Source organism: Streptomyces sp. NPDC059828 (assembly GCF_042731955.1).
Taxonomy (GTDB): domain Bacteria; phylum Actinomycetota; class Actinomycetes; order Streptomycetales; family Streptomycetaceae; genus Streptomyces.
This window is the reverse complement of sequence record NZ_JBHWIW010000058.1, coordinates 1-47,995: the sequence shown is the minus strand read 5'-3', so window position 1 is coordinate 47,995 and position 47,995 is coordinate 1. Positions and strand designations below refer to the sequence as shown.

Below are 47,995 nucleotides of genomic sequence, written 5' to 3'. Positions count from 1 at the left end.
CCACCGAAATCTACAACACCAAAGACGAGGGCTTTCGGACTGGTTGCGCTGATCGCGCCTCGGGGTGGGTCAGGCGGGTCAGACGGTCGCCGTGGTGCGCGACTTGTCGTGCGCCAGCGCCCAGATCACGAAGACCGAGATCGCCATGGAGACGATCGCCCAGACCGGCTGGTAGGGCAGGAACAGGAACTGGGCGATGATGTTCAGCGATGCCAGCGCGATACCGGCGATCTTGGCCCACTCCGCGTTCTTGAGGATCCCCCAGCCCGTCACGGCGAGGATCACTCCGAGGATCAGATGGATCCAGCCCCAGCCTGTGAGGTTGAAGGAGTAGATGTAGCCGCCGACGCGTGCGTAGACGGTGTCCTCGGCTATCGCGGCGATGCCCTCGATGATGTCGATGATGCCGACGACCGCCAGCAGGACACCGGCGAAGAGCGTGCCGCCGCCCGACCAGGAGTCCTTGGCGGTGCCCGGCCCGGGGTTCCGCGGGGCGGTCTGGTTCTGGGGTGCTGTGTTCTGGCTCATGGCGCCAGCATGCGGCGAATGGGGTAGTTCGGCGACATACAGGGCATTTCGATTGAGCCATTCGAGGGATACGCCGCTCCACTTGCCACCGCGGCCGTGCGGGTCGACGGTAGGGACGGTAGGGGGAACGCAGAGGGACCGGGGGAGGCGGCGGAAGGAGCTCGGCCATGGCCGCACACGCAGCGGTGCCGGCGCGGCACCACCACGGCACTCTCGGATGGGCGCTGCCCCTCACCCTCGGAGTCGTCTACGGCTTCTACACGTCCTTCATGGCGCGTGAGGCGGGCGAGTCCGTCGGTGGGCAGCTGGTGATCGGCTTCGTCTCCGGTGCGGTGTTCGCCGCACTCTGCTTCGTGCTGGGCCGCTACCAGTACGCGCTGCCGCGTGAGCTCCGCGCGGGGGCGTACGCGGCGCTGGTGGGTATCTCGGTCGGCTACCTGTACAGCCTGAGCGGGCGCAGCATTCTCACCGTGGTGGTGCTGGCGCTGGCGCTGGCGGTCGCGACCTTCATCGTCACGTTCTACTTCTTCTACACGCACGAGGACTGAAGGCGCGCGTCCTCCGCGTTTTCCCACGCGGTCGCCGGAGCTGATCCGGCGACCGCGTGGTTGTTATGCGCGAGACATCGTCCTGTCGTGTTTCTTGTGGTGGAGTGACGGCATTCGTCCGCTCCCTGCCGGCCGCCAGCGGTGAGTTTCCGGGGCGGCGCCGGTCTGTATCCGGGAAGTGTGAGCCATCCGCAGGAGCGACAGAGGAACGACGATGAGTACAGATCTGGCCATCGAGACGACGGACCTGGTGAAGACGTTCGGGGAGAACCGGGCCGTCGACGGCGTCGATCTCCGGGTACCCGCCGGCACCGTCTACGGCCTGCTCGGGCCCAACGGCGCGGGCAAGACCACCACCGTGAAGGTGCTGGCCACCCTGCTCAGACCCGACGGGGGGCAGGCACGGGTGTTCGGCCGGGACGTGTTGACGGAAGCGGACGCGGTACGCAGCCGGGTCAGCCTCACCGGGCAGTACGCCTCCGTGGACGAGGACCTCACCGGCGCCGAGAACCTGCTGCTGCTCGGCAGGCTGCTGGGGCACGGCAAGGCCGCCGCCCGTGAGCGGGCCACGCAGTTGCTGGAGGCCTTCGGGCTGTCCGAGGCCGCGGGACGCCAGGTGAAGCAGTACTCGGGCGGTATGCGTCGCCGTATCGACATCGCCGCGTCCATCCTCAATACCCCGGACCTGCTGTTCCTCGACGAGCCGACCACGGGTCTCGACCCGCGTAGCCGCAACCAGGTGTGGGACATCGTCAGGGCCGTCGTATCGCAGGGCACCACGGTGCTGCTGACCACGCAGTATCTGGACGAGGCCGACCAACTCGCCTCCAGGATCGCCGTGATCGACCACGGCAGGGTGATCGCCGAGGGCACCAAAGGCGAGCTCAAGGCGTCCGTCGGTTCCGGCGCCGTCCATCTGCGGCTGCGTGACGCCGACCAGCGCCCGGAGGCCGAGCGCATCCTCGCCCTCGCGCTCGACGCCTCCGTGCAGCTCGACCCCGACCCGCTCGCCCTCACGGCCAGGCTGGACGGACACGGCACGGAGCAGGGGGCGCAGGAGCAGGCCGCCCGTGCGCTGTCCGAGCTGGCCAGGGCGGGTATCACCGTCGACACCTTCGCGCTGGGCCAGCCCAGCCTGGACGAGGTCTTCCTGGCCCTCACCGAGGCCGATACGAGCACCGGGACCGACACCAGCACCGAGACCGTCCGCAAGGAGGCCGTCGCATGAGCACCGTCGCCACCAAGGACTCCGACGACGTCACTGTCGCCGCCCCCAGGACCGAGGACCTGGCCGCCCTCCTCGTCGCGAAGGAGCGGCCCACGCGGCCCAGCGCCCTCTCGGCCTCGCTCACCTTCGGCTGGCGGGCCATGCTCAAGATCAAGCACGTCCCTGAGCAGCTCTTCGACGTCACCGCCTTCCCGATCATGATGGTGCTGATGTACACGTACCTCTTCGGCGGGGCACTTGCCGGTTCGGCCGACGCGTACATCCAGTTCCTGCTGCCCGGGATCCTGGTGATGAGCGTCGTGATGATCACGATGTACACCGGGGTCGCGGTGAACACCGACATCGAGAAGGGTGTCTTCGACCGCTTCCGCACCCTGCCGATCTGGCGGCCGGCCCCGATGGTGGGCTATCTGCTGGGCGATCTCGTCCGCTACTTCATCGCCTCGGTGGTGATGCTCAGCGTCGGCATGCTCATCGGCTACCGGCCGGACGGCGGGGCGGTCGGCGTGCTGGCCGGTGTCGGGCTGCTGATGCTGTTCTCGTTCGCCTTCTCCTGGATCTGGACGATGTTCGGGCTGCTGCTGCGCACCGAGAAGTCGGTGATGGGCGTCAGCATGATGGTGATCTTCCCGCTGACCTTCCTCAGCAACGTCTTCGTCGATCCGCGGACCATGCCGGGCTGGTTGCAGGCGTTCGTCAACAACAGCCCGGTCACGCATCTCGCGACCGCCGTGCGCGAGCTGATGGCGGGTGAGTGGCCGGCCGCGGACATCGGCTGGACGCTGGGGTGGTCGGCGGTGTTCGTGACCGTGTTCGGTGCGGTCACGATGCGTCTGTACAACCGCAAGTAGGCGCTGTCTACGGGCTACTGCCGCGTGCGCTCAGTCGAAGCGCAGACCGGCGAGCTGCCGCTCGAACTCCGTCGGCTCGTCGTCCTCCTCCGTTTCCGGGTCACGAGCCGGCCGGGCCGCCATCAGCCCGGCCAGCTCCCCGCCCGCCCGCTGGATCCGGGCGGGCAGCCCCTCGGTGTACTCGTCCCCGCCCGATCCCCAGTCCTCCGACGCGGCGTACACCGCGGTCGGCACGACCACGGCCCGCAGATAGGCGAACAGCGGGCGCAGGGCGTGGTCGAGCACCAGAGAGTGGCGGCCCGTGCCACCGGTGGACCCGATCAGCACGGGCTTCCCGGTCAGGGCGGTCGGTTCGATGAGATCGAAGAACGACTTGAACAGACCGCTGTACGAAGCCGTGAACACCGGAGTGACGGCGATCAGCCCGTCCGCCACCGTCACCGCGTCGATCGCCGCCGCCAGCGGGGGCGGCGGAAACCCGGTGACCAGGTTGTTGGCGATGGCGACGGCCAGATCACGCAGCTCGACGACCTCGACCTCGACCTTGCGGTCCCGCTCTGCCAGCTCGCGCCGCGCGGCCTCGGCCAGCCGGTCGGCGAGCAGCCGGGTCGACGAGGGGCTGCTCAGTCCGGCCGATACGGCGACGAGTCTCAGCTGCTCCGACTCCATGGTCAGGCCTCCTCGGTGGGAGCGGTGGTACGCCGGGCAGCGACTGCCGGGTGGAGCGGGGCGTCCGGCACTCCGGCGGGCCGCAGGTTCGCGAACTCCTTGCGCAGCACCGGGACGACCTCCTCGCCGAGGATGTCGAGCTGCTCGAGCACGGTCTTGAGCGGCAGCCCGGCGTGGTCCATCAGGAACAGCTGGCGCTGGTAGTCGCCCACGGCTTCACGGAAGCCCAGGGTCCGCTCGATGACCTGCTGCGGGGAGCCCACGGTCAGCGGTGTCTGCTCGGTGAACTCCTCCAGCGACGGCCCGTGTCCGTAGACCGGCGCGTTGTCGAAGTACGGGCGGAACTCCCGTACCGCGTCCTGCGAGTTCTTCCGCATGAACACCTGTCCCCCGAGTCCGACGATGGCCTGCTCGGGTGTGCCGTGCCCGTAGTGCGCGAACCGCTTCCGGTAGAGCGCGACCATGCGCTGGGTGTGCTCCATGGGCCAGAAGATGTTGTTGTGGAAGAAGCCGTCGCCGTAGTACGCGGCCTGCTCGGCGATCTCCGGCGAGCGGATGGACCCGTGCCAGACGAACGGTGGTACACCGTCCAGCGGGCGCGGGGTGGAGGTGAAGCCCTGGAGCGGGCTGCGGAACCGCCCCTCCCAGTCCACGACGTCCTCCCTCCACAGCGTGTGGAGAAGCGCGTAGTTCTCGATGGCGAGCGGGATGCCCTGCCGGATGTCCTGCCCGAACCAGGGGTAGACCGGCCCGGTGTTGCCCCGTCCCATCATCAGGTCGACGCGCCCGTCGGCCAGGTGCTGGAGGTAGGCGTAGTCCTCGGCGATCTTCACCGGGTCGTTGGTGGTGATCAGCGTCGTGGACGTGGACAGGAGCAGGTTCTCGGTGCGCGCCGCGATGTGCCCCAGCAGGGTGGTGGGCGACGAGGGCACGAACGGCGGGTTGTGGTGCTCACCGGTCGCGAACACATCGAGTCCGACCTCCTCGGCCTTGAGTGCGATGGCGACCGTCGCCTTGATCCGCTCGTGCTCGCTCGGGGTGCGGCCGTTGGTGGGGTCGGTGGTGACATCACCGACGGTGAAGATCCCGAACTGCATCGCGCTCGCCTCCAAGGGGAAGTTTGGTTGAACTTTAAACTGTAATGGGGAACGGAGGGAGTCCGGTTTCTATTCCGCCGTACTCTGGAGCGCGTCCCGTCATCCGCCGGAGGAGCCCCGAGGAGCCCCGTATGAACGACATCGAGCGCTGGAAGGAGCGCGGTGTCGCCTTGCGCGTCTTCGTCTATGTCTTCGCGACGCACCTCTTCGCGGGGTTCGTGTGGATCCTCTTCTACGTGGGGGAACACGCGAAGAAGTGAGCGGGCGCAGACCCACGGCTCACTGGTGTCAAGGCTCCGGATCAGCGGGCGCGGGCGGGCGCAGCGCCGTCCGAGGGCTCAATGACGCCTTCGACGGTCCGGGCACGGTCGTCCCCGCTCCCGGATGCGGGCGGGAACACCCGTACGGAGCCACGGACCCCCGGAACAGTAGAGTCCCGTCCGTGAGCCCAGAACCCCGCCCCCACCTGCACCGGCCCCCCGCCGCCACCGTCGCGGTCACGGTCGCCGGGATCGGCGCCGACGGCTGGGGCGGGCTTCCCGAGGCGACCCGCGCCGCGCTGCGCGAGGCCGAGGTCCTCCTCGGTGGCGAGCGCCAGCTCGCGCTGCTGCCCGCCGAGTGCGGCGGTGAACGTGTGCCGTGGCCCTCGCCGCTGCGTCCCGCCGTGCCGGGGCTGCTCGCCGCGCACGCCGGGCGCGGGATCGCGGTGCTCGCCAGCGGTGACCCGATGTTCTACGGGATCGGCCGGGCGCTCGCCGATGAGCTCGGCGCGCGGGCCCTGCGCGTACTGCCGCATCCGTCGTCCGTGTCCTACGCCTGCGCCCGGCTCGGCTGGCCGCTGGAGGACACCGAGACCGTGACCCTGGTCGGCCGGCCCCTGGCCTCGCTCGCCGCCGCCCTGCACGACGGGCGGCGGCTGCTGGTGCTCAGTGCGGGGGCCGCGACGCCCGCGGAGGTCGCCGGGCTGCTGCGCGACCAGGGCTACGGGCCCAGCCGGATGCGGGTCCTGGAACAGCTCGGGTCCGCGCGCGAGTCCGAGGTCGGCGGCACCGCCGCCGACTGGGAGCATCCCGCGGGCGACCCCCTCAACCTCGTCGCCGTCGAGTGTGCACGCGCCCCCGACGCACTGCGGCTGTCCGCCGTGCCCGGGCTGCCGGACGAGGCGTACGAGAACGACGGGCAGCTCACCAAGCGCCATGTCCGCGCCGCCACCCTGGCGGCGCTCGCACCGGCGCCCGGAGAACTGCTCTGGGACATCGGCGGCGGCTCCGGTTCGATCGCCATCGAATGGATGCGCACCCACCGCGGCTGCCGGGCGATCACGGTCGAGCGGGACCCGGCACGCGCCGCTCGAATCGGCCGCAACGCCGAGGCCCTCGGCGTGCCCGGGCTGCGGGTCGTCACCGCAGCGGCACCCTCCGGCCTCGTGGAACTCCCCACTCCCGACGCGGTCTTCATCGGCGGCGGGCTCACCGCGCCAGGGCTCCTGGATGCCTGCTGGGACGCTCTCCCCGCCGGCGGCAGGCTCGTCGCCAACACCGTGACGCTGGAGTCCGAGGCGCTGCTGGCCGACTGGTACCGGCGCCATGGGGGCGAGCTGGTGCGGCTCGCCGTGGCGCACGCCGTGCCCGTCGGCACCTTCACCGGCTGGCGCCAGGCGATGCCGGTCACCCAGTGGTCCGTCACCGTCACCAAGCCAGGAGTTGAACCCTCATGACCGTCCACTTCATCGGCGCGGGCCCCGGCGCCGCCGACCTGATCACGGTCCGCGGGGCCCGGATGCTCGCCTCGAGCCGGGTCTGCCTGTACGCCGGCTCCCTCGTCCCCCGCGAACTGCTGGCCGAGTGCCCCCCGGACGCCCGCCTCGTCGACACCGCCCAGCTCGACCTGGACCAGATCATCGCCGAGATCGTCCGCGCCCACGAGGACGGCCACGACGTGGCCCGGCTGCATTCCGGCGACCCCTCGGTCTTCAGCGCCGTCGCGGAACAGATGCGCCGGCTCGACGCGCTCGGCATCCCGTACGAAGTCGTCCCAGGCGTCCCCGCGTTCGCCGCCGCCGCTGCCGCGCTGAAGCGTGAGCTGACCGTCCCGACGGTCGGCCAGACCGTGATCCTGACCCGCATCGCCCAGCAGGCCACCCCCATGCCCCCCGGCGAGGACCTCCCGGCTCTCGCCCGCAGCGGCGCCCTCCTCGTGCTGCACCTCGCGGCCCGCTACGTCGACCGCGTCGTGTCAGAGCTGTTGCCGCACTACGGCCCGGACTGTCCCGCTGCGGTCGTCGCGATGGCGAGCCGCCCCGACGAGGTGGTGCTGCGGGGCACGCTCGAGGACATCGCCGAGCAGACGAAGGCGGCCGGCATCACCAAGACGGCGGTGATCATCGTGGGCCGCACGCTGGGGGCTTCGCAGTTCCGGGACAGCCACCTGTACGACCCGACCCGCGAACGCCACGCCTGCTGACGGTTCCTCCCGGTGCGGGCGGGCTCGCGTGCACGCCCCTTGTCGGGGTGCACGCCGCAGTGGGGTGTCCGTCCGATTTCACGGCATACGCAGAGCCGATGTCGGGAAGGACCCGGGCCCCACTCCGGGACACCCGGCGGTACGGCGGGGAGAAGCCGAAAGGTCCCTGATCAGTCAGGGTGGATTCCGTCAGAGGACGCCAACTGCCGTTCGTCGAATTCGGCTTGCTCCGCGGTGCTCATCATCCGCCAGTGGACGGGATGGAAAGCCGTGGCATCGTCAACCGGTGCCACCGGTTCAGGATTTCGCCGACCAGCGGCCCAGGCGACCAGGAAACCCGCTTGGGTCAGCAAGAGCGCAGCGGCGAAGTATTTCACGTGCGACCTGTCCACGAGTGCGGCATGTATTCAGCGAACTCATTCCAGCAGGTGGACCAGGCAGACGCTTGAGTAGTGGCTACTCGTCACCGGCCTCGGTTCCGGGCGCGGTGAGGCGGGCGTAGGGGCCGCTCCGGGGCAGGCTCGAACGCCTTAGCCCGTCCGGCGTTTGAGGACGGACTCTCTGGATGACCATGGGGTGCGGCACACACCACGAGGCCGCCCACCCCACGGGCCGCACTTCCGGGAGGACCGTCTCAGGAGGGGTCCGCGAGCAGGAAGCCTGCGAGGGTCAGGGCCAGTGCCGGGACGGCGAACACCGGCAGCGACAGCAGCGGGGCGAAGCCGATGAGGGTTTCCGGGATGCGGCGGCCGGCCTTGAGCCTGCTGCGTGGGCGCTGCATTTCCGCGTCCAGGCCAAGGCGCTCCACGGCGCGCCCGGACACGGTCACGCCCGCGTCGGCGGGGGCGTGGAGCAGCGCTCGGCGTACGGCCGCGTCGACGGTGTCACGGCCGCCCCGGAGTTTGCTGAGGATGACGCGCACGCCGTGGGTGTCGGTGAGGATCAGCCGATCGTCGGTAGGACCTTGGGACACCACCTCGACCCGGCCGACTCTGGTGAGCCGGGCGAGGTCGACGGTGCGCCGGCCGGTGAGGGTGCGCACGGTCAGCAGGGTGGCGTCGTGGAGCTGCGCGTGCCAGCCGACGTGCGCGTAGAACAGCACCAGAAGGCTGAGAAGGAGCGAGACGAGGTTGAGGAGGACGAACCCGTCGTCGATGAGCCGCGCTCGCACCAACAGGCCCGTAGCCAGCAGGATCCCGGGCGGCAGCAGGGCCGCCACGAGGTCGGCGATCCTTCGCCCGGCGCGTCCTTGGCCGGCGGATATCGCGGTGCTCATGGCGTCGCACGCTATCGCGTAGGGTCGCGGGATGGAGACTCCGGGCGTTGCCGAGATCCGAGGCCTGCATGAGAAGTACGCCCCGAACGCAGCAGCCCTGGACCTGGTGTTCACGCACTGCGAGATTGTCTGGAGTCTCGCCGAGCAGCTGATTTCCGTATCAGGTCTGGATGTTGACGCGGATCTGGTCCGGGCCGGATGTCTGCTGCACGACATCGGTGTATACCGCCTCTTCGACGAGCAGGGCCGGGTGGACAAGGCCAACTACCTGCGCCACGGGGTGCTCGGGCATGAGCTCCTGGAGGCGGAGGGCTTCCCCGAGCCGCTGTGCCGGTTCTGCTCCTGCCACACGGGCGTCGGCCTGACCAAGGCCGACATCGAGGCTCAGGGGTTGCCGCTGCCGCCGGGCGACTACACCGCGGTGACGGTGGAGGAGCGGCTGGTGATGTACGCCGACAAGTTCCACAGCAAGACGACGCCGCCGAGGTTCATCACCGCGGACAGCTACGGCGCCTACCTCGGGCGGTTCGGCCAGGACAAGGTCCTGGCGTTCCAGAGCATGCGCGGCACCTTCGGTGAACCTGTGCTCGCCGGGCTCGCCGCCGCGCATGGGCACGCCATCACCTGAGCGGCGTCCAGCGAAGCGCCTCCTCCACCGTGGACGCCACCGGCACCCCCTCCGGGACGGGCGGGCGGCGCACCAGCACCACGGGGATGCCCGCCTCGCGGGCCGCGGTCAGTTTGGGGGCCGTTGCCGCGGCGCCGCTGTCCTTGGTGACGAGCACGTCGATGGCGTGGCGGCGCAGCAGTTCCCGTTCGGAGTCCAGGGTGAACGGGCCGCGGTCCAGCAGGACCTCCATACGCGCCGGGAAGGGGGGCTCCGGGGCGTCCACCGAGCGGACGAGGAACCACAGCGTGTCCAGGTGAACGAAGGACGCAAGGCCCATGCGGCCCGTGGTGAGGAAGACCCGCTCGCCCAGGCCCGGCAGGGCGGCCGCGGCCTGCGGGAGGGAGTCCACGAGGTGCCAGTCGTCCCCTTCAGCGGGGACCCAGCCGGGGCGGCGCACCGCGAGCAGGGGAACATGGGCCTGGTCGGCGGCTCGCGCCGCGTTGAAACTGATCGTCCCGGCGAAAGGATGGGTGGCGTCGATGAGCACATCCACCTGCTGCTCCCGCAGCCAGTCGGCGAGGCCCTCCGCCCCGCCGAAGCCGCCGACGCGCACCTCTCCCCGTGGCAGCCTCGGCGCCGCGACCCGCCCGGCGAGTGAGGTCGTCACCCGCAGCCCGCGATCGTGCAGGGCCTCCGCGAGTGCGCGTGCCTCCGTCGTACCGCCGAGGATCAGGACATGCATGGGGGACCTTCCATGAGTGGGCCCGGCGCCGGGGGCGGCGGGCGCAGCGCCCAACTCAAGCACACCGGCCTGCGGCCCGGCTGGACCACCGGTGCCTGTGCCACCGCGGCCACGACCGCCGCGTACACCGCGCTGCTGACCGGGGACTTCCCCGATCCGGTGACGATCACCCTGCCGAAGGGGCAGACCCCGGCGTTCGCCCTCGCCGTCGAGGAACTGCAGGGTGATCGCGCGGTGGCGGGCGTGGTGAAGGACGCGGGCGACGACCCGGACGTCACGCACGGCGCCCTGGTCCGGGCGACGGCACGGATCCTGCCGCCCGGCTCCGGAGTGGTCTTCCGCGCCGGGCCCGGCGTGGGCACCGTGACCCGTCCCGGGCTGCCGCTCGAGGTCGGGGAGCCTGCGATCAATCCCGTGCCGCGCCAGATGATGCGCGACCACATCGCGCTCGTCGCCGGCCGGCACGGCGGCACCGGTGATGTCGAGATCACCGTCTCCGTGGACCACGGCGAGGAGATCGCCCGCTCGACCTGGAACCCGCGCCTGGGCATCCTGGGCGGGCTGTCGATCCTGGGCACGACGGGGATCGTCGTCCCGTACTCCTGCTCGGCGTGGATCGACTCGATCCGCAGGGGCGTGGACGTGGCCCGGGCGGCGGGCCGCACCCACCTGGCGGGCTGCACGGGCTCCACGTCCGAGAAGACCGTCGTCTCGCTGTACGACCTCCCCGAGGACGCTCTGCTCGACATGGGCGACTTCGCGGGCGCCGTCCTGAAGTACGTCCGCCGTCACCCGGTCGACCGGCTCACCGTCTGCGGCGGCTTCGCCAAGCTGTCCAAGCTGGCGGCGGGCCATCTGGATCTGCACTCCGCCCGCTCCCAGGTCGACAAGGGCTTCCTGGCCGAGCTGGCCCGGGCAGGTGGCGCCGACGAGGGCCTCGCGGCCCAGGTGGCGTCCGCCAACACCGGTCTTGCCGCCCTCCAGCTGTGCGCGGCCGGGGGGGTGCCACTGGGCGACCTGGTGGCCGTGACGGCCCGCGACCAGGCCCTCGGGGTGCTGCGGGGCGCCCCGGTCACGGTCGACGTGGTGTGCATCGACCGAGCCGGGACGGTGGTGGGGCGTTCGTCGCCGAAGGGCCCGCGGGACGACTGACCTGCTCAGCGGCGAACTCCGCGGCGAGACCTATCGGCAGAGCGCGTCGAGGTCGTCGGAGAAGGCCGCGAACTCGGCCCTGGCCTCCGCGACGATCTCCAGGGCGGGCCGTCGGCGCGTGGTCGCGTGCCGCTCGGCGAGCGCGGTGAGGTCCGCGTCCGGGTTGGGCTCCCGCTCCTCCTGCAGGGCGGCCTCCATCGGCCCGAAGCCGTCGGCCAGGACCCAGAGGAAGTCCGAGAGATTCCCCGCGACCACACCCCGCTCACCCTCCGAGCCCAGGAACACCACGGGCTGCTCGGTCAGCGGCCGGCCCGCACGGGCGTACCAGACCGCGGCGTAGCCACCGGTGCCGTCCTGCCCGAAGACGCGGTAGGCGTCGCCCTCGAGCTGGTGGTTGCCGGTCCAGTGGCGCAGCCAGTCCGTGGTGTCCTCGGCGGTGAGGAAGCCGTCGTACGGCTCGAAGTCGACTCCCTCGCCCTCCTCGCCGTAGTCGAACTCGGCCTTGGCCACATCCGCCAGAGCACGCGGGAAGCGCCGGTCGTGGTCTATCCGCTCGCTCACCCGGCCGGTCAGCCCTGCTGCTCGGTGATGTTGACCATCCACGGGATGCCGAACCGGTCCGTGCACATGCCGAACACATCCCCCCACACCTGCTTGTCCAGGGGCACCGCCACCGAGCCGCCACCGGACAGCTTCTCCCAGTAGCCGCGCAGCTCGGCGTCGTCGTCGCCGCTGATGCTCACCGAGAAGTTGTTGCCCGCCGTGTGCGGCATTCCGGGCGGTGCGTCGGCGCCCATCAGCGTGAAGCCGCTCGGGGTCTCCAGCATGGCGTGCATGATCTTGTCGCCTTGCGGTGTGCCGGGCTCGCCGCCGCCCGACTCACCGTAGGTGTGCATCGCCAGCGTGCCGCCGAGCACCTCCTCGTAGAACTCCATCGCCTGCCGGGCGTCGCCGTTGAAGCTGAGATACGGGTTGAGGCGCGAGGCCATGAGAACCACCCTCCAGAAGTGGAGCACCAGTCGATGTCCGCAGACTAACCGCGGGCACTGACAACGCCCCGGACCCCGCGCCGCACCCCTGCTGGGTGGTCGCTACCCGGGGTAGGTGCGCGGGGTCCAGACGATCCGCTCGCCCGAGCCCTGCGCCCCACGCTGGACCGTCCGCGTCTGCGACGAACCCACCAGCAGCAGCGTCCGCATGTCGACCGCCGCCGGATCCAGGTCCTCGAGCCGCACGATCGTCACGCTCTCCCCCGATCCGCCCACATCGCGCGCGACGACCACCGGAGTGTCCGGCGCCCGGTGTTCCAGCAGTAGTTCGCGGGCCTTCGCCACCTGCCACGTACGGCTGCGCGAGCCGGGGTTGTACAGGGCGAGTACGAGATCCGCGCCCGCGGCGGCCCGGAGCCGCTCCGCGATGACCTCCCAGGGCTTGAGCCGGTCGGACAGCGAGATGGTCGCGTAGTCGTGGCCGAGCGGCGCACCCGCCCGGGCTGCCGCAGCGTTCGCCGCCGTCACCCCGGGCAGCACCCTGACGGGCACGTCCGCGTACGCCTCCTGGGATGCCGCGTCCAGCACCGCCGTGGCCATCGCGAACACCCCCGGGTCGCCGCCCGAGACCACGGCGACCCGGCGCCCGCGTCGTGCCAGGTCCAGGGCGAACTCGGCGCGTTCGGCCTCCACCTTGTTGTCGGAGCCGTGCCGGAGCTGGCCCGGGCGCACCGGCACCCGGTCCAGATAGGTCGTGTAGCCCACCAGGTCATCGGCCGAGGCGAGGGCGCCCCGGGTCTCCGGGGTCAGCCACAGCGGTCCCGCGGGACCCGTGCCCACCACCACGACCTCGCCCTGCGACCGGGCTTCCGGGGGCCGCTGGTCGATACGGCTCGGCAGCACCGCCACCGAGAAGTACGGCACCGTCTCCGGATCCACATCGGCCAGGCGCTCCGTGCGCTCGCCCTCCATCGTGGCCCGTTCGACGTACCGCGCGTCGTCGAGCCGCCCCGCGCGCCGCAGCGCGCGCCGCACCGCCGGGAAGGTACGCCCCAGCTTCATCACGACCGCCGAGTCGGTCGCGGCGAGCCGGGCCGTCAGCTCCTCCTCGGGCAGCGTGCCCGGGATGATCGTCAGGACTTCCTCCGCCTCGCACAGCGGCTCCCCGAGACGTGCCGCCGCCGCGCTCACGGATGTGATGCCGGGGATCACCTCGGTCGGGTAGCGGTGCGCGAGCCGCTTGTGCATGTGCTGGTACGAGCCGTAGAAGAGCGGGTCGCCCTCGGCCAGCACGGCGACCGTGCGGCCGGCGTCGAGGTGGGCGGCGAGCCGGGCCGCGGCCTCCTCGTAGAAGTCGTCGAGCGCGCCCCGGTAGCCCCCGGGGTGGTCGGTGGTCTCGGTGGTGACCGGGTACATCAGGCGCTCCTCGACATGGTCGGAGCGCAGGTGCTTCGCCACGATCGAGCGGGCGATGGAGCGGCCGTGCCGGGCGCAGTGGTATGCCACGACGTCCGCCTCCGCGATGACCTCGACGGCCCGGAGGGTCATCAGGGACGGATCGCCGGGACCGAGCCCGACCCCGTACAGCCGCCCGACCTGCTGGGTGCCCATCCGCGTGCTCACTCTGCCTCACTCGCTATCGCGTTGATCGCCGCCGCCGCCATGGCGCTGCCGCCGCGCCGCCCGCGTACCACCAGGTGTTCCAGGCCCGAGGAGTGCGCGGCGAGCGCCTCCTTGGACTCGGCGGCGCCTATGAAGCCGACCGGGATGCCGATGACGGCGGCCGGGCGGGGCGCCCCCTCCTCGATCATCTCGAGGAGGCGGAAGAGAGCGGTGGGCGCGTTGCCCACGGCGACGACGGCGCCGTCGAGCCGATCGCGCCACAGCTCCAGCGCCGCTGCGCTGCGGGTGGTGCCGAGTTCGGCGGCGAGTGCCGGGACCTTCGGGTCGGAGAGCGTGCAGATCACGTCGTTGTCCGCGGGCAGCCGCTTGCGCGTGACCCCGCTGGCGACCATCTGCGCGTCGCACAGGATCGGCGCGCCGGCGCGCAGGGCCTCACGGGCACCGGCCACCACACCGGGCGAGTACGCGAGATCGCGGACGAGGTCGACCATGCCGCAGGCGTGGATCATCCGCACCGCGACCTGGCTGACGTCGGCGGGGAGCGCGGCGAGGTCCGCCTCGGCGCGGATGGTGGCAAAGGACTGGCGGTAGATCTCCGCCCCGTCCTTCTCGTAGTCGAACACGGTCTTCTTCTCGCTCATCTCGGTGTGTGGGTACGGGAATCGGTACGGGCTCCGGCGACGGTGCCGGCGAGTCGGTCGCGGGACGGTACGGGTACGGAGTGGCCGCGGACGCGTACCCGGTACGTGCCGTCCGTGGTGGCCACCACATCCACGTGGTCCCCCTGCGGGTGGCCGCAGCGCCGCTCGCAACCGGACCAGTACACGGGGAGGCCGGGGCCGTCGACCGGCGTGGCGTCGGCGCGTACGTCGGCGAGTGACTTGGCGCACCCGGGCCGCCCGGTGCACGCCCCGACGCCGAACCAGGGCGAGTCGGTCCCGGTGACGAACCCGGCCCGCCTGAGCGCGTCCAGCCGCGCCCGCGCCGCGCCGTCGTCCGCGAAGCCGGGGACGACGACCCCGCGCCACGGTGTGAGCCGGATCTCGTCGGCGGGGGCGGGCAGCAGCGCGCGTGCCTGGGCGGCGGTGAGGCGACCGAGCGGCGCGACGGCGGACACCGCCCGGCCGCGCGGGCCCGCCACGATCCCGGGCAGTGGCCCCGCGGGGCCGGACCGCCCTGTTCCGTCAGGGCCGGCGCCGGGCAGTGGTGGCAGCGGCACCGCCGCCACCCCCGCTCTCTCCAGTCCGGCGCCCACCGCGATGTGCTGCCCGTCCGGGAGCTCACGTACGCGCCAGGCGCCGGTATCCGCATCGGCCGCCGCCGCCAGGAACGCCTCCGCCGCTGCGAGCGCGGCGCGCGGCGCGTCGGCGGCTCGGGCGACACGGAAGGCGAGGCGGCGGCCCATCCGCAGCACCGCCGTGCCGTCCCGCTCTGCGAGCAACGTCACATCCGCGCCGAGCCCCGCGACATCGCCGCGCCCGTCGTCCAGGGCGAACAGGAAGCGGCCGGAAAGACCCGACGGGCCGGCCGCCCACCGCGCACCGCACAGCAGTCCGTCCAGCTCACGGGCCCACAACTGCACGTCAGCGCAGCCGAGCCCGTCCAGTCCGGCGAGCGGCGATGCCACCACGTTCCGTACCCGCTCATGGGTGTCCGACGGCAGCAGCGCGGCCTCCCGCAGCAGTGCCGCGAGCGGCGCCCCGCAGGCGTCCCCGAGGCCGCGCAGCTCCACATTGCCCCGGGAGGTGATGCTGAGCGATCCGTCCCCCAGCTCATCGGCCGCCGTGGCCAGCGCATCGAGTTGACGTCCCGTCAGAAACCCACCGGGGAGCCGGAGTCGGGCCAATCGCCCGTCGTCCGCCGCATGCAGCCGCAGAGCCCCCGGGCAGGCGTCGCCCCGGTCCCGTATGCGAGGTTCGCCCGGGTCTGCGGGGCTTGTGGGTGTGGGCGGCATGGCGGCGAGCATACCCACGTCCTTCCAGGTGGCCGCCGTGCGATCCCGGGCCAGCATCTACTATTCAGGCGGCATGGGGTCCCAGGGCCCCGGGGAGGAAGCCCGGTGTAAATCCGGCGCGGTCCCGCCACTGTGAGCCAGGCCCGGGAAACACCAGCAACACAGCACCCGCGGCCCGGCGAGTCAGGAACTCCCGCCGACCACGACCACCCGGGGCGCGGAAACCCCGAGGAAGGCCTGCGCACGCGATGACGCACGCGAAGACCACGCCCGCGACGATCCTGCTGCTGTCGACCTCCGACACCGACCTGCTCAGCGCCCGCGCCTCCGGTGGCCCGGTCGCGTACCGCTTCGCGAACCCCGCCCGGCTCCCGGTCGATGACCTCCCGGGTCTGCTGGAGGGCACCGACCTGGTCGTCGTACGGCTGCTCGGCGGCATCCGTGCCTGGCAGGAGGGTCTTGACGTGCTGCTGGCGCAGGACCGGCCCGTGGTCGTCCTCAGCGGTGAACAGGCCCCCGACGCCCAGCTGATGGAGGCGTCCACCGTCCCGATCGGCATCGCGGCCGAGGCCCACGCCTACCTCGCCCACGGCGGCCCGGACAACCTGGAGCAGCTCGCCCGCTTCCTGTCCGACACCGTGCTGCTCACGGGACACGGCTTCGAGTCCCCGGCGACCGCGCCCACCTGGGGCCCCCTGGAGCGGACGAAGCGCACGGACCACGGCCCGACCGTCGCCGTGCTCTACTACCGCGCCCACCACATGAGCGGCAACACCGCCTTCGTCGGCACCCTCTGCGATGCCATCGAGGACGCGGGCGGCCAGGCCCTGCCCCTGTACGTCGCCTCGCTGCGCGCCCCCGAGCCCGAGCTGCTCGACCAACTGCGCGGCGCCGAGGCCGTCGTCACCACCGTCCTCGCCGCGGGGGGCACCAGGCCCGCCGAGGCCCAGGCCGGGGGAGACGACGAGGCCTGGGACGCGGGCGCGCTCGCCGCGCTCGACGTACCGGTGCTCCAGGCGCTGTGCCTGACCGGTTCGCGCAGCGCCTGGGAGGAGAGCGACGAGGGGCTCTCCCCGCTGGACGCCGCCAGCCAGGTCGCCGTCCCCGAGTTCGACGGTCGCCTCATCACCGTCCCGTTCTCCTTCAAGGAGATCGACGAGGACGGACTGCCCGCCTATGTCGCCGACCCCGAGCGCGCCGCCCGCGTCGCCGGGATCGCCGTCCGCCACGCACGGCTGCGCCACATCCCCAACGCGGACAAGCGCCTCGCGCTCGTGCTCTCCGCCTACCCGACCAAGCACTCCCGCATCGGCAACGCGGTCGGCCTCGACACCCCCGCCTCCGCTGTCGCCCTGCTGCGCCGACTCGCCGCCGAGGGCTACGACTTCGGTGCGGAGGAGATACCGGGCCTCGCGTCCGGCGACGGCGACGAGCTGATCCGCGCGCTGATCGAGGCCGGCGGCCACGACCAGGACTGGCTCACCGAGGAGCAGCTCGCCCGCAACCCGGTCCGTATCCCCGCCGCCGACTACAAGCGCTGGTACGCCACCCTGCCCGCCGGACTGCGCGAGCAGGTCGAGCGGCACTGGGGCCCGGCGCCCGGCGAGATGTTCCTGGACCGCAGCCGCAACCCCGAGGGCGACATCGTGCTCGCCGCCCTGCGCCGCGGGAACCTGCTGATCGTCATCCAGCCCCCGCGCGGCTTCGGCGAGAACCCGATCGCGATCTACCACGACCCCGATCTGCCGCCCTCGCACCACTACCTGGCCGCCTATCGCTGGATCGCGGCCCGCCACGACGACGGCGGCTTCGGCGCCGACGCGATGATCCACCTCGGCAAGCACGGCAACCTGGAGTGGCTGCCCGGCAAGAACGCGGGCCTGTCCGCGGCCTGCGCCCCCGACGCCGCACTCGGCGATCTGCCGCTGGTCTACCCCTTCCTGGTGAACGACCCGGGCGAGGGCACCCAGGCCAAGCGCCGCGTCCACGCCACCCTGATCGACCACCTCGTGCCGCCGATGGCCCGCGCCGACTCGTACGGCGACATCGCGCGCCTGGAACAGCTGCTCGACGAGTACGCGCAGATCTCCTCCATGGACCCGGCGAAGCTTCCGGCGATCCGTGCCCAGATCTGGACCCTGATCCAGGCCGCCAAGCTCGACCACGACCTCGGCATGGAGGACCGGCCGGACGACGACGGCTTCGACGACTTCCTGCTTCATGTCGACGGCTGGCTGTGCGAGGTCAAGGACGCCCAGATCCGCGACGGTCTGCATGTCCTGGGCGGGGCACCCACCGGCGCCGAGCGGGTCAACCTGGTGCTGTCGATCCTGCGCGCCCGGCAGATCTGGGGCGGTACGACCGCGCTGCCCGGGCTGCGTGAGGCCCTGGGCCTCGACGAGTCCGCCGCGACGCGTACGACCGCCGACGAGGCGGAGGCCGCGGCCCGTACCCTGGTCGAGGCGATGGAGGAGGCCGGCTGGGACCCTGCCGCCGTCGCCACCGTCGCCGAGGGGCACGGAACGGCCGTGGCGGACATCCTCGGCTTCGCCGCCCGCGAGGTCGTCCCGCGCCTCGCCGCCACCACCGACGAACTCGACCACGCCGTCCACGCGTTGAACGGCGGGTTCGTCCCGGCCGGCCCGTCCGGCTCCCCGCTGCGCGGCCTCGTCAACGTGCTGCCGACCGGTCGTAACTTCTACTCCGTCGACCCCAAGGCCGTGCCCTCCCGCCTCGCCTGGGAGACCGGCCAGGCCCTCGCCGACTCGCTGCTCACCCGCTACCGCACCGACAACGGCGAATGGCCCACCTCCGTCGGCCTCTCTCTCTGGGGTACGAGCGCGATGCGCACCGCGGGCGACGATGTCGCCGAGGCCCTGGCGCTGCTCGGTGTCCGCCCGGTCTGGGACGACGCCTCGCGCCGGGTCAACGGCATCGAGCCGATCCCGGCCGATGAGCTGGGCCGCCCCCGCGTCGATGTCACCCTGCGCATCTCCGGCTTCTTCCGGGACGCCTTCCCGCATGTCATCGGGCTGCTCGACGACGCGGTACGGCTGGTCGCCTCGCTGGACGAGCCCGCCGACGTCAACTTCGTACGGGCGCACGCCCAGGCTGACCTGGCCGAGCACGGCGACGAGCGCCGCGCCACCACCCGTATCTTCGGCTCCCGGCCCGGCACTTATGGCGCCGGCCTGCTCCAGCTCATCGACTCCCGCGACTGGCGCACCGACGCCGACCTCGCCGAGGTGTACACGGTGTGGGGCGGCTACGCGTACGGCCGCGGGCTCGAAGGCCGCGCGGCGCGCGAGGAGATGGAGACGGCGTACAAGCGGATCGCGGTCGCGGCCAAGAACACCGACACACGCGAGCACGACATCGCCGACTCCGACGACTACTTCCAGTACCACGGCGGCATGGTGGCCACCGTCCGCGCCCTGCGCGGCACGGCCCCCGAGGCGTACATCGGCGACTCGACCCGCCCCGAGACGGTCCGCACCCGCACCCTGGTCGAGGAGACCTCGCGGGTGTTCCGCGCCCGGGTCGTCAACCCCAAGTGGATCGAGGCGATGCGACGCCACGGCTACAAGGGCGCCTTCGAGCTGGCCGCGACGGTGGACTACCTGTTCGGCTACGACGCCACGACCGGGGTCGTCGCGGACTGGATGTACGACAAGCTGACCGAGGCGTACGTCCTGGACCCGGAGAACCGGGAGTTCCTCCAGCAGGCCAACCCCTGGGCGCTGCACGGAATCGCCGAGCGGCTGCTCGAGGCGGAGTCCCGGGGCATGTGGGAGAAGCCCGACCCGGCTGTCATCGAGGCGCTGCGCCAGGTGCTCCTGGAGACCGAGAGCGATCTGGAGGGCGACGAGTAGCGCCTCGCGCTCCCGGCGGCACGTAAGGATTCCGTCATCGGCCGAAGCCCCCGTTGCAATCCCTTCCCGGGCTTCAATGGGGGCATGAGAACGTCTGTGCTGAAGAAGCCGGTGGTCAGGGTGGTTCTGGCGGTTGTCGCCGTGGCCCTGGCCGTCGGGGTGTACTGGTTCGAGCCGTGGAAGCTGTTCGTCGACCAGACCGTGCGCGAGGAGCTCCCGCAGGCCGCCGTGCCGACGGCGCCGGTGGACGGATCAGGCGCGCCCTCCGCGCCCGCAGGACCCGAAGTGCTCGCCACCGGCACATTCATCAGCCATGAGCACGACACCGAGGGCACGGTCAAGGTCATCAAGTTCTCCGACGGCGGCCGGGTGCTCCGGCTCGAGGGCCTGAACACCAGCAACGGCCCCGATCTGCGGGTCTGGCTGACCGATGCCCCGGTCAAGGAGGGCACGGCTGGCTGGCGGGTCTTCGACGACGGCGCGCATGTCAGCCTCGGCAAGCTCAAGGGCAACAAGGGCGACCAGAACTACACCCTGCCCGCCGATGTCGATCTGTCGAAGTACACGAGCGTCAGCATCTGGTGCGATCGTTTCGACGTCTCCTTCGGTGCCGCGGAGCTGTCCCGGTAGGGCTGGTTTCGCCCCCTGGCCTCCGGCCGGGGGACTCCCGTCGGCTGACCCGGCCGCCCGACGGGCCGCGTAGCCTGGGAGGACGATGAACACGTTCACCACGTCATGGGGCGATCTGGGGCTCACCCGCTATCCCGAGGACCCCCGTGACCAGCTCCGCGCCTGGGACGCCGCCGACGAGTATCTGCTGCGCCACCTCGAATCACTCGAGGACCCCGCGGCCCTCGGCGGCACCGTGGTCGTCCTGGGCGACCGCTGGGGCGCCCTGACCACCGCGCTCGCCGCGCACGGCCCGGCGCAGATCACCGACTCGTATCTCACCCAGCAGGCCACCCGCGCCAATCTCGCCCGCAACCGGCCCGCCGAGCAGCTCGCCGGCGTACGGCTGCTGTCGACGCAGGAGCCGCCCCCGGACCGTGTCGACGTCCTGCTGGTACGCGTGCCGAAGAGCCTCGCCCTCCTCGAGGACCAGCTCCAGCGGCTCGCCCCGCGCCTGCACGCGGACACCCTCGTGGTCGGTACGGGCATGGTGACCGAGATCCACACCTCCACGCTGAAGCTGTTCGAGCGGATCGTCGGCCCGACCAGGACCTCGCTCGCGGTGAAGAAGGCGCGGCTGGTCTTCTGCACCCCCGACCCGGCCCTGCTCGCCTCCGGCAGCCCGGCCGGCGAGCCCTGGCCGCGCGGCTACGAGCTGCCCGGGGACATCGGCGTGATGTCCGGCCGTCCCGTCACCAACCACGCAGGCATCTTCTGCGCCGACCGCCTCGACATCGGCACCCGCTTCCTCCTCCAGCACCTGCCCGAGCCCCGGGGTCCGGTCCGCGTGGTCGACCTGGGCTGCGGAAACGGCGTGGTCGGTACGGCGGCGGCGGTCGCCAACCCCGAGGCCCATGTGGTCTTCACGGACGAGTCGTTCCAGGCCGTGGCATCGGCCGAGGCCACCTTCCGAGCGAACACGGACCCCGGTGCCAAGGCCGAGTTCCTCGTGGGCGACGGGCTCGCGGGCATCGAGCGCGCCTCGGCGGACCTGGTGCTGAACAACCCGCCCTTCCACACCCATCGGGCCCTCACCGACAGCACCTCCTGGCGCATGTTCACCGGTGCCCGTGCCGTGCTGCGCCCCGGTGGTGAGCTGTGGGTGGTGGGCAACCGCCACCTCGGTTACCACATCAGGCTGCGCCGTCTCTTCGGCAACTGCGAGACCGTGGCCGGGAATCCCAAGTTCGTCGTACTGCGCGCGGTGAAACGCCGCTGATTGCGCTCCATCGAATGCCCCTGTACGGGATATTGGGTGCATGACGGATCACAAGGGTCGTTGGGAACGGCAGGGGCTGATTCCGGCGAGCCGGCGGGAACCGGCAGAGCGGACCGCGGAGCCCATCTACGCGTCACTGCTCGCCCAGTGGTCGGCCCAGGGCAAGACCGTCCCCGGGCCGGACCGTGAATGGACCGCGATCGTCTCGCGCTCCTGCTGGCCGCGCTGGTAGCCCCCGGGGTTCTTCAGCCTGTCCGCCTGCCTGTCCGCTGTCCACGCGTCGTGTCCACGCGTCCACGCGCCCGGCCATTCGGGTGAATTCGGGAAACCAGAACCCGAATGCGCGCGTTGAACCGGCGCGCGGACAAGTTCATGAGCACCGGAGGCGGGACTCCTGAGGTCATTCGGCAGGCGGAAATATGACCGCCGGGCAGACGTGTGGAATTGATGGCTCGAGGGTTTCTTCGCCGGTAGCCGCTCGTTGGAAGTGCGTCGATGGCCTGTGTCGTGGGTCTTGTGAGTCTGCCCGCGGCACTCATCGGCGTTCACTGATCCAAGGGCTAGGAATCCAAAGGAATCCACATGAAGTACAGGAAGACGGCCACACTTTTCGCCGGGGCTGTGCTGGCCATGGGAATCGCTTCTCCCGCCATCGCCGACTCGGGTGCCACCGGAGTCACCTCCGCCTCCCCGGGCGTGCTGTCCGGGAACCTGCTCCAGGTGCCCGTGCACGTGCCGGCAAGCGTGTGCGGCAACTCCGTGGGCGTCATCGCCCTGATGAACCCGGCCTCGGGCAACGCCTGCATGAACGGCTGACGAAGAGCTCGTCACGCGGACCAGTGGCCCTGAAGGGCCGTGATCCGCCGGTCCCGGGACGTGCCCGCCGGTGCGTCCCAGGACCGGCCTTCGAAACCAACAGCGGGAAAGACAACGAGATGCGACAGCGACAGGTCATCACCAAGGGAATCCTGACGGCCGCGGCGGCCACCAGCATTCTGTCCCTGAACAGTGCTTACGCCAGCGCCGCTTCCCAGGCCGACGGGGAGGCCCAGGGCTCCCCGGGTGTGCTGTCGGGCAACAGCGTCCAGGTGCCCGTGGACGTTCCGGTCAATGTGTGCGGCAACTCCGTGAGCGTCGTGGGAGCCCTCAACCCGGCGTTCGGCAGCGTCTGCGCCAACGCCTCGGCCCGGGGCCTGTCCGGCTCCGAGGCATCGGGTGACACGGTGGGCTCCCCGGGTGTGCTGTCGGGCAACAACGTCAAGGTCCCGGTGCACGCCCCGGTCAACGTCTGCGGCAACACCCTCGATGTCGTCGGGCTTCTGAACCCGGTGACGGGCGGATCCTGCGTGAACGGTGAGGCGCCGGGCACCACGGTGCCTCCGGGCGAGGTCCCGCCGAACACGCCCCTGACGCCGGTGGCCGAGGTCCTGCCGGGTCCCGGTGGGCCGGTGGACGACAGCGAGGTGGCGGGCGCCGTCCACTCCCCGCAGCTGGCCGAGACCGGCATGGGCGCCGGTTCGGTGGCCGCCGCGGCAGCGGCCATGGCCCTGCTGGTCGGCGGGGGCGTGCTGTACCGGCGTGGGACGGTCGGCGCGCGGCGCTGAGCCCCCTCGAAACCCGCACCACCCCCGCCCGCACGTGTGCGGCTCCCGGCCGGGAGAGTCCCCCCTCGACTCTCCCGGCCGGTGCACGTTCACGACACCAGCTCGCGGTAGATGTCCGCGACCGCCTCCGCCGTGATCCTGGCGTTGTGGCTGGACAGCACGTGCAGATGCCCCTGACGTCCCAGGGTGGCCCGCAGCGGCGCGTTCAGCAGGAGGTCCGCCACGGCCGTGGCCAGCGCGTAAGGGTCCTGCGGGGGCGTCAGACAGAACAGCGCGTGGCCGGGCGGGAGGCTCTCGCGGGCTCCGCCGACATCCGTGACCACCACCGGGCGCCCACAGGACATCGCCTCCAGCGGCGCCAGGGCCATGCCCTCCCAGCGGGACGGCACCACGACCAGGTCGGCGGCCCGGTACCAGGGCGCCGGGTCGGCCACGGCGCCGGCGAAACGCACCGAGACGGGGGCGGAGAGGCGCAGCCACTCGGCCTCCGGGCCGTCGCCGACCAGCACCAGGCAGGCGTTGGGAATCCGGCGCAGCACCTGCTGCCAGGCGGTGAGCAGCACATCCTGGCCCTTCTGGCGGCACAGCCTGCCCACGCACACCACCAGCGGTGCGGACTCCGGCAGATCCCCGACGAGCGGCGGCCGGACCCGCGGCCGGTCATCGGGGGCGGGCCGGAAGTGCTCGGTGTCCACCCCGTTGGGGATGACGGTCCAGCGGGCCCGTACACCGGCACGCTCCGCGGTACGCAGCTCCGCCTCACTGACGCACACCACACGGTCCGTCCAGCGGGTCCCGTAGCGCTCCCAGCGCCGGGCCAGCCCCGCCGTGACACCGCCGGCCGCCTCGAACGACCAGGCGTGCGGCTGGAACACGGTCGGGATCCGGCCCCGTACGGCGAGCCGTGCGGCCAGTCCCGCCTTCCCGCTGTGCGCGTGCACGATCTGCGGGCGCACCCGGGCCACCAGCCGCGCCAGCCGGCCGACCTCGGGCAGCAGCAGCGGTCCCGGCCCGCTGCCCGCACGCCAGCGATGGACCTCGGCGCCGAGCCCGCGTGCGCAGCGGGCGAGGCCGCCGCCGTCGGGGCAGGCCACGGCCACCCGCAGTCCGCTGCGGATCTGATCGGTCACCAGATCCGCGACCACCCGTGCCGCTCCTCCGTCGGCGGATTGCACGACATGGAGCACAGCCGGCCTGCGGCCGGGCGGGCCGGGTGGACCCGGCGGAAGGGATGGTGGCGGCAGCACGTGCAGATCTCCGATCCGAGCATATGACCAATGTCGGATGGTGAATGCCGGATGTCCCGCATGGGCGGCCCGGTATTTCACGTATTTACGTATTCTTGCTCGGGCCGGTTGTCGGGCAGTGCGGGGATTCTAACGGAATTCTCAGGCTGAATCGCGCAGATGGCCCTGTGATGCATGGGCCAGGTTCGGCGAGTTAACCCATTCGAGGTTCTCCCGTATCCGCCGAGAGGTGTCCTCGTTGAGCGAATTGCCCTCATCGGTTACCCCGAAAGGAAATCAGGAAGATGAAGCGAATCGCCACGTCGGTCATGCTCGCAGGCACCGGAGCCGCTCTGGTCTTCGGTGGTGCGGGGGTTGCCTCCGCCGACAGCGGTGCGACCGGCGCTGCCGAGGGTTCGCCCGGTGTCCTGTCCGGCAACACCGCCCAGGTCCCGGTGCACGTCCCGGTTGGCGTCTGCGGCAACACCGTGAGCGTTGTCGGTCTGCTCAACCCCGCCTCCGGCGTGGGCTGCCAGAACGCCTGACACGGTCTCAGCGGTCCCGGCAGCAGCTTCGCTGCCGGGCGCTGACACTCGTGTCGGCCGACCGGTTTTCACTCTCTTGGCCGCACAACCTGGCGGCCGCCGCTTCCGTTGAAGCATCTGGTCGGGCAGTCGCGTCCGGCCACTGAAACACCTTGATCAAGGAGTGCCTCTCCATGTCGCGTACCGCGAAGGCTCTTGTCCTTTCCACCGTTGCTGCCGCCGCCGTTGCGGGCTCCGCCGGTATCGCCACCGCCGACAGCGGTGCGCAGGGTGCCGCCGCCGGTTCGCCCGGTGTGCTCTCGGGCAACGTGGCCCAGGTCCCGGTCCACGTTCCGGTTGGCGTCTGTGGCAACACCGTGAGCGTCGTCGGCCTGCTGAACCCGTCGATGGGCAGCGCCTGCGTGAACGGCTGATTGCCTTTCACCGACTTCCCCTGGGACCGCCCTTCCTGCCATGGCGTCACATCGCCATGGCGGGGAGGGCGGTCGCTTCGTTTCGCTTCCGCGGATCCCGTGCATGCGTTCTCGCGCATTCGCGTTCCGAGAATTCCCCGGCTTCGGAGTTTCCCGGGCCGCGGGGGCTCGTTACACATCACGGAGCAGCAACAAGCAGCACCATGCAGTACGGCAGGCATACGGGCGGTCGGCCGCAAACAACCGCAATATGCCCGACCCGCATGACACTTGCGCCGCGACACGCGTGGCCGAAGGAGAGATTCACTGATGAAGCCCATGAAGGTTGCCGCCATCGTCGCCGGATCCCTGGTGGCCGCGGGGGCCGCCTCGCCGGCGTTCGCTGTCGACTACCCGCCCACCACCCTCGGTGGCGGTATCAACACCCTCACGACCCAGTCCAAGTCGGCCACGCAGCCGCTGACGGGCGAGGCCCTGGACTCGGAGAAGAAGGGGTCGCTGCTCAACGAGGTCAAGGACGCGACCACCGAGCTGAACCAGGCCAAGCACGCCGCCCCGGCCAAGCTGATCGGCGGGCTTCCGGTCAGCGGCTCCTGATCCTCCGGGCCGCACAGGCACCCCGACCCCCGGCACCTCGCCACGCCTCCTGACACCTTCGGAGTAATCGGTGTCGGGGGTCGCCCGCGAAGGTGAGGCGACTGACCGGAAAATCCCGGTACGTCGCTAAGGTCCCGAGAGTGACCTCAACCTTCAGCGCCGTAAGCGCCCTCTGTCCGGCCCAGTTGGGCACGCTCGTCGTCATCGCCTGGAAGGGCGAGCATCCCGACGACGAGCGGGACATGCCGTTTCTGCTGGCGTACTCGCTCGGGGACGGTGAAGGCGGCCCCGACGCGGTGACGGCCGCCGCCCGGCAGCTCCTCGACGAGGTGGGTCTGCCGGTCGGCAGTGAGTATGTGGACGTGGTGCAGGAGGGCGGCCCGCCCATCACGCTGGCGGTCGAGGACGGCCAGCCGGGTCAGGGTGTCGTGCTGACGATGCCTCATCTCAGTGCCCGGTGTGCGGTGTCACCTGAGTGGCTGACCGCGGCACGAGGACACGGGCACGTCTACTTCCTCTTCGCCACCCGGCCCTGGCCCAAGGCGGCTCCGGGGGTACCGGTCAGTGAGGGGGAGCTGCGGGACTTCGTGGGCGACGAGGCGGTGCTGGCTTCGGCGGCTCACTGTTTGCTGCCGGTGCGTCAGCTCCAGGGGTGACGCGGGAGGGCGCAGCGGGCCGCAAGGGCACGTCAAAGGGCCCGGCGGCGGTGGTATGACCGCCTGCCGGGCCGGGATTACGCCATGCGGATTACAGGTGACCGGTCTCGCTCGCCGGGCGGGTGGCTGTGCGGGGCACGAGCCCCCGGGTGGTCCCGGCGAGCGTGAGTGGTATTCCACTGGCGGGGGCGGCTGGGGCCGCCAGGTGGCGAAGCGTCAGCTTCATGATCGAGCTCCTCGATACAAGGGTCAGGACACTTAAGACGCTAATCGGAATCTGACGTTCCGTCGCGTCGGGCGCGGCAGTGACTACTGCGTGCGCGCATCGGCCCAGGTGAGGAACACAGGACTCAGGACTTCGGACAATGGACACACAAGTACGCACACACAGGCGCGTCCCGCGCCCCGCCACCACCTCCGGCGACGCCCCGTCAGATGCCGTGGACTGCCTGGGTGCCTCCCGCGGCCTTGCCTGGCTGCTGGTGGTCACCGGCGCGGCGGGGCTGCTGGCGTCCTGGGTCATCACGATCGACAAGTTCCTGCTGCTCGAGGACCCCGGCTTCACACCCGGGTGCAGTCTCAACCCGGTCGTCTCCTGCGGCAGCGTCATGAAGAGCGACCAGGCGGCGGTGTTCGGCTTCCCCAACCCGATGCTGGGCCTTGTGACCTACGCCGTCGTGATGGCGGTCGGCGCCGGACTGCTGGCCGGTGCCCGCTACCACCGCTGGTTCTGGCTGGGGCTCAACGGCGGCGCCCTGTTCGGTGTGGGGTTCTGCACCTGGCTCCAGTTCCAGTCGCTGTACCGGATCAGCGCCCTGTGCCTGTGGTGCTCGCTGGCCTGGGTCGCGACCATCGTCCTGTTCTGCGCGGTGACCCGGCACACCGTCGTCCACCGGATGCTCCCGGCCCCGGCGGGAGTGCGGACCGTGCTGCGCGAGTTCGGCTGGATGCCCCCGGTGCTGTGGACGGGTGTGATCGGGATGCTGATCCTGACCCGCTGGTGGACCTTCTGGATCAGCTGACCGCACGTCATGCGGGCGTCACCGTTCACGCGGCCGGTGAGGTGCCCGGCGGGGTGCGGTACAGCGGTCGGGCAGGGCGTTGACATGGGTGTCGGGTACACGCAGACTCATGACGCGCTGCCGGGACGCACGCGGACACGGCCACGGACGCGGCCACCGCCACGAAGGAGCTGACATGACCGATCGCCTGCGTGACGTGTACATCGTCGATGCCGTCCGCACGCCCCTCGGCAAGTACGGCGGCGCGCTCTCCGGCGTGCGCCCCGACGATCTTGCCGCCGGGGTCCTGAGCTCCCTTGTGTCCCGTACACCCGAGCTCGACCCGGCCCTTATCGACGATGTCTTCTTCGGCGACACCAACGGTGCCGGCGAGGACAACCGCGATGTCGCGCGCATGGCCGTGCTGCTCGCGGGTCTGCCGGTCACGGTGCCCGGCACGACCGTGAACCGGCTCTGCGGCTCCGGTATGGAGGCGGTCATCCAGGCGGCCCGGGCCATCGCCGTCGGTGACGCCTCGATCGCTGTCGCGGGCGGCGTCGAGTCGATGAGCCGCGCGCCCTGGGTGATGAACAAGCCGGAGCGCGGCTTCCCCGCGGGCCACCAGCAGATGTACTCGACCACGCTGGGCTGGCGGATGGTCAATCCACGGATGCCCGACGAGTGGACCGTCGGCCTGGGCGAGGGCGCGGAGCTGCTCGCCGAGAAGTACGGCATCGGGCGCGACGAGCAGGACGCGTTCGCGCTCACAAGCCACCGCAACGCCGCCCGGGCCTGGGCGGAGGGGCTGTACGACGGCGAGGTCGTGCCCGTCGACGGCGTCGAGCTCAGCCGTGACGAGTGCATTCGCGACAGCACCTCGGTGGAGGCCCTGGCCAAGCTCAAGCCGGTCTTCCGCACGGACGGGAACGGCACCGTCACCGCGGGCAACTCGTCGCCGCTCAACGACGGCGCCGCGGCGCTGCTGCTGGTGGACGAGGACGGACTGCGCGCCACCGGGCGTGAGCCGCTCGCCCGCGTCGGGGCGTCCGCCGTCACCGGGATCGAGCCCCAGTACTTCGGGTCGGGACCGGTCGAGGCTGTCCGCCGTGCCCTGAAGAAGGCGGGCCGGGAGCTCGGCGATCTGCGCACCGTCGAGCTCAACGAGGCCTTCGCCGCGCAGTCGCTGGCCTGTCTGCGGCAGTGGCCCGGCCTGGACCCGTCGCTCGTCAATCCGCGCGGCGGCGCCATCGCCATCGGCCATCCCCTGGGTGCGTCCGGCGCCCGGCTCACCGGCGCGGTCGCCCATCAGCTCGCGGCCGCCGGCTCGGGTACGGGCCTCGCCACGCTGTGCATCGGTGTGGGACAGGGGCTGGCCCTCGTCCTGGAGCGCTGAGGCGCCGGGAATCAGCGGGCGCGTCGGGTCAGGTGCCGGGTGAACCATTGCTCGGCGAGTACGGCGACCTCGTCCAGCGTGCCCGGCTCCTCGAAGAGGTGCGTCGCGCCTGGTACGAGCTCCAGCCGGTTCTCGCAGCGCAGGGCGGTCTGGGCCTGCCGGTTGAGCTCGATCACGGTGGTGTCCAGACCTCCGACGATCAGCAGCGTCGGTGCGCGGACGCCCGGCAGCCGGGCCCCGGCCAGGTCGGGACGCCCGCCGCGGGACACCACGGCGCCGACGTCCGTGCCCGCCACCGCCGCGGCCCACAGCGCCGCCGCGGCCCCGGTGGACGCGCCGAAGTAGCCGATCGGCACCGGGGTGCGGGTGCGCAGCCAGTGGGTGGCCCCTCCGAGCCTGCGGGCGAGGATCTCGATGTCGAAGACGTTGGCGCGGTCGTCCGCCTCGGACTCGGTGAGCAGGTCGAAGAGCAGGGTGCCGAGGCCCGCCCGGTTCAGCGCCTGCGCCACGGAGCGGTTGCGGGGGCTGTGCCGGCTGCTGCCCGAACCATGGGCGAACATCACGGCAGCCGCGGTGTCGCCCGGCAGGGTCAGCTCACCGGCCAGTCGTACGGGGCCCGCGTCGACCTCCACCTCCTCGGTCTGCGTGGCCCCCGCCCTTTTCAGCAGGGCGACGACCTCCTCGTCAGGGGTCTGGGAGAAGTCCTCGTACCACTCGCCGACCGCCGAGAAGGCGCGCGGCGTCGACAGGCACACCACCTCGTCCGCCGCGCTCCGCAGCCATGCCACCGCGTCCGGGGGCGCCACCGGTGCGGCCAGCACCACCCGAGCCGCCCCCTGCGCCCTGACGACCTCGACCGCCGCCGCTGCCGTGGCCCCGGTGGCGATGCCGTCGTCCACGAGCACCACGGTCCGGCCGGTGATGTCAACGCGCTCGCGGTCTGCCCTGAACGTGCGGGCCTGCCGGGTCAGTTCGGCCTCCTCGGCATGCTCGACCGACTCGACCTCCTCACGGGACACATGGCCGCGGCTCACGATGTCGTCACTGATGACCCGTACCCCGCCCTCACCGATCGCCCCGAACCCGAGCTCCCGGTGGTACGGCACCCCCAGCTTCCGCACCACGATCACGTCCAGCGGCGCCCCGAGCGCCCGCGCCACCTCGTACGCCACCGGCACCCCGCCCCGAGGCAGCCCGAGGACGACGGGATCCGCCTCCCGCAGGTGTCTCAGCGCTTCGGCGAGGTGCCGCCCCGCGTCGACGCGGTCGGTGAAGTGCACGCTGGCTCACCCCCTGGACAGGGAACGGGGGCACACGGGCTCTCCTTCGAACCAACCCCATGCCGGGTGTCTCCGCAACTTGGGGAGCCCGGGGATCAGCGGTGCTCGGGGTTCGGGTAGTCGAAGCGGCAGCCCGCGTCCCATTCGGAGCGCTGGTTGCCGTGCGCCGGGATACCGCCCGCCTGCCGCAGCAGAGCGGCGAGGTGCATCAGGTTCCAGGTCATGAAGGTGGTGTTGCGGTTGGTGAAGTCGTTGTCGGGACCGCCGGACTCGGGGTCCAGATACGAGGGCCCCGGTCCCGCCTCACCGATCCAACCCGCGTCGGCCTGCGGCGGGATGGTGTAGCCGAGGTGCTGGAGGCTGTAGAGGACGTTCATCGCGCAGTGCTTCACGCCGTCCTCGTTCCCGGTGATCAGACAGCCTCCGACCCGCCCGTAGTACGCGTACTGTCCGCGGTCGTTGAGCAACGACGAGCATGCGTAGAGCCGCTCGATGACCCGCTTCATCACGGAGCTGTTGTCGCCGAGCCAGATGGGCCCGGCGAGCACCAGGATGTCGGACGCCATCACCCGCTCGTACAGCGCGGGCCACTCGTCGGTGGCCCAGCCGTGTTCGGTCATGTCCGGCCATACGCCGGTCGCGATGTCGTGGTCGACGGCCCGGATCAGCTCGGTGGCGACCCCGTTGGCCTCCATCACGGCTCGGCTCCTGTCGATCAGGCCCTCGGTGTTGCTGATGTCGGGGGAGCGCTTCAGCGTGCAGTTGACGAACATCGCATGGAGACCGTCGTACGAGGGTGTGGCGGCCATGGACACCTCATGGGGGGGGAAGGGGCGGATTCCCGACGGACGCTACCGACGCCCAGGCCGCCGCTCACGGAAGCTCTCCGGTCACTCGCCGATACGGATCAGCGCCAGCGTGATGTTGTCGGGCCCGCCGGACTCGATCGCTGCCTTCCAGAGCTCGTAGGCGGCCCGGCCGCCGTCGTGCACCCGCAGCAGGTCGTCGAGCTCCTCGTCGGGCACCGGGTCGGTCAGCCCGTCCGAGCAGATCAGCCAGCGGTCCCCCACGGCCAGCGGGGAGTGGGACACATGCGCGCTGATCGGGGTGCGGTTGAAGGAGCCGCCGAGGGTCTGGGTCACGGCCGACGTGGTGCGCCTGCCGGGTGCGGGCGGCGGGCTGTCGTCCACGCTCACCTGCCGCAGATGGTCCTCACCCACCTCGTAGACCTTGCTGTCGCCGACGTTGAAGACCAGAACGGAGTCCGGCAGCACGACCGCACCCGCGACCGTCGTCCCCATCGCGGTCAGCCCCGGATCGCGGTCGGCCGCCGCGTACACCGAGTGGTTGCACAGGTCCAGCGCGTCACGCACGGCCTGCTCCCCGTCGAGGGACGGGCCGAGCCCCGCGAGCCGGCGTACCACCAGCGCGCTCGCCACCTCACCGGCGGGCTGTCCGCCGAGACCGTCGGCGACCGCGACGACCAGCGGGGTGCCGAGGGGGAACAGCAGGGTCTGGGGATTCTCCGTCATGGTCGCGCACAGGGTCCACGGTCCGGCGACAAAGCTGTCCTCGTTGTGCTCGCGGACCAGGCCGGTATCGCTCAGGGCGGTCACCGCTATGTACGGCACGCCTCCATTGTCACGCGTGGAGCGGGCTTGTGCCTGCGTTCAGAGAATGAACGAACAACTTCCCAAGGCACCAGCCGACTTGGCCGTTTCCCGGGTTTGGTGTGAAGTCTTGACGACAAGGGCCTCCGGCAGTTGACTCACGCCCGGTTGAACCACAGCCGGCGCCGTCGTCAGCGGAGGAAGCCTTATGCACCAGGCAAGATCCCGGCTCAGAAGACTCACAGGAATCACCGGACTCACCAGCCGTGCGGGACTCGGAAGAACCGCCGCGCTCGTGTCCGCGTGTCTGCTCAGCGCCCTGCTCCCCCTCACCTCCGCCGCCACCGTCGCGGCGGACGACTTCCCACCCGTCCCGGTCGACCGCTTCGAGGGCGAGGTCCCTTTCGCGAGCCCGCCCGCCGACGGCATCTTCGCCTGGGGAAGCGACGCCGACGACCATCCGCCGCTCAGCCTCGTGGCGCGCTCCGACGCCCCCGAGGGCGGCAAGGTGCTCCAGGGTTCGTACGACATCAGCGGCTGGGGCGGCTTCACCCACGATTTCGCCTTCGACAAGCCGGCCCGGGACTGGACCGCACACCGGGGCGTCCGCTTCTGGTGGTACGGCCAGAACGCGGCGCCTCTGCCGCCTGGTTCGGGCAGGCAGGTGCACTTCGAGATCAAGGACGGCGGGGCCAACGGCGAGGCGTCGGAGCTCTGGACGATGTCGTTCACCGATGACTGGCAGGGCTGGCACCTGGTCGAAATCCCCTTCTCCCAGCTGGAGTACCGCACCGACTACCAACCCGTCGGCGGTATCGACCAGATACTCGGGCTGACGGAGATCTGGGGCTACGCCTTCACCTTCCCGGTCGGTGTGCGGGGCGAATTCGCCATCGACAACGTGGAGTTGTACGGCAGCCCGGACCCGTCGCGTACGGCGCAGATCGTCACGGACGGCTCCCTGGTGCGGGCGCAGGAAGGCGCTTCGGCCGGTGTCCGGGTCACGCTGGGGACCTTGGGCGGTGTGCCGACCGAGAAGGCGGTGACCGTCGCCTACGCCACCGAGGGCGGCGACGCGACCGCCGGCCGGGACTACACGCCGGTGTCCGGCACGGTGACGTTCCCCGCGGGCACGGCGTCCGGTGCGTCCCGCACGATCGCGGTGCCCGTCCTGGCGGACGGTGTGGCCGAGACCGCCGAGACGGTGCGGCTGAAGCTGACCGTGACGGGAGCGAGGGCGCCCGCCGAGGACCCGAAGATCGTGATCAACGCGCACGGTATGCCGTACCTCGACACAACGCTGCCCGTGCGCACGCGGGTCGCCGATCTGGTGTCGCGTATGACCCTGGAGGAGAAGGCCGGGCAGATGACCCAGGCCGAGCGGGGCGCGCTCGCGACGCAGGACGACATCGTGACGTACGGTCTCGGCTCGCTGCTCTCCGGCGGCGGCTCGGGTCCCACCCCCAACACCCCCGAGGCCTGGGCGAAGATGGTCGATTCGTACCAGTCACGCGCCCTGACCAGCCGCTTCCAGATCCCCCTGATCTATGGCGCCGACGCCGTGCACGGGCACAACAACGTCTCCGGCTCCACGATCATGCCGCACAACATCGGCATCGGCGCCGGGCGTGACTCCGCACTCGCGGAGCGTACGGGCGCGGTCACCGCCGCCGAGGTGCGTGCCACCGGGATCCCGTGGGACTTCGCGCCGTGTCTGTGTGTCACCCGCGATGAGCGCTGGGGCCGTTCGTACGAGTCGTTCGGCGAGGATCCCGCGCTGGTCACGGCCATGGAGACGGTGATCCGCGGGATGCAGGGCACAGCGGACGGAAGTGACCTCGACCGCTCGGACAAGGTGCTGGCCACCGCCAAGCACTTCGCGGGCGACGGCGGCACCGGGTACGGCACGTCCACCACGGGCACGTACACCATCGACCAGGGCGTCACCAGGGTCACCCGCGCGGAGCTGGAGGCCGTGCATCTCGCCCCGTTCACGGACGCGGTGCGCCACGGGGTGGGCACGGTCATGCCGTCGTACTCGTCCGTCGACTACATCGGTGACGGCCTCGGCCCGGTGAAGATGCACGCGAACGCCGAGCTGATCAACGGCGTGCTGAAGGGCCGGATGGGCTTCAAGGGCTTGGTGATCAGCGACTGGCAGGCCATCGACCAGATCCCGGGCGACTACGCGAGTGATGTGCGTACCTCGGTCAACGCCGGACTTGACATGATCATGGTGCCCTATGCCTACCAGGACTTCCGGCGCACCCTGATCCAGGAGGTCCAGGCCGGCCGGATCGCCCGGTCCCGGGTGGACGACGCCGTCTCGCGCATCCTGGAGCAGAAGTTCCGGCTCGGGCTGTTCGAAAAGCCGTACGCCGACACCTCGGGCCTCGCGCGGGTCGGATCGGCGGAGCACCGGGCGGTGGCCAGGGAGGCGGCGGCCACGTCGCAGGTGCTGCTGAAGAACTCGGGCGGGGTGCTGCCGCTGCGCACCTCACAGAAGGTGTATCTGGCCGGGTCCAACGCCGACGACCTGGGCAACCAGGCGGGCGGCTGGACGATCAGCTGGCAGGGGGCGTCGGGCGCGATCACCCAGGGCACCACGATCCGCCGGGCGATGGAGAAGGCGGCGCCGGGCACCCTCACCTACTCCAAGGACGCCTCCGCCCCGCTCGGGGGCCATGACGCCGGTGTCGTGGTGGTCGGCGAGACCCCGTACGCGGAGGGTGTCGGCGATGTCGGCAACGGCCACGACCTGGAGCTCTCGGCCGCCGACAAGGCCGCGGTGGACCGGGTGTGCGGGGCGATGCGGTGTGCGGTGCTGGTCGTGTCGGGCCGCCCCCAGCTCATCGGTGACCGGCTCGGCGGCATCGACGCGCTGGTGGCCTCGTGGCTGCCGGGCACGGAGGGCGACGGGGTGGCGGACGTGCTCTACGGAAAGCGCGCGTTCAGCGGGCAACTGCCGGTCACCTGGCCGAAGTCGCAGTCGCAGCTCCCCATCAACGTCGGCGACACGACCTACGATCCGCAGTTCCCGTACGGCTGGGGTCTGACGACGCTCACCGCCGTGCCCACGGGTGGTGAGGACACGCTCAGGGCGCTGGCGGTCTCGGCGCGGATCGTGCAGGGGCTGGGCGCCGCGAAGAGCGAGGCGGGCCGGGCCATCGCGGCCAAGGCCCGGGCGATCGTCCAGCAGCGGATCGGGCAGAAGATGACCGCGGCGGTGGCGAAGCCTTTCGCCGAGGCCGACCATCTGCTGCTGACCGGGGATCTGAAGGGCGCGGTGGCGGCACTGACCACGTCCTACCGGGCGGTGCCCGCGACGCGCTGAGGCCCGTCCACAGCAGAACCGCGGGTATGACAGGCCCGGGTGTGCTTCGGCGACGCCCGGGCCTGTGGCGTGCGGGTCGCCCGGGAGCGGCTCGGCCTCGGGCCACGGGTTCGGTGCCCTGGCTGTTCGTCAGGAGCCGTCACACCGGGCTGCCCTTGAGCGCGAGCACGATCGCGGCCCCGACGCCCCCCGCGATCAGGGCGAAGGCGAAGGCTCCCCAGCCGCCGTTGCGCCAGGGGAAGAACCGGTCGACCGCGAGGCTGCCGGGGCCGACGGCGGCCACGGTGAGCGCGGACACGGCCAGCATCAGGGGGAAGCCGAGGCCCGTGGCCGCCCACAGGTCCAGTTTCTCGGCGACGGACATGGCGTTGATCATCACCCCGACGATGGCGGCCGCGGCGAGCGGGGTGAGCAAGCCGATCGCGAGGCCGATGCCGCCGAGGAACTCGGAGGCTCCAGCCAGACCCGCGTAGAGGGAGCCGGGCCGGTAGCCGATATCGGCGAACCACTTCCCGGTGCCGTCGAGGCCCGGTCCGCCCAGCACCCCGAACAGCTTCTGGGCGCCGTAGCCGGCCAGGATCACGCCGGTGGCCAGTCTCAGGAGCAGCAGCCCGGCGTCGGCGGCGCCGACGGCGTACGGGGCCGGTCCTGCACCATGGGCAGGGGAGTGCCGGGCACTCTCGGTGGACGTGTTCATCGTGGAGTCACCTCCGGTGGAATCAACTGCCGCACCGGTCACCATCGATAGTGCGCCCTTGCCGACGGGACAGTCCAGGACGGGTGAGTTCATGACGTGCACATGCGAACACCGTGCGGAGGTCGCCGGGACGTCATCTCCCACTCCCACCCTCGGCGGGTATCCGTCCAGTCACTGAGACCGAGGAGTGCCACGTGAGCTTGAGGACGACCGGCGTCGCCGCCCTGGGCACGCTCCTTGCGGTGCTCACCGCGGGCGTGCCCGCCGAGGCCCGCACCTGGGACCCCACGCCCGCGCTGCCCGCCGTCACCCCGCGTGCCGAGGCGCCCACCCTGTACGACGACGAGGCGGGCGGCAACGCCAACGCGGACGACCCGGCGATCTGGCGGAACCCCGCAGATCCGGACCGCAGCCTGGTGATCGCCACGGCCAAGGAGGGCGGGCTGCGGGTCTACGACCTCGACGCACGGCAGATCCAGTCCATCGCGGCACCCCGGCCGGGGCGCCCGGACGACGCCCCCGGCCGGTTCAACAACGTGGACCTGGTCCAGGGCCTGCGGCTGCCGGGCGCCCGGGCCCAGGGCGCCCGGGCCGATCTCGCCGTGACCACGGACCGGGGCAACGACCGGCTGCGCTTCTACCGCATCGACGGCGACCGCCACCGGTCCGGCCGCGGCGCCGGCCCGCTGACCGATGTCACCGACCCCGCCGCGCCCCCGGTCTTCTCCCGGGACCAGGACGAGATCAACGACCAGAAGACCGCGTACGGCCTCGCCACCTGGACCGACAGGGCCAGCGGCCGTTCCTGGGCCCTCGTGAGCCGACGCAACCGTACCACCGTGGCCCTCATCGAAATCACCCCCACCCGGACCGGCACGGTCACCTACCGCACCGTCCGCACGCTCGACCTCCCGTCCGCCTTCCGTCTTCCGAACGGCACCTCCTGGACCCCGTGCGCCGAGCCGGACGAGCTGCCCCAGGTCGAGGGCATGGTGGTGGACCCCGCCACCGGGATGCTCTACGCGGGCCAGGAGGACGTGGGCATCTGGCGGGTCAGGGCCGACCTCAAGGGCACTCCCGAGCTCGTCGACAAGGTCCGCGAGTACGGCGTTCCCGGTGTGTACGACGAGCAGACCGAGGAGTGCGCCCCGGGCACCGACCCGGGCTACGGCGGCTCCCGCCTCGCCGCCGACGTGGAGGGCCTGACGCTGCTGACCGAGCCGGACGGCGACGGATACCTGCTGGCCTCCAGCCAGGGCGACAACACCTTCGCCCTCTACGACAGGGAGTTGGGCGACCACAACGAGTACGAGGGCGGCTTCCGCATCACCGCCGCGTCGGCGGCCCTGGACGGCTCCGAGGAGTGCGACGGCGCTGCCGTGCTCAACGCGCCCCTCGGCAGGAGGTATCCGCACGGGCTGCTCGTCGTCCAGGACGGCCATGACACCCCGGTGCAGGGTGACCGTGAGGCGACCGGCTTCAAGTTCGTCGACCTGGGCGAGGTGATGGAGCGCATCGACGACTGACTCCGGTCAGTCACGGTCGGTAACGCCTTGGGTGGCGCCCCCTTTCGGCCTGATGGATCCTGAGGGGTACGGGATGTTCGGGGGAAGCCGAGAGGGAGGCGCCATGACCCGTACGACCGAGGCACCCCGCCACATCAGTGGTCTGCGGGGCACGCGTTACGGCGAGATCCTGCTGATCTCCCCCAGCGGCAACGGGTCCGACGGGCTCAAGGCGGCCGTCTACAACACGCTCGGACTCAACGACTGCCCGCAGGACTGGTGGAACGGGCTCGACCCCGGGGCGCTGGCCGAACAGTTCAAGGTGCCCATGGTGCTGCTGAACGGGCCGCGCTACTGGGCCATCGACGAGCTCACGGCGTACGCGGTGGGCGGGGTGACCACCTTCGACGGTGTCGACGCCCGGCTGGTGGCCGAGGTCAACATCCCCGCGGAGACGGATCCCACGGGCGCCACGCCCAGGAAGCCCTACGTCGACATCATGGTCAAACGGGACACGGAGTACCTCCTGACCGCGGGCAAGCCGATCTACGCGCTGAACGCCTCCGACGGCCGCACGTACGTCCTTCAGGCCTACGCCCACATCGTGGACGACAGCCTGACCCTCGACTCCCTGGCCACGCTCCGCGATCGCCTGAGCCTCCCGGACGGTTGGCGGTTCGAGGTGCGGACCCCGGAGGAGGACCTGCGCGTGCGGACGGTGGACGGCGAGGCGCACGTCGTCCAGGACGAACTCCAGAACACCTATATGTTCCTCGCCCGCTGACGGGTGCACCCGTCAGCGGGCGCCCGAGGTCCCGTCCGGGCGCTGCCGGCCCCGGCTGACATGCTGGCGCCATGGCGGAACTCAACGGACGGCCCGTGGAGCACGAGGCCCTCCTGACCCTCGGGCTCACGAACTACGGGCACTTCACGAGCATGCGCGTCGACGACCAGCGTGTGCGCGGCCTCGATCTGCATCTGGCGCGGCTGGCCCGGGACTGCCGGACCGTCTTCGGTACCGAGCTCGACCTCGACCGGGTCCGCCATCACGTGCGCCACGCCGCCGGGGACAAGGCAGGCTCCTTCGTCGTCCGGGTCACCGTCTTCGATCCCGGAATCGACATCGGTCACCCTTCCGGCGCGGACAGCCCGGACATCCTCGTCACCACCCGACCCGCGGCGGCGCTCCCCCTGGCACCGCTGCGAGCGAAGACGGTCCGCTATGAACGCGACGTACCGACGGTCAAGCACCTCGGTCTGTTCGGCTCACTGCACGCCCGCCGCTCCGCACAGCTCGACGGCTTCGACGACGCCCTCTTCACCAGCCGGGGCGGCGTCGTCAGCGAAGGCGGCACCTGGAACGTCGGTTTCCTCACCGGGGCGGGCATCGTGTGGCCCGATGCCGATGTGCTGCCCGGGGTCACCATGGCGCTCCTCCAGCGACTCGCCGAGCACACCGTCGCACCGGTCACCGTCGCCGAAGCCCAGGGCGCGCAGGCGGCGTTCGCCACGAACGCGGCCGTCGGCGTCCGGCCGCTGTCCCGCATCGACGGTGCCCGGATGGCCGACCGCCATCCCCGGCTCATCGCACTGCGCGATGCGTACCGCGCGCTGCCCGGCGATCGCCTCTGAGCCTGGACAAGGGTCTACGGGACAGCCCTTGGTTCCGGTCGCGGCAGCAGGTGAGCTTCCGGACCGAGCAAACCACTCGGACCGTGCCCGACCTCAACTCCTCTGACAGGGAGGGGCGATGAAGGGCGTCGCCGCTCAGGGCGCCGTGAACAGCAGGGGAAATCGAGGTGCGAGCCACGGCTTCCGGCCCCAGGCGAGGACCCCTCCGCGGGCCATGGCGCCCCAAGGGCCCCGGCGGCCGAGGGCCATCAGGAGGAAGGCGACCGGCTCGGTGAGGATCGTGCAGTCGGGGTGCTGCGGGGGCTGCGGGGACACGGTCACCGCGCCGTCGGCGAACGTGGCGCCGAAGGTGGCGCCGCCGCGCAGGCGGATGGTGTAGCGGGCGGAAAGTCCTGCCGCGGCAGGGGTGTTGACGACACGGGGCATGGCCGTGATCAGGAAGGGCAGGGCCAGCTCGACGCGGGTGCGGTCGATCATGTGCGGGCGGCTCACGGCGCGGGCGATGTCGTAGCCGTGGCCCAGCATGTGCGTCAGCAGATACGCGCCCAGGTCGGCGGGGCTCATCGGGCCCAGGGGGGTGACCAGGGTCCGGTCCGCCGGGAGCTCTTCCACGGCGGTGAGGAAGGCCTCGGCCTGGTCCACGATCATCCGGGCCAGCGGTTCGGCCCCGCGCTCACCGAACGCGGCGAGCGCACGCTCATTGGCCTCGGCCAGGCTCTGCGGGGTGCCGTCGCCATGGCTGCGGTCGTGGCCGGCCGCCACATCGGCCATCAGCTCGTTGGCCTGCGCCAGATGCGCCGCCGCCTCCCCGAGGGTCCACTCGGAGCCGGGCACGGGGCCGCTGGTGTCGGCGGCGCCGCGCAGGAGCGCCGCGATGTCCTCGGCGGTGCCGCGTATCGCCGTGTCGAGGCCGCTGGGCAGCGTGCCTCGTATGTGCTGCCCGGCCGTCGGTTCCATGCCGTCGTCTCCCCTGGCCCGCCTTGTCCCCCGCGTGTCCGCGTACCCAATCAGGCAACGGCGCCGGCGGCAAGGGGTGGCCCGGGTCCGGCCGCACCCCGGGGACTGGCCGGACCCTGGTGGGCTTCAGCCCTGGCCGGAGGCCTGCTCCAGGCGGTCCAGATGGGGCAGCAGGTGACCCATCCGCTCGCGCTTGGTCCGCAGATAGGCGATGTTCTCCTCGCGTGGGGCGGTCAGCAGCGGCACCTGTTCGGCGATCTCGATGCCGTGCTTGAGGAGCGCTTCGCGCTTTCTCGGGTTGTTCGACATGAGCCGTACGGACCGCACTCCGAGGTCGTGCAGCATGTCCGCCGCGACCTGGAAGTCGCGGGCGTCGGCGGGGAGCCCGAGCGCGAGGTTCGCCTCGACGGTGTCCAGGCCCTCGGCCTGGAGCTGCATCGCCTGGAGTTTGGCCAGCAGGCCGATACCGCGGCCCTCGTGACCCTGGAGGTACAGGAGCACCCCGCGGCCCTCACGCACGATCGCGCGCAGGGCGGCGTCCAGTTGGTCACCGCACTCGCAGTGCTTGGAGCCGAAGGCGTCTCCGGTCAGGCACTCCGAATGGACACGGGTGAGCGCGCCCTCTCCCTCGATGTCGCCGTAAACCAAAGCGATTTGTTCGTCGCCGCGAATGCGGTCCAGGTAGCCGACGGCGAGAAAATCACCGTGTACGGTGGACAGTCGGACATTTGCCCTGCGTTCCACGCAGGATGCACCTACCGTGTCCACGTTTGAGCCATCGGTATCTATCATGGCCAGATCATATCGGGTAACCTCTGCTGCGGGGCCAGGAATCGGCGAGAAGTTTCCAACTGATCTCCCAATCACCTGGCATGAAGAGGAAGAGTGAAAGGGTCGGGAAAGATGGGTGGCCCGCATGTGCGACTCCCTGCATTGGGTCTGCTGCCGTTGGAGACGACGACGGACGATGTGAGGGACGGGCGGGCTTCCGTGGCCATCCTGCCCATCGGCAGTTTCGAGCAACACGGGTCGTTCCTCCCGCTGATGACGGACACGGTGGTGGCCTGTGCCATCGCCCGTGAGATCGCCGCCGCCTACCCGGTGCACTGCCTCCCACCTGTGACGATCTCCTGCTCACACGAGCACGCCGGCTGGCCGGGAACCGTCAGCATCTCCGCCGCCACGCTGTTCGCCGTCGTACGGGACATCGCCGAATCGCTGCGCCGATCCGGTATCGACGATCTCGTACTGATCAACGGTCATGGCGGAAACTACGTGCTGCGCAACGTGGTTCAGGAGTCGGCCGGCACCGGTACGCGCATGGCGCTGTTCCCTGGGTCCGGCGACTGGAGTGCGGCGCGGGAGCGTGCGGGGGTGCGGACTTCGTCGCACAGCGATATGCACGCGGGTGAGGTCGAGACGTCGATCCTGTTGCACGACCATCCCGAACTGGTCCGCCCCGGCTATGAGGCATCCGACTTTCTCGCCGACGACCGGCAGCATCTGCTCACTCTCGGCATGAATGCCTACACGGAATCCGGTGTCGTGGGCCGGCCTTCAATGGCTTCCGCGGAAAAGGGAAAGCAATTGCTCGCCGGTCTCGTTGAATCGTTCGGTGATTACTTTTCACTTCTCACCGGTCCTGCTGGTCCTGCTGTTCCTGCGAAATCGACCGATGTTCTGCGGGAGGCGCGATGAACGGCCCGCTCGACACGGCCGGGGCCTGGCGGCGGCTGCTCACCGTGCGCACGGAGGCGGACGCATCCGGCGCCGGGCTCCGCACCGGCGAGGACGGACGGTGGCACTGGCCCAACGCCCTGCCGGAGGCGGATGACCTCGCCGACCGCTATCTGTCGCTGTGTCTGGCCGGCCCCCGCTTCACCTTCGCGCAACTCGGGCAGAGCCTGGACGGGTTCATCGCCAGCCGCACGGGGGACGCCGACTACGTCACCGGCGAGGAGGACCGCTGCCATCTGCACCGGCTGCGCGCACTCGCCGACGCGGTGCTGGTCGGAGCCGGGACCGCGGTCGCCGACAACCCTCAGCTCACGGTGCGCGCTTGTGCCGGGACCAACCCGGTGCGTGTCGTCCTCGACCCGCAGGGCCGGGTGCCGCTGGAGCACAAGGTGTTCACCGACGGCGCCGCCCCGACCCTGTGGGTGCTGGGCGCCGACGGCGAGCGCGGTGCCTCCGGCGTGGGCGCGGGAGTGGACGTACTCGTCCTGCCGGACCGCGCGGCCTTCGGCCCGCGCCGCCTGGTGCACGAGCTCGCCCGCCGCGGCCTCGGCCGGCTGCTCGTCGAGGGCGGCGGCGTGACGGTGTCCCGCTTCCTGCACACGGGCGCGCTCGACCGGCTCTACGTGACCGTGGCTCCCGTCCTGCTCGGAGACGGGGTCCCCGGGCTGGCCTTCCCCGGGCCCGCACGGATGCGTGACGCCCTGCGGCCCCCGGTGCGACGGGCCGTCCTCGGCGAGGACACCCTCTTCGAACTCGACCTGCGTGCGGCGAGGTCCGGTCAGGACGGGGCCCAGCCACTGGGCGACGAGGACGGCGATACCGGGCAGGCTGGCGACGAAGGCGAGCAGCCCGTAGACCACGGCCACGCTCAGGCCCTGTGAGGTGCTGAGGCCGGCGGCTCCGAAGGCCCAGGCGGTGACGCCCTCCCTGGGCCCCCAGCCGCCGACGTTCAGCGGGAGGGCCATCGCCAGCAGCGCCAGCACCATCAGCGGCAGCAGTTCGGAGGCCGGGGCGGTCGCCCCGGCGGCCCTGGCGGCGACCAGGAACAAGCCGAGATGTCCGGCCAGTACGGCCACCGACGAGACCAGCACACCCGGCCAGCTGCCACGGGCGAAAAGACCGCCGCGGGCCTCGGCCAGCGTGGCTCGGAGAGCCCGTCCCCAGCGCGACTTCGCGGGCCTGCGCCGCAGTAGGCGTACGGCGAGGGCCACGGACCCGCACCCCAGGGCGAGTACGGCCAGCACACCGGGCGAGGTGGCCAGGTCACCGACGGCCCGGCCCGTGTCGCCCGGCGCGAGCGTGGGGCGCCCGACCAGCAGCAGCAGTCCGACCGCGATCAGCACCGCCTGGCCGGCGACCCGTTCCAGGACCACCGCCCGTACGCCCCGGCCGACATCGCCTTCGCTGCGCCCGTGCCGCACGGCACGGTGCACGTCGCCGAGCACGCCACCGGGCAGCGCGGCGTTCAGGAACAGCGCGCGGTAGTAGTCGGCGACCGCCTGCCCCAGGGGCAGCCGGATGCCCAGGCTGCGGGCCACCAGGCACCAGCGCCAGGCACTCAGCACGGTGGTGAGCAGCCCGAGTCCGAGGGCGGCCAGGACGACAGGGAGGTCGATCCCGCGCAGACCGGCGACGAAGGCGCCGGTGCCCTGCCACCACAGCATCCCCACCAGGATGGCCGCCCCGGCGAGCATCCCGAGGCGTCCCCTGACCGCCCGCAGAGTCATGAGACCCCGCCCGCCGCCGTTCCGGGCAGCGCCAGTACGTCGCTGTGGTGGAGCGCGACCCGCAGCTCGCCCGCGGCACAGGCTTCCAGGCGGCGGTGCAGATACGCCTCCGCGTCCGCGGCGAGGTCCGGTCGCTGCTCACAGGCGGCGCCGACCCAGCCGCGCAGCCACTCGGCAGTGAGCTGCCGATGCGCCGGGTCGGCCGCGGTTCCGGTCACCGGGGCGACGTCCAGCCGCCAGGGGCTCGGCTGCACCCGTACGGTCATCCCGTAGCGGGCGAAGGCGACCGAGGCCGCGGCGACGGCATCCGGGCCGAGCAGCCGGCGTCCCTGGTCGACCCGGCGCTGGTGCGCGTTGAACGCCTCGGTGATCTCGGTGTCCAGCGGGTCGGCGGGTTCGAGGTCGACCCGGCCCACCACCGACAGCGCCAGCAGCGCCGGGCAGCGGGCCCCGGCGCAGGCCGCCGCGAGGGCGTCCAACTCGTCGCGGGTGAGCAGGTCGAGCAGGGCGGACGCCGTCACCAGCGAGGTGCCGGCGAGGGCCGCGGTGTCCAGCAGGGCGATGTCACCGCGCTGGGTCGCGACCGTGATGGGGCTGCCGTCGGCGGCCGTACGCGGCAGTTGCGCCGCGGCGAGCTCCAGCAGTTCGGGGTCGTGGTCGTGCAGGATCCAGTGCTGCGGGCCGCTGAGCCGGGGAGCCAGCCAGCGCCCCATCGAGCCGGTGCCGCAGCCGAGATCCCGGATCACCAGTGGGGTGTCCGTCCGCGTGGCCATGTGCTGCCGCAGCGGGTCGAGGAGTTCGGGCGCGCGGGCGGCGGAGTCGGCGCTCTCGCGCAGCGTCAGCCACTCGGGGGCGAAGCGGGGCCTCGTGCCTGCCATATCGGTGGTGTCCATCGTGGTCATGCGGCCTCCCGGGAGTCTTCGCGGAGTCGGTCCAGCGCCGCGGCCACTCCGCGCGCCGTGGAGTCCCAGCCGGTCAGCGCGGTGCGCCGACCGTGTGCGGCGGCCCGGGATCGGCGGCGTTCGCCGGGGTCGCCGATCCAGTGGCGCAGTGCCGCGGTGAGGGCCGGCCGGTCGGCCGGCGGTACGAGCGCGCCCGGCACGCTCCCGTCGGGTGCCAGCCCGACGGCTTCCGGAAGTCCGCCGACGGCGGTGGCCAGCACGGGGACCCCCCGGGCCAGCGCCTCGGTCACGACCATGCCGTAGGTCTCCGCGTGCGAGGCGAGCACCAGCAGATCCGCGTTGTCGTAGTACGCGTCCAGCTCGGGTCCGGGGGCCTGCGGGCCCGCGAGCCGTACCCGGTCGCCGAGCCCGCGCTCCGCGATCAGCGCCCGCAGCCGGGACACGTACTCCGGGTCCTGGCCCAGTCCGCCGACGCACACGCAGCTCCACGGCAGTTCGGCGACCGCCGAGAGGGCTTCCACCAGCTCGTACTGCCCCTTGCGCGGGGTCACCGACGCGACGCACAGCAGGCGGGGGGACGCGTCGCTGCCGTCGCCCGCCGTGCCGGGTGCTGGTGCCAGGGGGGCCGGATCGGCTCCGGGGGCGGCGACATGGACCCGCCGCCGGTCGAGTCCGTGGTGGTGCACCAGGCGTGCCGCCGCCCAGTCGCTGGTGGCCACCACCGCGGGGACCGCCCGCAGTGTGCGGCGTTCCGCGGTGTCCAGGGCGGCGGCCTCGGCCGGGTCGAGTCCCGTCTCGTCGGCCAGCGGAAGGTGCACCAGCACTGCCAGGCGCAGCCGTACGGCCTCCGGGACGACCACGTCGGGTGCGGCGCAGGCCACCAGGCCGTCCAGCAGCACGAGGCTCCCGTCCGGCGACTCCCGAAGGATCCGGGCCAGTGCCGTCCGCGCGGCGGCGTCCGGCCGGGGCCAGTCACCGGGCACGGTCTGCTCGTCCACCTGCCAGCCGATCCGGGGCAGGTCCGCGCACACCCTGCGGTCGTACGCGTTGCCGCCGCTCGGCGTGGCGGGGTCGTGGACGCCGGCCGGCATCACGATCCGCACCAGTGAAGCGTGAGCGCTGGTCACAGGGCCCGCTCGTAGCTCGCCCACGCGATGTGCGACTCGTGCAGCGTGACGCTGATCCCGGTCAGCCCGCGGGCGCCCTCACCGAGGGCCCCGGCGTGCACCAGGCCGGCCAGCCGGTCGGCGATCACCTTGGCGAGGAACTCGGTCGAGGTGTTGATCCCGGCGAATTCGGACTCGTCGTCCAGATTGCGGTAGTTGAACTCGCCCACGATCTTGCCCAGCTCGGTGGTGGCGAGGCCGATGTCCACGACGATGTTGTCGTCGTCCAGCTCGGGCCTGCGGAAGGTGGCGTCGACCAGGAAGGTCGCTCCGTGCAGACGCTGCGCTGGTCCGAAGACCTCCCCGCGGAAACTGTGGGCGATCATGAGGTGTTCGCGGACGGTGACGCTGAACAACGGCTGTGTCCTCCGGTCGGTACTCCTGGCCGCTAGGGCCCGTGTCATTCAGTACGGCCGGAGCGTACGCCGCGTTCAGAGGCCCGGTTCGTACCGGTCCCGCCGGTCGCACCGGTCGTACTCATACGCATCATTCGTAGCGCACCCGGTGGCACATTCCGGGCAGTTCCCCGGATGCGATACGGGCCAGCACCGACGGCAGTTCGGTGAAGGCGCACTCGCCGGTGATGAGCGCGTCGAAGGCCGGGTCGGCGAGCAGCTCAAGCGAGAGCGCGAGCCGGTCGGCGTAGGTGCGGCTGGAGCGCCGCACCGGGGACACCCGCCCCACCTGGCTGCCCCGCAGCACGAGACGTCCGGAGTGGAAGGCCTCCCCGAGCGGCAGGCTGATGCGCCGGTCGCCGTACCAGCTCAGTTCCAGGACCGTGCCCTCCGGGGCGAGCAGCTCCAGCGAGCGGGTCAGTCCTGCTTCCGTGGCGCTGGCGTGTACGGCGAGGTCGCAGCCGCCCAGGGCGTCGGCGGGGAGCGCGAAGTCGACGCCGAGCGCCTCGGCGACGGCGGCACGCGCCGGGTCGGCGTCGACCAGCTGGACCCGGACCCCGGGGTAGCGGGCCAGCAGCCGGGCCACGGAGCAGCCGATCATGCCCGCGCCGACGACGGCGATCCGGTCGCCGACCAGGGGCGCCGCGTCCCACAGGGCGTTGACGGCGGTCTCCACCGCCCCGGCCAGGATCGCCCGTTCGGCGGGCACGGTGTCCGGCACCGGGGTCACGGCGCTCGCCGGGACCACGAAGCGGGTCTGGTGCGGAAAGAGCGAGAAGACCGTGCGGCCGACGAGTTCCCGCGGCCCCTCCTCGACCAGTCCGACGTTCAGATAGCCGTACTTGACCGGCCCCGGGAACTGCCCCTCCTGGAACGGCGCCCGCATCTCGGCGTACTGGCTCTCGGGCACACCACCGCGGAACACCAGGCTCTCGGTGCCGCGGCTGATCCCTGAGTACAGCGTCCGGACCAGGACCTCGTCGCCCGACGGGGCCGCCAGAACCACCTGGCGTAGGTCGCCGCTGCCGGGGGAGTCGAGCCAGAAAGCACGCGCCGCGCGTTCGTTCGACGGCTCGGCCGACGGCGCGTGCGACGACCCGCTCGGTGACGCTGCGGACTCCATTGGGTGCCTCCCGCTGAACACTCCGGTTCCGGTTTACGTTCTGAAAATCATGAGGGCCGCGATACGGAACGCGGCGTTCATCGACTCTGCCACACAGCCGGAGGGTGGTTACGCAGTGGCCCTGAGCGGCACTTTCGACGCCAGACTGGTGCGCCCCGAGACGACCGCGGGGGCGGGCGCGCAGACACTCCTGCTCGTCCTGCTCGGCACCGTGATCGGCTTGGGGCCGGCGGGCTGGCTGGCGGGCCTGACCTTCACGTTCGCCACCTGGGCGGTACTCACACGGGCGCTGCGCCGGTCATGGCCCCGGCGGGTCTCCTTCGGGCCCGCCAACGGCGTCACGCTGGCGCGGACGGTGCTGGTGGGGGGCGTGACCGCGCTTGTCGCGGACTCCTTCGTGAGCGGATCCCCCCTCACGGGCCCCTTCGTCAGTCATCCGTCGCTCGCGGTCATGGTGGCCCTGACGGCGGTGGCACTGGTTCTCGACTGCGTCGACGGGCAGGTGGCCCGGCGTACCGGCTCGGAGTCCTCCCTGGGGGCGCGCTTCGACATGGAGGTCGACGCCTTCCTCATCCTGGTGCTCAGCGTCCATGTCGCGATGTCGCTGGGGCCCTGGGTGCTGCTGATCGGTGCGATGCGGTACGTCTTCGTCGCGGCGGCCCGGTTCCTGCCGTGGCTGAACGGCCCGCTGCCGCCGAGCATGGCCCGTAAGACGGTCGCCGCGCTCCAGGGCATCGTGCTTCTCGTGGCGGGCTCCGGGATCGTGCCGGTCGAGGTCTCGGCCGTCATGGTGCTGATGGCGCTGGCGGCGCTGGCCTGGTCGTTCGCGCGGGACATCCGGTGGCTGTGGCGGGTGCGCGAGAGCGGCAGCGAGACGGTGGTGCTCCGCGAGCCCACGCACGCGGGGGTATGAGGGCCCTGGAAGCCCCTGAAGCCCCTGAAGCCCCTGAAGCCCCCGAACCCGAAGCCCTGGAAGCACGGACCGCGGCGCCCCGCACGACAGGC

Annotated in this window: 48 protein-coding genes, 1 pseudogene and 1 riboswitch; of the genes and pseudogenes, 27 read left to right on the top strand and 22 right to left on the bottom strand. The window is 71.5% G+C overall.

Going from position 1 to position 47,995, the window contains the following annotated elements:
* Positions 1–78 precede the first annotated feature (78 nt).
* Positions 79–528 carry a hypothetical protein gene (locus tag ACFV6V_RS27510; protein WP_385570103.1) on the bottom strand — a complete coding sequence of 150 codons (450 nt, stop codon included), beginning with the start codon at positions 526–528 and terminating at the stop codon, positions 79–81.
* Positions 529–695: 167 nt separating this feature from the next.
* Between ACFV6V_RS27510 and ACFV6V_RS27505 the strand changes: the two genes are divergently transcribed.
* From ACFV6V_RS27505 to ACFV6V_RS27495, 3 genes are all read left to right on the top strand, one after another.
* A complete protein-coding gene (locus tag ACFV6V_RS27505) occupies positions 696–1,076 on the top strand; it encodes a hypothetical protein (RefSeq protein WP_385570100.1) in 381 nt (126 codons plus the stop codon).
* 214 nt (positions 1,077–1,290) lie between these two features.
* A complete protein-coding gene (locus ACFV6V_RS27500; protein WP_385570097.1) occupies positions 1,291–2,304 on the top strand; it encodes an ATP-binding cassette domain-containing protein in 1,014 nt (337 codons plus the stop codon).
* Positions 2,301–3,155 carry an ABC transporter permease gene (locus tag ACFV6V_RS27495; protein ID WP_385570095.1) on the top strand — a complete coding sequence of 285 codons (855 nt, stop codon included), beginning with the start codon at positions 2,301–2,303 and terminating at the stop codon, positions 3,153–3,155. The genes ACFV6V_RS27500 and ACFV6V_RS27495 overlap by 4 nt, the downstream gene beginning before the upstream one ends.
* A gap of 30 nt (positions 3,156–3,185) precedes the next feature.
* On the opposite strand, the gene ACFV6V_RS27490 is transcribed toward ACFV6V_RS27495, so the two are convergent.
* Together ACFV6V_RS27490 and ACFV6V_RS27485 are read right to left on the bottom strand one after the other, a co-directional pair.
* On the bottom strand, positions 3,186–3,824 hold the full coding sequence (locus ACFV6V_RS27490) for an FMN reductase (RefSeq protein WP_385570092.1): 639 nt from the start codon (positions 3,822–3,824) through the stop codon (positions 3,186–3,188).
* Positions 3,825–3,826: 2 nt separating this feature from the next.
* Positions 3,827–4,921, bottom strand: a complete 1,095-nt coding sequence (locus ACFV6V_RS27485; RefSeq protein WP_385570089.1) for an LLM class flavin-dependent oxidoreductase — start codon at positions 4,919–4,921, stop codon at positions 3,827–3,829.
* A 131-nt stretch (positions 4,922–5,052) separates the two neighbouring features.
* Between ACFV6V_RS27485 and ACFV6V_RS27480 the strand changes: the two genes are divergently transcribed.
* From ACFV6V_RS27480 to cobM, 3 genes are all read left to right on the top strand, one after another.
* Entirely contained in the window at positions 5,053–5,181 is a 129-nt protein-coding gene (locus tag ACFV6V_RS27480; protein ID WP_361284020.1) for a DUF6126 family protein, read from the top strand.
* A gap of 182 nt (positions 5,182–5,363) precedes the next feature.
* Entirely contained in the window at positions 5,364–6,638 is a 1,275-nt protein-coding gene (gene cbiE, locus ACFV6V_RS27475; RefSeq protein ID WP_385570086.1) for a precorrin-6y C5,15-methyltransferase (decarboxylating) subunit CbiE, read from the top strand.
* A complete protein-coding gene (gene cobM, locus ACFV6V_RS27470; protein ID WP_385570084.1) occupies positions 6,635–7,384 on the top strand; it encodes a precorrin-4 C(11)-methyltransferase in 750 nt (249 codons plus the stop codon). The genes cbiE and cobM overlap by 4 nt, the downstream gene beginning before the upstream one ends.
* Before the next feature lie 634 nt (positions 7,385–8,018).
* Here cobM and ACFV6V_RS27465 read toward each other — a convergent pair.
* Positions 8,019–8,660, bottom strand: a complete 642-nt coding sequence (locus ACFV6V_RS27465; RefSeq protein ID WP_385570081.1) for a hypothetical protein — start codon at positions 8,658–8,660, stop codon at positions 8,019–8,021.
* 31 nt (positions 8,661–8,691) lie between these two features.
* Between ACFV6V_RS27465 and ACFV6V_RS27460 the strand changes: the two genes are divergently transcribed.
* Positions 8,692–9,288: an HD domain-containing protein gene (locus tag ACFV6V_RS27460; RefSeq protein WP_385570079.1), complete on the top strand. Its 597-nt coding sequence runs from the start codon at positions 8,692–8,694 to the stop codon at positions 9,286–9,288.
* Here the strand turns inward: ACFV6V_RS27460 and ACFV6V_RS27455 are convergent.
* Complete coding sequence (locus tag ACFV6V_RS27455) at positions 9,281–10,012, bottom strand: cobalt-precorrin-6A reductase (protein WP_385570077.1); 732 nt, start codon at positions 10,010–10,012, stop codon at positions 9,281–9,283. The two genes, ACFV6V_RS27460 and ACFV6V_RS27455, sit on opposite strands and share 8 nt — an antisense overlap.
* A 12-nt stretch (positions 10,013–10,024) precedes the next feature.
* On the opposite strand from ACFV6V_RS27455, the gene ACFV6V_RS27450 reads away from it, so the two are divergent.
* Positions 10,025–11,164 carry a cobalt-precorrin-5B (C(1))-methyltransferase gene (locus ACFV6V_RS27450; RefSeq protein WP_385570074.1) on the top strand — a complete coding sequence of 380 codons (1,140 nt, stop codon included), beginning with the start codon at positions 10,025–10,027 and terminating at the stop codon, positions 11,162–11,164.
* A gap of 30 nt (positions 11,165–11,194) precedes the next feature.
* Here the strand turns inward: ACFV6V_RS27450 and ACFV6V_RS27445 are convergent, their stop codons facing one another.
* From ACFV6V_RS27445 to ACFV6V_RS27425, 5 genes are all read right to left on the bottom strand, one after another.
* Complete coding sequence (locus ACFV6V_RS27445) at positions 11,195–11,725, bottom strand: SMI1/KNR4 family protein (RefSeq protein ID WP_385570071.1); 531 nt, start codon at positions 11,723–11,725, stop codon at positions 11,195–11,197.
* A gap of 8 nt (positions 11,726–11,733) precedes the next feature.
* Complete coding sequence (locus ACFV6V_RS27440) at positions 11,734–12,153, bottom strand: VOC family protein (protein WP_385570069.1); 420 nt, start codon at positions 12,151–12,153, stop codon at positions 11,734–11,736.
* A 102-nt stretch (positions 12,154–12,255) separates the two neighbouring features.
* Positions 12,256–13,764, bottom strand: a complete 1,509-nt coding sequence (locus ACFV6V_RS27435) for a precorrin-2 C(20)-methyltransferase (protein WP_385570114.1) — start codon at positions 13,762–13,764, stop codon at positions 12,256–12,258.
* Between the two features lie 8 nt (positions 13,765–13,772).
* Positions 13,773–14,417: a precorrin-8X methylmutase gene (locus ACFV6V_RS27430; protein ID WP_385570066.1), complete on the bottom strand. Its 645-nt coding sequence runs from the start codon at positions 14,415–14,417 to the stop codon at positions 13,773–13,775.
* Positions 14,414–15,730 carry a cobalamin biosynthesis protein CobG gene (locus ACFV6V_RS27425; RefSeq protein ID WP_385570064.1) on the bottom strand — a complete coding sequence of 439 codons (1,317 nt, stop codon included), beginning with the start codon at positions 15,728–15,730 and terminating at the stop codon, positions 14,414–14,416. Before ACFV6V_RS27425 ends, ACFV6V_RS27430 begins: the two co-directional genes overlap by 4 nt.
* A gap of 94 nt (positions 15,731–15,824) precedes the next feature.
* Positions 15,825–15,923: riboswitch (cobalamin riboswitch) on the top strand.
* A gap of 55 nt (positions 15,924–15,978) precedes the next feature.
* Here ACFV6V_RS27425 and cobN point away from each other — a divergent pair.
* The 6 genes from cobN to ACFV6V_RS27395 all read left to right on the top strand — a co-directional run bounded on the left by cobN (position 15,979) and on the right by ACFV6V_RS27395 (position 23,094).
* On the top strand, positions 15,979–19,602 hold the full coding sequence (gene cobN / locus ACFV6V_RS27420) for a cobaltochelatase subunit CobN (RefSeq protein WP_385570061.1): 3,624 nt from the start codon (positions 15,979–15,981) through the stop codon (positions 19,600–19,602).
* A gap of 84 nt (positions 19,603–19,686) precedes the next feature.
* Positions 19,687–20,232 (top strand): DM13 domain-containing protein, encoded by a 546-nt coding sequence (locus tag ACFV6V_RS27415; protein WP_385570058.1) that lies wholly within the window; start codon positions 19,687–19,689, stop codon positions 20,230–20,232.
* An 85-nt stretch (positions 20,233–20,317) separates the two neighbouring features.
* Positions 20,318–21,490 (top strand): methyltransferase, encoded by a 1,173-nt coding sequence (locus tag ACFV6V_RS27410; RefSeq protein WP_385570055.1) that lies wholly within the window; start codon positions 20,318–20,320, stop codon positions 21,488–21,490.
* 40 nt (positions 21,491–21,530) lie between these two features.
* A complete protein-coding gene (locus ACFV6V_RS27405) occupies positions 21,531–21,722 on the top strand; it encodes a hypothetical protein (RefSeq protein ID WP_385570053.1) in 192 nt (63 codons plus the stop codon).
* Positions 21,723–22,072: 350 nt separating this feature from the next.
* Positions 22,073–22,306: a chaplin gene (locus ACFV6V_RS27400; RefSeq protein ID WP_385570051.1), complete on the top strand. Its 234-nt coding sequence runs from the start codon at positions 22,073–22,075 to the stop codon at positions 22,304–22,306.
* A 119-nt stretch (positions 22,307–22,425) separates the two neighbouring features.
* Positions 22,426–23,094: a chaplin gene (locus ACFV6V_RS27395; protein WP_385570048.1), complete on the top strand. Its 669-nt coding sequence runs from the start codon at positions 22,426–22,428 to the stop codon at positions 23,092–23,094.
* Positions 23,095–23,183: 89 nt separating this feature from the next.
* On the opposite strand, the gene ACFV6V_RS27390 is transcribed toward ACFV6V_RS27395, so the two are convergent.
* Positions 23,184–24,269 carry a glycosyltransferase gene (locus ACFV6V_RS27390; protein WP_385570046.1) on the bottom strand — a complete coding sequence of 362 codons (1,086 nt, stop codon included), beginning with the start codon at positions 24,267–24,269 and terminating at the stop codon, positions 23,184–23,186.
* A 356-nt stretch (positions 24,270–24,625) separates the two neighbouring features.
* Here ACFV6V_RS27390 and ACFV6V_RS27385 point away from each other — a divergent pair, with 356 nt between their 5' ends.
* The 6 genes from ACFV6V_RS27385 to ACFV6V_RS27360 all read left to right on the top strand — a co-directional run bounded on the left by ACFV6V_RS27385 (position 24,626) and on the right by ACFV6V_RS27360 (position 28,925).
* A complete protein-coding gene (locus ACFV6V_RS27385) occupies positions 24,626–24,865 on the top strand; it encodes a chaplin (RefSeq protein WP_361283969.1) in 240 nt (79 codons plus the stop codon).
* A gap of 173 nt (positions 24,866–25,038) precedes the next feature.
* A complete protein-coding gene (locus ACFV6V_RS27380; RefSeq protein WP_385570043.1) occupies positions 25,039–25,278 on the top strand; it encodes a chaplin in 240 nt (79 codons plus the stop codon).
* A 309-nt stretch (positions 25,279–25,587) separates the two neighbouring features.
* Positions 25,588–25,875 carry a hypothetical protein gene (locus ACFV6V_RS27375; protein WP_385570040.1) on the top strand — a complete coding sequence of 96 codons (288 nt, stop codon included), beginning with the start codon at positions 25,588–25,590 and terminating at the stop codon, positions 25,873–25,875.
* Between the two features lie 140 nt (positions 25,876–26,015).
* Positions 26,016–26,531 carry a DUF5949 family protein gene (locus ACFV6V_RS27370; protein ID WP_385570038.1) on the top strand — a complete coding sequence of 172 codons (516 nt, stop codon included), beginning with the start codon at positions 26,016–26,018 and terminating at the stop codon, positions 26,529–26,531.
* A 365-nt stretch (positions 26,532–26,896) separates the two neighbouring features.
* Positions 26,897–27,553 carry a vitamin K epoxide reductase family protein gene (locus tag ACFV6V_RS27365; RefSeq protein ID WP_385570035.1) on the top strand — a complete coding sequence of 219 codons (657 nt, stop codon included), beginning with the start codon at positions 26,897–26,899 and terminating at the stop codon, positions 27,551–27,553.
* Positions 27,554–27,728: 175 nt separating this feature from the next.
* Positions 27,729–28,925, top strand: coding sequence for a thiolase family protein (locus ACFV6V_RS27360; RefSeq protein ID WP_385570033.1), 1,197 nt, complete (start codon positions 27,729–27,731; stop codon positions 28,923–28,925).
* A gap of 11 nt (positions 28,926–28,936) precedes the next feature.
* On the opposite strand, the gene ACFV6V_RS27355 is transcribed toward ACFV6V_RS27360, so the two are convergent.
* The 3 genes from ACFV6V_RS27355 to ACFV6V_RS27345 form a co-directional block, all read right to left on the bottom strand.
* Entirely contained in the window at positions 28,937–30,205 is a 1,269-nt protein-coding gene (locus ACFV6V_RS27355; protein WP_385570030.1) for a phosphoribosyltransferase family protein, read from the bottom strand.
* Between the two features lie 95 nt (positions 30,206–30,300).
* A complete protein-coding gene (locus ACFV6V_RS27350; protein WP_385570028.1) occupies positions 30,301–31,014 on the bottom strand; it encodes a flavodoxin family protein in 714 nt (237 codons plus the stop codon).
* An 81-nt stretch (positions 31,015–31,095) separates the two neighbouring features.
* A complete protein-coding gene (locus tag ACFV6V_RS27345; protein ID WP_385570025.1) occupies positions 31,096–31,836 on the bottom strand; it encodes a PP2C family protein-serine/threonine phosphatase in 741 nt (246 codons plus the stop codon).
* Positions 31,837–32,023: 187 nt separating this feature from the next.
* Here ACFV6V_RS27345 and ACFV6V_RS27340 point away from each other — a divergent pair, with 187 nt between their 5' ends.
* Positions 32,024–35,149: a glycoside hydrolase family 3 N-terminal domain-containing protein gene (locus tag ACFV6V_RS27340; RefSeq protein WP_385570022.1), complete on the top strand. Its 3,126-nt coding sequence runs from the start codon at positions 32,024–32,026 to the stop codon at positions 35,147–35,149.
* A gap of 139 nt (positions 35,150–35,288) precedes the next feature.
* Here the strand turns inward: ACFV6V_RS27340 and ACFV6V_RS27335 are convergent, their stop codons facing one another.
* A complete protein-coding gene (locus ACFV6V_RS27335; protein WP_385570020.1) occupies positions 35,289–35,846 on the bottom strand; it encodes a DoxX family protein in 558 nt (185 codons plus the stop codon).
* Between the two features lie 194 nt (positions 35,847–36,040).
* On the opposite strand from ACFV6V_RS27335, the gene ACFV6V_RS27330 reads away from it, so the two are divergent.
* From ACFV6V_RS27330 to ACFV6V_RS27320, 3 genes are all read left to right on the top strand, one after another.
* Positions 36,041–37,372, top strand: coding sequence for a phytase (locus ACFV6V_RS27330; protein WP_385570017.1), 1,332 nt, complete (start codon positions 36,041–36,043; stop codon positions 37,370–37,372).
* Positions 37,373–37,475: 103 nt separating this feature from the next.
* Entirely contained in the window at positions 37,476–38,135 is a 660-nt protein-coding gene (locus ACFV6V_RS27325; RefSeq protein WP_385570015.1) for a hypothetical protein, read from the top strand.
* A 71-nt stretch (positions 38,136–38,206) separates the two neighbouring features.
* Positions 38,207–38,983: an aminotransferase class IV gene (locus ACFV6V_RS27320; protein WP_385570012.1), complete on the top strand. Its 777-nt coding sequence runs from the start codon at positions 38,207–38,209 to the stop codon at positions 38,981–38,983.
* A gap of 135 nt (positions 38,984–39,118) precedes the next feature.
* Here ACFV6V_RS27320 and ACFV6V_RS27315 read toward each other — a convergent pair whose 3' ends face one another.
* Together ACFV6V_RS27315 and ribA are read right to left on the bottom strand one after the other, a co-directional pair.
* The gene (locus ACFV6V_RS27315) at positions 39,119–39,940 is read right to left on the bottom strand and encodes a maleylpyruvate isomerase family mycothiol-dependent enzyme (RefSeq protein ID WP_385570010.1); all 822 of its coding nucleotides are present in this window, start codon (positions 39,938–39,940) and stop codon (positions 39,119–39,121) included.
* A 126-nt stretch (positions 39,941–40,066) separates the two neighbouring features.
* On the bottom strand, positions 40,067–40,732 hold the full coding sequence (ribA, locus tag ACFV6V_RS27310) for a GTP cyclohydrolase II (protein ID WP_385570007.1): 666 nt from the start codon (positions 40,730–40,732) through the stop codon (positions 40,067–40,069).
* A gap of 111 nt (positions 40,733–40,843) precedes the next feature.
* Between ribA and ACFV6V_RS27305 the strand changes: the two genes are divergently transcribed.
* Positions 40,844–41,638, top strand: coding sequence for a creatininase family protein (locus ACFV6V_RS27305; RefSeq protein WP_385570005.1), 795 nt, complete (start codon positions 40,844–40,846; stop codon positions 41,636–41,638).
* Complete coding sequence (locus ACFV6V_RS27300; protein WP_385570112.1) at positions 41,635–42,558, top strand: RibD family protein; 924 nt, start codon at positions 41,635–41,637, stop codon at positions 42,556–42,558. The genes ACFV6V_RS27305 and ACFV6V_RS27300 overlap by 4 nt, the downstream gene beginning before the upstream one ends.
* Here the strand turns inward: ACFV6V_RS27300 and ACFV6V_RS27295 are convergent.
* The 5 genes and pseudogenes from ACFV6V_RS27295 to ACFV6V_RS27275 all read right to left on the bottom strand — a co-directional run.
* Positions 42,556–43,341 (bottom strand): annotated as a pseudogene (locus tag ACFV6V_RS27295) (lysylphosphatidylglycerol synthase domain-containing protein); the annotation flags it as partial. The gene ACFV6V_RS27300 and the pseudogene ACFV6V_RS27295 sit on opposite strands and share 3 nt — an antisense overlap.
* Before the next feature lie 59 nt (positions 43,342–43,400).
* Positions 43,401–44,297: a methyltransferase domain-containing protein gene (locus tag ACFV6V_RS27290; protein WP_385570109.1), complete on the bottom strand. Its 897-nt coding sequence runs from the start codon at positions 44,295–44,297 to the stop codon at positions 43,401–43,403.
* 5 nt (positions 44,298–44,302) lie between these two features.
* On the bottom strand, positions 44,303–45,397 hold the full coding sequence (locus ACFV6V_RS27285) for a glycosyltransferase family 4 protein (protein WP_385570108.1): 1,095 nt from the start codon (positions 45,395–45,397) through the stop codon (positions 44,303–44,305).
* A 32-nt stretch (positions 45,398–45,429) separates the two neighbouring features.
* On the bottom strand, positions 45,430–45,828 hold the full coding sequence (locus tag ACFV6V_RS27280) for a 6-pyruvoyl tetrahydropterin synthase family protein (protein ID WP_385570003.1): 399 nt from the start codon (positions 45,826–45,828) through the stop codon (positions 45,430–45,432).
* 130 nt (positions 45,829–45,958) lie between these two features.
* On the bottom strand, positions 45,959–46,990 hold the full coding sequence (locus tag ACFV6V_RS27275; protein WP_385570001.1) for a zinc-binding alcohol dehydrogenase: 1,032 nt from the start codon (positions 46,988–46,990) through the stop codon (positions 45,959–45,961).
* Positions 46,991–47,105: 115 nt separating this feature from the next.
* On the opposite strand from ACFV6V_RS27275, the gene ACFV6V_RS27270 reads away from it, so the two are divergent.
* A complete protein-coding gene (locus ACFV6V_RS27270) occupies positions 47,106–47,903 on the top strand; it encodes a CDP-alcohol phosphatidyltransferase family protein (RefSeq protein ID WP_385570105.1) in 798 nt (265 codons plus the stop codon).
* Positions 47,904–47,995 lie beyond the last annotated feature (92 nt).

Coding starts and splice junctions, on each gene's coding strand:
- ACFV6V_RS27510 (WP_385570103.1), bottom strand. CDS start 528: ATGAGCCAGAACACAGCACCCCAGAACCAGACCGCCCCGCGGAACCCC.
- ACFV6V_RS27505 (WP_385570100.1), top strand. CDS start 696: ATGGCCGCACACGCAGCGGTGCCGGCGCGGCACCACCACGGCACTCTC.
- ACFV6V_RS27500 (WP_385570097.1), top strand. CDS start 1,291: ATGAGTACAGATCTGGCCATCGAGACGACGGACCTGGTGAAGACGTTC.
- ACFV6V_RS27495 (WP_385570095.1), top strand. CDS start 2,301: ATGAGCACCGTCGCCACCAAGGACTCCGACGACGTCACTGTCGCCGCC.
- ACFV6V_RS27490 (WP_385570092.1), bottom strand. CDS start 3,824: ATGGAGTCGGAGCAGCTGAGACTCGTCGCCGTATCGGCCGGACTGAGC.
- ACFV6V_RS27485 (WP_385570089.1), bottom strand. CDS start 4,921: ATGCAGTTCGGGATCTTCACCGTCGGTGATGTCACCACCGACCCCACC.
- ACFV6V_RS27480 (WP_361284020.1), top strand. CDS start 5,053: ATGAACGACATCGAGCGCTGGAAGGAGCGCGGTGTCGCCTTGCGCGTC.
- cobM (WP_385570084.1), top strand. CDS start 6,635: ATGACCGTCCACTTCATCGGCGCGGGCCCCGGCGCCGCCGACCTGATC.
- ACFV6V_RS27465 (WP_385570081.1), bottom strand. CDS start 8,660: ATGAGCACCGCGATATCCGCCGGCCAAGGACGCGCCGGGCGAAGGATC.
- ACFV6V_RS27460 (WP_385570079.1), top strand. CDS start 8,692: ATGGAGACTCCGGGCGTTGCCGAGATCCGAGGCCTGCATGAGAAGTAC.
- ACFV6V_RS27455 (WP_385570077.1), bottom strand. CDS start 10,012: ATGCATGTCCTGATCCTCGGCGGTACGACGGAGGCACGCGCACTCGCG.
- ACFV6V_RS27450 (WP_385570074.1), top strand. CDS start 10,025: ATGAGTGGGCCCGGCGCCGGGGGCGGCGGGCGCAGCGCCCAACTCAAG.
- ACFV6V_RS27440 (WP_385570069.1), bottom strand. CDS start 12,153: ATGGCCTCGCGCCTCAACCCGTATCTCAGCTTCAACGGCGACGCCCGG.
- ACFV6V_RS27435 (WP_385570114.1), bottom strand. CDS start 13,764: ATGGGCACCCAGCAGGTCGGGCGGCTGTACGGGGTCGGGCTCGGTCCC.
- ACFV6V_RS27430 (WP_385570066.1), bottom strand. CDS start 14,417: ATGAGCGAGAAGAAGACCGTGTTCGACTACGAGAAGGACGGGGCGGAG.
- ACFV6V_RS27425 (WP_385570064.1), bottom strand. CDS start 15,730: ATGCCGCCCACACCCACAAGCCCCGCAGACCCGGGCGAACCTCGCATA.
- cobN (WP_385570061.1), top strand. CDS start 15,979: ATGACGCACGCGAAGACCACGCCCGCGACGATCCTGCTGCTGTCGACC.
- ACFV6V_RS27415 (WP_385570058.1), top strand. CDS start 19,687: ATGAGAACGTCTGTGCTGAAGAAGCCGGTGGTCAGGGTGGTTCTGGCG.
- ACFV6V_RS27410 (WP_385570055.1), top strand. CDS start 20,318: ATGAACACGTTCACCACGTCATGGGGCGATCTGGGGCTCACCCGCTAT.
- ACFV6V_RS27405 (WP_385570053.1), top strand. CDS start 21,531: ATGACGGATCACAAGGGTCGTTGGGAACGGCAGGGGCTGATTCCGGCG.
- ACFV6V_RS27400 (WP_385570051.1), top strand. CDS start 22,073: ATGAAGTACAGGAAGACGGCCACACTTTTCGCCGGGGCTGTGCTGGCC.
- ACFV6V_RS27395 (WP_385570048.1), top strand. CDS start 22,426: ATGCGACAGCGACAGGTCATCACCAAGGGAATCCTGACGGCCGCGGCG.
- ACFV6V_RS27385 (WP_361283969.1), top strand. CDS start 24,626: ATGAAGCGAATCGCCACGTCGGTCATGCTCGCAGGCACCGGAGCCGCT.
- ACFV6V_RS27380 (WP_385570043.1), top strand. CDS start 25,039: ATGTCGCGTACCGCGAAGGCTCTTGTCCTTTCCACCGTTGCTGCCGCC.
- ACFV6V_RS27375 (WP_385570040.1), top strand. CDS start 25,588: ATGAAGCCCATGAAGGTTGCCGCCATCGTCGCCGGATCCCTGGTGGCC.
- ACFV6V_RS27365 (WP_385570035.1), top strand. CDS start 26,897: ATGGACACACAAGTACGCACACACAGGCGCGTCCCGCGCCCCGCCACC.
- ACFV6V_RS27360 (WP_385570033.1), top strand. CDS start 27,729: ATGACCGATCGCCTGCGTGACGTGTACATCGTCGATGCCGTCCGCACG.
- ACFV6V_RS27350 (WP_385570028.1), bottom strand. CDS start 31,014: ATGGCCGCCACACCCTCGTACGACGGTCTCCATGCGATGTTCGTCAAC.
- ACFV6V_RS27340 (WP_385570022.1), top strand. CDS start 32,024: ATGCACCAGGCAAGATCCCGGCTCAGAAGACTCACAGGAATCACCGGA.
- ACFV6V_RS27335 (WP_385570020.1), bottom strand. CDS start 35,846: ATGAACACGTCCACCGAGAGTGCCCGGCACTCCCCTGCCCATGGTGCA.
- ACFV6V_RS27325 (WP_385570015.1), top strand. CDS start 37,476: ATGACCCGTACGACCGAGGCACCCCGCCACATCAGTGGTCTGCGGGGC.
- ACFV6V_RS27320 (WP_385570012.1), top strand. CDS start 38,207: ATGGCGGAACTCAACGGACGGCCCGTGGAGCACGAGGCCCTCCTGACC.
- ACFV6V_RS27315 (WP_385570010.1), bottom strand. CDS start 39,940: ATGGAACCGACGGCCGGGCAGCACATACGAGGCACGCTGCCCAGCGGC.
- ribA (WP_385570007.1), bottom strand. CDS start 40,732: ATGATAGATACCGATGGCTCAAACGTGGACACGGTAGGTGCATCCTGC.
- ACFV6V_RS27305 (WP_385570005.1), top strand. CDS start 40,844: ATGGGTGGCCCGCATGTGCGACTCCCTGCATTGGGTCTGCTGCCGTTG.
- ACFV6V_RS27300 (WP_385570112.1), top strand. CDS start 41,635: ATGAACGGCCCGCTCGACACGGCCGGGGCCTGGCGGCGGCTGCTCACC.
- ACFV6V_RS27290 (WP_385570109.1), bottom strand. CDS start 44,297: ATGGACACCACCGATATGGCAGGCACGAGGCCCCGCTTCGCCCCCGAG.
- ACFV6V_RS27285 (WP_385570108.1), bottom strand. CDS start 45,397: ATGCCGGCCGGCGTCCACGACCCCGCCACGCCGAGCGGCGGCAACGCG.
- ACFV6V_RS27275 (WP_385570001.1), bottom strand. CDS start 46,990: ATGGAGTCCGCAGCGTCACCGAGCGGGTCGTCGCACGCGCCGTCGGCC.